We start from the raw sequence: 57,671 nt of genomic DNA on the forward strand, positions 1-57,671 counted from the left end.
CAATACCAATGTACTCAATACGGCAGGCCTTTCTAATGGACAATATTTAATCTGGGGCGATAACGGACTGGGTAAGTCATTGTCTCAACCCTTTACCGGCGTTACCACGCTCAATCTGCGCTTCGCCGCGATATGGAAAGTTCAGAATACAGGTTCTGCAGGTACCGTGCGTATTACCTGGCCTTCTGGTATTACCAATTTAACCCTTGTTCAAAGTGCTGATGCTGTATTTGACGTTACCGACACAAGGACAGATATGACAGGCAGTACCCAAATAATTAATGGCGTTGCGTATAACTATGCTGATGTAACCTTGGCAGATGGTCAGTTTTTTACTTTTGCAGGATATGTAGCCGGACCCGGAGGCGTTGGCACAGATCTATCGTTGTGGTATAAAGCCGACAATGGTATAACGACCAACGATGCCAGTCAGGTAACCGAATGGGCCACGACTACGCCTAACGGCGTGAGCCTGACGCCAAGCAGCAGTGCAGTACTGCCTTACAACGATCAAACGACGTACACAAGTACCTGGAACTTCAATCCTACAGTGAGCTTCAATGGCACCAACAATTATTTGCGGAACAACACAACAGCATATTTAAACCCAGCTGGCTCTGTACACTATATTGCGGTAGCCCGCTCGCCCCAGCGTACTACAGGAACGGCCCGCACCTTGTTTACCATTGCCGGAAATGACGATGGTTTCTTCCTTTCGGGAGCAGGGGCCCTTACAGCATTCCCTACGATCGGCAACGCGTATAATGTGGCAGCCGCCGCAATAAGCACACCTTACAATTACGGCGTTTATTCTGCTATCTTACCGAAGACAGGCAGTCCGGCCAATCAAAGGGGATTCTACAACGGGTTGATGAAAGTATATACGGCACCTTATCCCTATACCGGCGGTACTTATAGCCTGCCTGCCTCGGGTATAGGCGCTTATATGGGCGCCGATGGTACTACCGGAGATAATTTCAACGGAGACATCGCCGAAGTTGTGCTCTATCACAATGCCACTGGCGGCGATATGCTAAATACAGACCTGGCAAAGATCCACAGCTATCTTGCTTTGAAATATGGCATTACGCTTGACCAGACTTCGGCGCAAAACTATGTCGGTTCTTCCAGCAATGTGGTTTGGGATGCGGTAACCGAAAATACTGGTTACAACAATAACATAGCTGGTATTGCCCGGGATGATATGGGTTCGTTGAACCAAAAGCAATCGAGAAGTGTAAATGCGGGACAACAAGTAATTATCGGCACTACAGGTCTCGAGAGCACCAATGCGCTCAATGCTGTTGGCCTAACCAATAACCAGTTCCTAATATGGGGCGACAATGGCTTAGTGAAATCACCAACAATCGCTTTTGCCACAATAGGCGGCTTGGATTACAAACGGTTCGCTTCCATATGGAAAGTGCAGAATACCGGTACTGTTGGCACTGTCAGAGTAGCCTGGCCCAAAGGCCTAAGCAGCCTGAAGCTGATACAGAGCGCCGATGCCACGATAGATAATACTGACGCCATTACCGACATGACCAATTCCCAGGTAGTAAATGGTGTGGAATATGCTTACGCGGATGTGACGCTTGAAAACGGTCAGTATTTCACTTTTGCGGCCTTTCTCCAGGCGCCTGGTGGCGTAACCAATGGGCTGAGCCACTGGTACCGCGCCGATAAATATGTGCAGGCTACAGGTGATGGTGCAGATGTTACCTCGTGGACCGACTTTACTTCTGGCGTCACTTCTGCCCAAGTTGAAGATGTGGCCCTTCCTAAATTCAAGCAGGGAGATACAACTTATTTTAACTTCAATCCGGGTATTAATTTTACGGCAGCTAACCAATCCCTTGCTAATTTGAATGTGCAGACAGTATTTGGTTTGAATTATGACATCTTTACGCTGACGAAAGAAGGGCTGTCTCCAGGCGGGAACGGACGGGTATTCAGCGCGCTGGTGAACAATGACAACGTTTCCGGAAATATCAATTATTGGGACGGTATCGGCATTATGGCCGACAATCGTCTGGAGCGGATGAATACCGCTTATACAAACAGGTACCTGGCCAATCCCGGCAACATTACATGGGCAACCAATACACCGAGCATCATGTACAATACTTTCTCAGACACAACAGCAGCCAAAGGTTTAAATGGCGCGCCTAAGGGAGCAGCCGGCACGCACACTACGCGTGGGCTTTTCAATGGCGGGCACGCTTTCGGAACGACACAATTCCCGGGTAATGGTAGCGACAATGCCGGCTTTACGGGCAATATCGGCGAGCTGGTCATTTATGGGACCGGGAGTATTACGGCAGCTGAGCGTAATAAAGTAGATGCTTACCTCGCTATTAAATATGGTGTGACGCTTAATAATACCAACAACTACACCAGTTCGCAAGATGTAGTTGTATGGAGCGCGGCCGCCAACGCCGGATTTTACAACAATGTTGCCGGTATCGGGCAGGACTTTATTTCAGCTTTGCATCAAAAGCAAAGCCGTAGTCAGAGTGCGAATACCAACGGACAGGTGATCATGAGCCTCAATGAGCTCGCGACTACTAATGCAGAGAATACAGGTTCTGTAGATAATGGTCAATTCCTGCTTTGGGGCGATAATAACGTTAAGCAGGCGATGACCGCTACCGCAAGCACCTATACCACCTTTAGCTATGCCGGTGGTACCAATAACGGACGTCGAATGAACAGGATATGGAAGGTCCAAAATACGAATGTCGCGCAGCCGATGCAAGTGCTGTTCCCCCGCGCTTCTGTGGGTACCACTACTTTGCCGGTTGGTGACGCCTGTGCGGCTTATGCAATGCTGTTCGCCGACGACTCCGCGATGACCACAAACATCACAGTAGTGCCACTGGACATCACAGACGACAGCGCCAGCTATATTGTGGCACATGCGTTCCCAAATGGAATGAGCTATTTCAGCTTCGGTAAAGTAACTCCATTGAACAATGGTAACATTTACCTGCCTTCGGTAGTGGAAAGTACAACAGAATATGACAATAACTGTGGTGTGGGCGAATGGGTACACTATCACCAGACCGGCGACGCCACCGAAAAGCTATTCGGCACTTCAGGCTTTGGTGCTGCTGACCTGGATAGCCTGGAGCTGACGATCACGCCCGAAGGTACCAGCTATGACGATGGGGTACGCCTGACCAACCTGATGCCTCGTGTTACCTTTGTGCAAAACAACAACAGTTCGCCATTGCCGGCCGGCAAAGTAAAGGTGTACTACAGCGCCGATGAAATGGCTGCCACAATAGTTACCGGTAGTGCAACGCAAGGCTGGTTTAAATATGATGGCGATGCGGAGGCGGTGCTGGCCGATGTATATGGAGATGGCATTTTTGAAGCGGGTAAGGCTGTTGCCATTACTCCGGCAGCAACTGGAGTCGAAAATGGCGTGAACTATGTTGTATTCGATGACATATCTTCTTTCTCCAGCTTCGTATACCTGTCTTCTACAGAAAATCCGGGTACCGTATTACCCGTGAATATGCTTTATTTCAGAGCGGAAAAGAAAGCAGAACAATCATTGCTGAGCTGGGCAACTGCTACAGAGGTCAAGAGCAGTGGGTTTGTTGTTGAGCGTAGTAAAGATGCGCGTGCCTGGACAGAGATCGGCTTTGAAGCAAGCAAGGCTACTTCTAATACAGAGCTGTATTATAGCTTTCTGGATGAAAACCCGATGAACGGCAACAATTTCTATCGTCTGAAGCAATTGGATATAGATGGCGGCATTGAATACAGCCAGGTAAAGCTGGTTAAATTCGATAAAACGCACCAGCTGCAGATTTTACCCAATCCTGCCAATGCGAGTTTTGTCATTAAAGGATTGCGTGGCAACAATACAATTACTATGGCCAACGTAGCCGGTCAGGTACTTGTCAATACAAGGGCCGAGGGTGTCGGTGAGCAATTGATACAGATTGTGCACCTGCCTGCCGGAATGTATTTTGTAACGGTGACGAATGAAGATGGCTCATCGGAAGTACATAAAGTTGTAAAGCACTAAGCAGTCGGATGAGCAGCTAGTCGGATAGTGCTGAATAAAGTGGGTATTGCCTTGGGCAATGCCCACTTTGCTTCCAGATTCACTAGTACACATTATATATCTTCCTTTTGAAAGCATTTTACTCAATTGAAATTTTTAACTGACCTAAAGGACTTCTACGGAACTATTGAATGCCCGAAAAGGCCTGGAGTTACTTGATAATAGCATGTTAATGCTAGCTACAATAACCTTCTTGACATCGTCAAATCTCAAACTATGAAAAATCATTTTTTATCTGCATTAAAAGGGTTGCTGATCATATCAGGACTAATGATCGGTCTTGCGTTCCAGGCCGGAGCGCAAACAAGTAATGTAAGCGGAACGGTGTTTAACGATGTCAATCGCAATACGCGAATAGACGCGGGGGAATCGTTTACAAGTCTGCCAAACCCTTTATACATTTACCTGGTACGGCTTAATGCCATCGTAGATTCGGCACATGTATCTGCTGACGGTACCTACATGCTGCAAGCGCCCAACAATCAAACTTATACCTTGGAGCTGTCTGCGCAGCCGTATGTAATTGGTTTAAATGTAACGACAACTCCGATTGATCACACACCTCTAGTTGGCTGGGCGACAACAGGTGAAAATGCCAGTGGCACCAATACAGGCAACGGCGACCTGATTCCTAATAGCATCATGCAAGTAAATGTATTCACTACTTCTTTGATAGCGCGGAATTTTGGGATAACATGCCGCAGTGCAGGCGCCAACAGTGGTTTTAATGTTTGCGCAAATGAACCTTCGGTAATGCCTTTAGCCGATTTTATATCTGGTGAAGATGTAGGCGGAGCCTGGACGCAGTTGACAGGATCGGGCATTACATTTGATGCTACAGCGGGAACTATTCAATTAACAGGCATGGCGGCAACAAGCTCTTATCGATACGATATGACTGCAGCAATGGGCTGTCCTGCCAGCTCAAGCGTCGCGACCGTTACCGTTAAGCAGATACCCGTTGCTAACCAGAGCCTGACCATTTGCGCCGGGGATTCGGCGTGTATAGTCCATCCCGGCCTGGGATCTCGCACGCTTAATATGAATGAAAAAGGTTGTTACACTACTGCTGGTATTTACGCTGATACGTTGTTAACTGCTACGGGCGACGGGTGCGACAGTATTGTGATCACAACTTTAATTGTGAATAGCTGCGGTAGTATTGATATAACAGGTAGTGTGTTTAACGATGCCAACGGCAACACGATCATTAATGCAGGCGAGATCTTCACAGCACTACCGGTGCAATTGTATGTGTATCTGGTAAACAGTAACAATTTTATTGTAGACTCGGCTTCCGTTGCAGTTAACGGAAACTATCTGGTGCAGGGATTGCCAGGCCAGGCTTATACACTTAGCCTTTCTGCACAGCAGTATCCATTGGGTACCAAAGTGGCCGATACGTCGATCAGCAATACGCTCCCCGCAGACTGGGTGATTACCGGAGAGAATGGCAACAACAATATTGGTACAGGCGATGGTACACCAGACGGTTCACTATCCGTAATCCTCAGCACAGGTAATCTAAGCAACCAGAATTTCGGTATCACTGAATCCAATGTATTACCGATTGGGCTGTATTCCTTCGAAGCTGCAAACTTAAATTCCAGCGTATTGTTGAGGTGGCGTACTGCGAGTGAAGAGAACAATCAAGGCTTTGAGATTGAAAGAAGCACGAACGGCAGCTATTGGACAAAGATTGGCTTCGTAAACAGTAAATCTGAAAATGGTAACAGTAATGCAAGACTGGATTATCGCTTTATCGACAATGGTCCAACGACTGGGAAAAGTTTCTACAGATTAAAGCAGATCGATCAGAATGGTGGTTTCGCTTATAGCAACGTTGCAGCTGTTATGTTCAGAAAGGAAAAGAATGCTATATCACTTTATCCCAACCCTGCATCAAATGAACTGATAATCGAGGGACTTGAGCACAACGCTACTATATGCATCATGAATACTTTGGGTCAAAACCTGCGTACCCTGAAATCAAATGAAAATCAGGTTCATCTCAATGTCTCCGACTTGGTGGATGGGGTATATTATATAGTTGTTACTGATCAAGATGATAAGGAGATCAACAGGCAGAAATTTTTGAAACAATAATCTTGTTCCAATTTACATAGTAAATATGATGTCATAGATTGTCACAACAACCTAGGGCTACATCAATACTTATGCCAGCATTAGACCACAAGAAAGCAATCTGTAAAATTTGAAATATTTTATTGAACATTCTCAACGCAAGGAGCAGGAAGGAGCGGCAATATGATTATCAGGACTTCTATGGGCGAGCATATTTACATTCTACCTAACAGAATAAGCAAGAAGCGCGCACTCATTTTGAGGTTATTGATTTGTCTTCCGTAGGTTTTTTTTGCGAAGACCACTTTTATCTACAACTACATATATTTGATTTCAACTATACTTATCTTTTTGGGGCTACACTTATATATGACTGTTGATCACCTATACGATGGGTTACTTTGGAAGCGTAGGCTACATAAATCTCGAGTTAAGCCAAATATTTTTCATTATAAACTAAAACGACTATGCAATTAACATCGTCTCTTAAAAAGAAATCACCGGTCAAAATTGTCAGGAAGGCCATTTTGTTTTGTAGTCTATCTGCTATTTCGCTTGGCGTTCAGGCGCAAATTACGATTAATAATAACTCAACGCTTACTGCATTGAGCATGGGCTACAATGGCTACAATCCACCGGCACAATTACGTTATAGTCCGGCAGGTGTCGTAACAGGCTGGGCGGTAAGCGCTAGTACACCACTGCTTGCACCAACAAGTACTGGGGGGACGTATGGTTATAATTTACCGTTTCCTACTTCTACCACAACGGTCAATGCAACCTATACCAGCTATGGGGATGCAACGATTAATGCTTACAACGCCACTGGATTAGTAGCTTCCAAAGCGATCACAATTTACCCGCGCAATATAGAAGTGCCCGGTTCCATTAGCTATTCTTCCGGCAACGTTTCAGGTTCAAAATCATTTACAGCTGGCGGCAATCGATGGGTAAACGCCGCGAGCTATTATAGCTGGGGACTCAATTCATTTAACGCGGATGATTATACTATTGCCGGTAGCGGCGCTACGGCTATACTAACACCACAGCCATGGGCGCCTCTTGATCAATATGTGGCTGTGCTTTGCTACTTTGTTCCCAATGGAGCGCCATTTAACAGTTCAGACGGCTACCTTCCTTATGGTAGCTCGCCTTCCGGCACACTTCTCCGTGAGCCCCGGATCACATCAAGCAATCCTAACAACGTGATTTGCACAGGTACTCCTACCATTTTGACGGTTGATGTGGATGATAATCCCAATACCGGAACGTATATACCGGGCGGTACCTCCACCGCTACTTGACCATCATTCTGGCGCTGGCGTCATTTTGGTCGTAAATGGTACAAGAATAACGTAGAGATTCCTGGTGAAACAGGCAAGACACTGAATGCCACCACCTACGGGGCTGGCTCTTATCATTGTTATATCTGGCAATATAACCAAACCTCTGGCGGCGGTGGAACGTATGTTTGGTCCAGCACCCCTTCTGCAGAAAAAACGTCCAATATTATTGTACTCGGTGACCCTACGCCAACCGGTGGATTTACAGCTAACTTCACAATTAACGGAAATGCTATCAATGCAACTACGCCTCTGAATGCCTATTATTGTAACCCTATTATATTCAATAGCACATCAGGTGCGGTGGGCAATACTGCATACAGTATCGAAATTAGGCAGGGACTTACTGTAAAGTGGACAAGCGGCAATACGAATGGCGTTATGCCGGCAACATTTGACCTGAGATCAGTTTATCCCGGTCTCAACACTGGCGGAGTCTTCGATATTGTCTATACTTTATATAACCAGTGCGGGATTGGTGGTACTACTAAAATAGGGAAGATAAATATCCAGACGCCTACGGCATTGTCCTCACTTCAAACTAATGCGGTTACGGCCGGTTACGAGGATGTATCCTATCCAAGCGCAACTAGCCCATCTTCGCCTAATGATGTAGGTCCCGTGGAAACAACATTTCTTATTAACGGTAGCTACAATACAGTGCCTTCAACGGCCCCCGTATGTGCCTATAAATATCATGTAGAAAGGTGGGATGGAGGAACAACATGGACTACTGTTGGTGAAACAACTAGCAGGACGGCCGTCTGTTCTTTGGCCCTGGTTAAAACCATTGGGATCAATATAGCCGCCGGCGGCGCAGGAACACCGTATAAAGACTTTTTCGAAGATAATGTGAATGCTCCCGATTTGTCTGTTTGGCGTTTGGTAGTTGAATTAACTAACGATTGTGGCACTTATACCCAATATGCCGTATTCAGGATCAACAGAGGTGGATTCAGAAAGGATGGCCCGTCTACCGGTCAAACGTCGGACAATCTAAGTGTTAAAGGAGAGAATAGCAAATTTGGCAGTGAAGAGCTAGTTAATAAGGTCAGCTTCGCTCCGGTTCCCTTTACCAATAATGTCACCGCGCGGTTTTCCCTTTCAGAAGCTGCGCAGATTTCGATGCAGGTGTATGCCATCGACGGTCGTCTGGTCGCAGGCGTAAAAGAACATAGCATGAATGCAGGCAATCAAAAGCTGGAAATTGCTACCGCTGACTGGGCATCAGGTATCTATTATTATACATGCACTATTGGCAAACAGGTATTCAACGGTAAAATCATTCGCAAGTAATACCTCGTTTGAAAAACAAATTGCGACAGTTAAATCAGCATAAAGCACTATATTTTCATCAACCATAAAAGCTAGATAAAAAGCAAATTGAAGCGGCTTGTGGATTGAATAGTATATAGTGGTATTCATCACTGCGAACAGAAGAGGCTGTCTCACAGAATTCTGAGACAGCCCCTTCTGTTCATACCTATCGTGGTTTTCCAGATGATCAATTCGCGATTCAACTAATATCAAGTTTTTGCGCGAGAAATCCGACTTCAACGATTGTAGGTCGGCATAAATTTCGCACCTCCTGGCGATTGATATTTTACCAGCAAATACATGTTACTAAATCGGATGCGATTTACCTAAGCGTAACGACGATATTTATATCGTATCCATAGGGGTATCTGTTTTCGATATCGCATGCGCCATTAAGGTCCATCACACGCTCTTTTATATTTTGCAATCCTATCCCCACATACTCATTGCTACTGTCCCATCCTTTTCCATCGTCGCTATACTTTATTGCAAGCCTGTTCTTCTCTTGCTTGAATGAGATTTGGATTAGTTCAAATTCAGCGTGCTTTATGGTGTTGCTCAGGCATTCATGGAGTATGGCACGGATATGTGTAAACTGTTGATGGCTGATAAATCTCTTTTTATCCACGGTTTCTGTTACAGAATACTTGAATGTATTGTCAGGGTTGAGTTTATTCAGTGTAGTCCTGATTTCATGCGTTAGGTCAGGTAATTTAATCAGCCTTTCCGACTTAAGATCATGCGAAAGATGGCGTATTACCTCCATCGTTCGTTCTATCTGCTTTTCAAGCTCGCTCTTTTCGGGCATAAGCTCTTCTGTTCGCTTCGCCTTAGCCAAGGCCTTTGCATAGAGAAGTGCCGGACCGGTTTCATCATGAATATTACGTGCCATACTAAGCTTGAATTCAATAAACCTGTCCCTTTGCTTACGCCGTATATATTGTATCATGAACAGGCTCATCATTATAAGCACGACAATAATGATCCCTGCTATTAGCAGCCGTCTTTCCGTAAGTCTCTTCGATGCTCTGGCTTCGTCAAGTAATACCTGTTGATCATCAGCTTTTGCCTGCGCGTAAAGCATTTCATCGACATTCTTAACTACTGATCCTCTCATAGAATCTATTATCAAAACGGCATCAAATAGCTCATCAGCACTTTTCCGGTACGCTGCATCGTCGTAGTCTGTTTTTGCATTAAGCCATTTCAGCCGGAACCTTGTACCTGGATTACTTTCATGCCAATTGAGGCTATCATAGATACGTAAATAATATCGGCTGCTGTCAATGTTCTTGTAGTACATGTAATAGCCCAATTTCCAGTCTACAAGTGTAGCTTCTATATCCTTCTTTAGATAGCCCGGCGTATTACCATCTGTTAGCAATTCCTCAAGCCTTCTAAAAACGGCTTGCAACCGGCCAGGATTTTCAGCGGATGCACATACTTGCTGGTAGTTAACAAAAATAAGCGAACAGTTTATATTGGCGATAATGTCGTTGCCTGGATGGTAAGTGCTCCTTATAGATCCGGCTAAACGTTCCATGACGGATACAACTTCATTGCCTATCAACGTATCTCCCAATTTATATAATGCATTTGCAGATTTTTCAAGTGCAGCTAATGCTTGAAGTGATTGGTCGCTACTACCGATTACCTTTTTGTTAACCAGCTCTGGAGTTTGAAGCAAGTAGTCCTTTTCCCTCATAAAGATCTCTCGTACTTTTTCCGGCAACTGGTGCTTATCATAATAATCCATGATAACAGTAAGGCCACTTAATGACTTACGCCCGGTCATCTGCCGTTCCAGTTCGTCAATTTTTTCAGCATAGTACAACATTTCTCCATAACGCCCCGCCATTTGAGCCTGATTGCTAAAAACGGCATAGTACCTGCGAAGATGTCTTTTATTCTTTATCCTGACTGCGGCAACCTTGTACACCCGCAGTAGCTGGAGTAGTTCTTTATTACTAAAATCTACACTATTGGAAAGGGCACCACGCATCGTACCGAACATCTGGTTTGAGAACCCGGTATCGGACAGTTGCCCTTTTTTATATAACGCCGTTAGCTTGTTTACTTCCTTTATGGTAGCTGCTTTACTGTTTTGAGCGCTGGTAATATGTGCAGATAGTAAAGCGCATAAGCAGATAATAACGATTAAGAATCGAAGCATTTTGAAGTTGTTCCCGGTTTAGTTAAGATTTGAAATGAATTGAATGCGCTCCTTGCAGAGGGGCAAATGTAGCACTTGTAATAGCCAAGTTCGATTACACTCTTTGGATATTTTAGAACTAATATATGTTTTGCATCAGCGCGCCGGCGACTTTCGTGCTCTTACGCTGATATAATAATCGATGCCGGTTTATCACAGCCGGACATCGTGTTTCTTCTTTTGGAAGCGTTTCTTAAGTAGAGTTTTCTCTATTGATCTATAGAGGTTGCACTGATTCTTTTAATGGCTCAAGGAGTTTGGAATTAAATTTGACAACGACATGTTAATGTTAACCTAAACTACTTCCTGATTTCAACAAATCTTCAATTATGAAAAGCAAATATTTACCGCTTAAGGCCTTTGTGCTTGCCGCGCTGTTCCATGCCGGAATGACAATGGAAGTTACGGCTCAGACCTGTTACACATCGAATGGCTGTTCCGATTATAGTAATTTCGGCTACAACTCGGATTCGGCTAATACCTTAGAATATGATAATTATGTATCCGCCTTTCACTCTACTGTAGTCAGAGACCTGGATGGCTCCTTAAAAATATGGGGTGAAAGAACTAAAGCCAATGGAACGGGTAGCTGGTTGGTACCCGCTACCATCAATGCCGGCAATTACCCCGGTCTTACCGGTACACCATTAAAAGTAGCTATGGGTAGCGGTGGCACCGATAACGTACAGTTTGTATTGCTCACAAGCGACAATAAGCTTTGGGTCTGGGGAGTTGAGGGCAATTTAGTTCACGACAATCTAACCTCTGGTACGTCTTTCCAGCAGCTAGGCCTGGGCCTACCAGCAGGAGTGATTGCGGCCGAAGTTAAAATGTTATACGGTACATCATGCGGCCTCATTTTAACGACCTGTGGCGGACATGTGTATGTTTTAACTAACTATCAGCCTTCCCTTCGCGGAGATGGTGTCACAAGTACTGCAGTAAGTAGCTTTACTACCTGGTCGCATGTAGAAAAACAAGGAGGTGGCTATTTAACAGGTATCGTAGCAGCTAGGGGGACCTTGAGTGGTGCTTTTGCGCTGGATAATTCTGGTAACCTATGGACATGGGGATTAAGCTGGAATGGGGTAAGTGCTTCCTCTGCCACGCGCAGCAGGGCTGTGTCGGTACCCTTACCTGCAGGTGCTACTGGTCCTATTAAAATGATCGGCATGACCCATACATCTAGCAATTATGATAACAGTTATTATGTTTTATATAAAAACGGCAATCTGTATGCGATGGGTTATAATAATTTAGGGCAATTGGGTAACTGGAATACCACAAACCAACCTACCTGGGTACAGCCCCATTACACCTCGGCAAGTGGTCCAGTAATGAACGATATCAAATGGATTTCGCCTAATGAGCATGATCAGAGTTATGCCGCTATAAACGTATTGACCAATGGTAAGATAATTTACAACTGGGGAGAGGAAAGCGGCAATATGATAGGACGCGGTTCTAATAATTCAGGACCGAGCGCAGTGAATCCGGGACAGCCCAGTGGCTTCCAGGCAGGCTTTTCCAATACTAATATTGTTGCTGTAGAAAGTGGCGGACATACCACGATGATACTAAGAGAGTGTGCAAGTACTTTTGGCTATGTAGGTCATAGAGTCGATGGAAGCATGGGGGATAATGCAAGTGCTTCGGCTTACGACCCCATATATCACTTCAACACCAATGCCGTACAGGTATGTGGTGCGCCTACCAGTACTGCCGGGCTGGATGCTTCGCTTAATGGACCCTGTTATACCGGCGGCGCAATACAGTTGATAGGCACGCCTGCAGGTGGAACTTATGCTATCGATAATGCCGGGAGTACTGCAAGCGCTAGTTTAAGTGGCACCACGCTCACCTTTAATACTACTGGTACTTTAAGAGTAAACTATACTGTGAACACAGGTGGTAGCTGTGGAACTGCAACTGCGGTAAAAGTATTTAATGTATTAAGTGCAGTAGGCAGTAGTAACATACCCGTAACCATACCCGGTACCATCTGGAACGATACAGATGGTGACGCCGTAAAAGATGCTGGTGAGAATGGCATTGTCAACGGCCTTTGGGTAAACCTGGTGGCACCCAATGGTACTGTGATAGCGTCCACAGAAATAAAAACCGATGGCACTTATGCCTTTCTGGTGGGTACCAGTTATCTGGCGGCCAGCGGCAATTATTCCGTCATTGTCACCAACGACGCTAAAGTAGAGGGTGATCCCCTTGCGACCGCCGATACACTTAACGGCGGCTATATCTATACCGGCGTCAATCGTGGCACTACGGGCATCGACGCGACCAATCGTACAGGGAAGCTCAATGTGGGCAACCTGAGTACCGTTACCGGTGGAACAACTACCAACCCGGTAAATTTTGGCATCCGCCCCTTGTCACCTGTTGCCAATAATGATACGCTCAGTAGCCAGGCACGGGGAACGTCGGCAATTGTTCCCAATATCCTGGGTAATGATGTCGATTCAGCCGGAAATATGCTAATGGCCGATAGTATAACACTGATCATACCTGCTGGTATGCCGACCGGAACCCTCGCCAGCGCTACCGATGCCCAAGGCGATATTACAGAGATTACTGTGCCGGGAGAAGGTGTGTGGACGCTTAACCCAAATGGTACCGTAACGTTTGTTCCTGAAGCGGCTTTCTTTGATGATCCGACGCCCGTTCAATACATTGTAACCAGCCAAACGGGTACAACAAGTAATGCGGCCAGTATCAATATCGATTATAATGATGTTGTAAACGTAAGTGGGGTTATCTATCATGATGCCAATGGTATAATAGGTGGTGCGAACGGTACGCCTGCGGCAGGCATAACCGTTACCTTGTATGACACTGATGGCTTAACCGTTATTGCCACGGCCGTAACCGCTGCTAATGGTAGTTATAGCTTTGCAGGGGTTAATCCGGATAATTACATTGTATCTGTCACGCCTCCTGCCGGCTACGTTAACGTGAGTTCTACTGACGCCACACCCCTGAACGGTTCGACGAGTGTCAATGCCAGTGGTACAAACGATATTCAGAACATCAATTTTGGTATCGAACAACCACCGGTGGCTGATGAAAAAGATTACCTCATAGACCAGTCTGCATTTAGTGGCGCACCGCCTTCCGGCTTTCCCAATGTATCAACCCCTGGCGACAATTGGTATGCCATACCCATGTCTTCTCCTGAGCTGACCGGAGCAACCGGGGGCGCTATGTCTGGTACCGATGCCGAAGATTGCACTGCCTTATCATCTTGTAATACCGGCACCGGCACTACATTTTCGATCCAAACCATTAACAGCAATACTAAAGTGTTCTACGATTTTGGTGGCACCACCGGTATTGTTGCAATAGATGTGACCAGTGGCCCCGTTGCGATAGCCAACTTTGATTTGACGAAGCTGGTTATCTGGGGCCAGGAAGGCTCCGGTACCTCCGGCAACGAAATAGGATTTACGTATGCCATTACCGACAAAGCAGGTGTGTCAAGTACTCCTGTTAGCTATGCGATTGGTACCGGCACTCCTCTTCCCGTAACGTTGCTCAGCTTCAATGCAAAGCGCCAGGGCAGCGCTGCATTGCTGAGCTGGACAACCGCATCAGAAGTTAATAATCGTGGATTTGCAATCGAGCGCAGCAAAGATGCAACCGGTGGTTGGATAAATATAGGTTTTGTTGAAAGCCTGGCTCCAGGCGGAAATAGCTCCGCCCCCCTGGAATACAACTTTGTTGATTCCAAACCATTGAGCAATAATTTTTACAGGTTGAAACAGACCGATCTTGATGGCCGGTATGTGTACAGCCTGGTCCGTCAGATTTCCTTTGGCCTGGATAAACAGATAACCATCAGTCCCAACCCGGCCAGCAATTACATTACCGTTGGCGGCCTCTCCGGGATGGAGACGATAAAAGTGTATGATGTGACAGGAAGGCTGATACGCAAAGAAAAAGCGGCCGGCAGCACTGTTGCCATTACCCTCGACGGTCTGCCCAGGGGGACTTACCATGTTGCCATTATATCCGGCGACGAAAAAATCGTCTCAGAAAAAGTGATGAAGCTGTAGCGATACCCAGAGCATCTGGAAAGAAATTGAATAAAGTCTGCGTCTGGTTTGAGTACATACAAAAACGGCCCTCAAAAGGGGCCGTATTTTTTGTGTCGCTTGTCGAAGGCACACGTTCCGTGGATAGGGCTATGAATAACAACGGCTTTGCCTAGGCCTGTTAAGTTCACCCTAAAATAGCTTCTCGGAAGTCCCCCAATCGCCATTTCCATAAAGCAATTAAATATTGCCGGGAAGGACTCCCTCAGACGGCATAATTTCCAAAATTGCTCTCTGTATTTGCTCTACAGGTATATTTTTCGGAATACAACAATCGATTGTTGATTCTTCCAATAGCACCACTACTTTAATACGGGGTTGTACCGACTTGGCTTGCCGGATAAGCTCCAGGTTAAGCCTTTCACTAATCTTTCCTTCGCAGATTATTATATCTACCGTTTGTTCCCCCAGTATCCGAAAGCATTGCTGATGGGTACTGGCCTCCAGCAAAGTGGCATCAGAGAAAATACCTTGAATAATAAATGCCATTCCACGCCGTAGAATATCCATCTTACTTAAAATTAAAAAAGTTGGCATCGATACATTTCATATTAAATTGAAAAGCGGTGATATTTACCTCCCCAATTTAATATTACATCCAATAATTACCGGAACGTATAGTGGTATTTGATGAAACCAATTGAATGATTCAACGAAAGATTTGCCTTGTTTTAACCGACCATAATAAATGTTGATCGAAAATGATCTAAATGAATTTTTGTTGCTGTATGATAAAAGATCAAATCAAACAAAGAATTGATTTCTCTCAATAGAGAAACATTAGTCTTGGTAAAGTGTTAGTAGATTTTTTGAAAAGAGTCCACTAAAATTGGATAAATACGATATACTAAGAACACCTTTTTTTGAAGTTATACTTTCAGCGAGGCCGGTGCTAGTAACGATGAATAAGATCAACCTCATACATTTTTTAAATATTAAAAGCCATCCTTGAATTCAAGAATGGCTTTTATCGGATTATTGTTTAAAACCTAGCAACCGGTACAGCCGGGATTGGTTTCAACAGTTAAACATCTAGGCGGCTGAGTAGGGCATGTAATTTGATAGGTAAGGTCACACAAAATGGGGCATGTATTTTGCCTGGTTGCTTTTCCTCCGATCAAATGAACCGATGCTAATGGAGATATCTTTTCTTTAGATAAAACCAATTTATTTAAGGAGATCTTTGTTTTTTTCATAGTTGCTTTTTAAAACTTGAGGTTGTAAAGCACCACTGAAGATGATTTGCAACAGCATAGATATAAAACGGTCTTTCCGAGTTAGTTCCCTGCCACGCAATAAATACAGGTATATGTGTTTAGACATGCATCACTTAAAGGTTTGCAGTCATTGCTGGCCGGGGATTGACATATTTGGCCGGGGTGGTATGTAAACGGTTTAGGGCCGCAATTAGCCACTACAAGAGAATCCAGTAAGGTAGGACAGTTCGCCGCACATGACTCTCCGGCTGGGCTAGAAGCGCAATGTATAGCTGCTGAATCTCCGCCGCCCATCGTATGGGTCTTTTTACTAAGATCGACTATTTGATCTTTAGTCAGAATCAATTTTTTACCCAATTCAATTTTCTTCTTTTTCATAAGATTATGTTTTTAGTAAAATTGAGCAGGTTTTACAACAAAAAAACTTCCGATTCACCGTTATGTCATTTGAGTTCATAATTCTGTAAGATTAGTCACAGGGATGTAAATGCAAAAGCTGTCCTCAAAGTCGGGCTGCTATGAAAAGCATGTCCTTAACCATACATCATTGAAATGATTTAATTTACCGTAAATTATTTTGCTTGGTGAAAATTTTTCTCTGTAGCCTTCTCTGGTACTTATTTTTTTATACATACTGCCTGGCGCAGACGTATACCTACGCCCATTATGATACAAAGGATGGCCTTGCGGGATCAACGGTATATGGTATGGCGCAAACCCGGGATGGTTTTATATGGTTTGGCACCGAAACGGGTTTAAGCCGTTTTGATGGGATTCACTTCAAAACGTTCTCCACCGCCGACGGCTTACCGAGTAACGAAATTCTAACGCTCTTTCTTGACAGTAAGGGCCGGCTTTGGATGTCTCCTTTCAAAAATGCGGTCTGCTATTATGCAAATGGCAAAATCCATAACCAGGAAAATGATAGTACGCTAAAGAAGATTGATATTAGCTCGATCATCTATGGTATAGGGGAAAGTAGCAAAGGCGATATTCTGATCCAGCAATTCTTTAATACTACTATTGTCACAGCGGACAATCATGTCAAAAAATGTGCTATTGGTGTGGGCAAGCCTTCGGTGCGTGTTCCATATCCCTTTACTATCCGGTCTGCCGTTGGGGTCATTGTCGCCAACTTAGTAGAAATGCCAGCTGAAATCCGAGAAAAAATAAAGCCCGATTGGCTTTATATAGGTAAAGCACAACATAGCAATAACCTATATTACGTGTTTCAGAATAATGAGGCCATTAAGATGATCAATGCAAAGGAAAACCTGACTAAGACAATTCCCAAGAGGAGCACTATCTTGCTTTTAAATAATCATGAATATGCTGTATGCCCCCCATCTAACGGAACCGAGATTCTTGATCTGGTGCGCAAAGGAAGCTTTGAGGGCTATTTTAAGGATTGCCGGGTTCATTTTGTCATGAAGGATATAGAACAAAATCTATGGTTCTCTACACAGGGTCTGGGTGTATTTAAAGTAAACCGTAACCGGTTTAAAAACTTATTCATAACCGATGAAAAAGAAGCTATTGATATAAGGGACATTCACAAATTTGGACCTGATATTTACATCGGCGGGTTTAATAATCATTACTGGAAAGTAAAGGCTGTGGACGATCTGTTTTTCAGGAGGGAAACACTAAAAAAACCAATATCTTTTCTTTCCGACCGGGCTTTTCTTCTGGCGATACCGGACCATACCATTATCCATAACGGGAGTTCCGATTTTCTGAATTTGAAAAGGCTTGAGCCAGATTCCCTGAGTGTACTAAAGACAACTTTATCCTTTGGAGACACCCTTTTGGCGGCAGGAAACTGGGGGGTATTTCTCATAAGCAAAAAGCAGGATCGGATTTTGAAAAAGATATATTCGGGCCGCGCGACTTGTGCTTATAAACAAGACGGGACTTATTATATCGGTACTTTCGATGGACTATATGAAATGGGGCCAGATCAGAAAATTATTTTTATAGGCGACCGGTTCCCTCAGTTCAAAAGTAGTACCAGCTCTTTCACAGAAAGTAGCGACGGCACCCTTTGGATCGGCAATGCGGACAATGGCGTATGGGGTCTTCGGAGAGGCAAGATAATCGCAGCTTTTAATCTAAAAAACGGGTTGAACAGTAACCTGTGCCGTAGTCTTTTTGCTTACGAAAACAAACTTTGGGTTGGCACAGAAAAGGGACTTAATGAAATTGACATCTCCCCCGGTACCTATAGGTAACAGTAAGTATTACTACCAATGACGGATTAAACTCAAATGTTATAAATGCCATTTGTAACGATAGTAATTTTGTTTATGTCGGCACTCCTATAGGTGTTACCGTATTCGATGAACGGAACATCAGGAGACATGGCATTTGTTATCTTAACATGACGGCTATTACTGTTTCCGGGCGACCATTGAACCCCTTGCAGCAAAATTTAGTATTGAAGCACAAGGACAATAATATCTCTTTTGAATATTCTGGGATATCTTTTCTATCAGAGGGTGATATTACCTATAGATACAGGATTAAAGGTCTGGATGATCACTGGAAGACGACCCGCGAATCTGTGCTGACCTACCCATCTTTGCCATCCGGCGTATATACGTTGGAGTTGGTTGCCATCAACAAGTTCCGGGATGAAAGTAAAGTTTTGCAATATCACTTCAAGATTGAAAAGTCCATCTTAGAAACAGCCTGGTTCAGAATGATAGCCGCCCTTATAACAGTATTGTCTATTGTTCTGGTTGTCCGCTATACGATCCGGCTGTCGCACCGTAAAGAAACAAACAGGATAAAGATCGATTATAAAATAAAGTCACTCGAGCAAATGGCTTTAAGAGCACAGATGAATCCACATTTCATATTCAATTGCCTTAATTCCATGCAGCAGTATATTTTGGTGGGCGATGTTAAAAAGGCTAATTTCTATTTGAGCAAGTTTTCAGAATTGGTAAGGGAGACATTAAATAACGCATCGAGGATCTATATTTCTCTGGAAGAAGAACTGAGCTACCTCACCAAGTATATAGACCTGGAGCGGTTGCAGCTTTCAAATACTTTTGATTATGAGATCGAAGTTGATCCTGAGCTCGACCAGAAAAAGATCATGGTGCCCAACATGGTATTACAGCCGTATGTTGAAAATGCGATAAAGCACGGGTTAAGCAGAGTAACGGCACACGGGCGTTTGCGTGTACGGTTCGGCCTGCTTCGGGAACAGCAAATATTGGAATGTATTGTTGAAGATAACGGACCTGGCATTGAACATGTATCGTCTAATTCCAAATCACCCCTTAGAAAAGACCGGTCAAAGGGCATGTCGATAACCGGTAAACGGATTGACACCCTGAATGAGCTTAGCTCGCAGGTGGCGCCAATCAAATTGCGGGTCCGAGACATCAGTAATGAGCATACAGGAGCTACCGGTACCAGAATAAGTATTGACTTCCCATTCTAATATCTATGCTTAAAGCCTTAATTATCGACGATAAGCCAGCTAATATTAATACGCTTGTAAAACTGGTAGAAATGTATTGCCCGCAGTTGAGCATCTGCGCCACATGTCGCAATATTAAAGAAGGCTATATAGCCATTCTTAAACTGCAGCCCGCGCTTATTTTCCTGGACATTGAAATGCCGGACGGTAATGGCTTCGATCTGTTTCAAAGGTTTGAACGTTTGCCTTTCGAGGTCATCTTCACTACTGCTTACGATCAATACGCGGTGCAGGCCTTCCGGGAAAATGCGCTGGACTACCTTATGAAGCCTATCGATATTGAGGCCTTACAGCACGCAGTTGCCAAAGCTCAGGAAAAAGCAAGTCTGGTACACAATAACGATCGTCTCGAACAGTACTTGTCGCAGTTACGAACGCCTGTTCCCAGCAAGGTTAGCATTCCGGTGCTGGATGGCTATCTGTTTATCAATCATCAGGATATTATTCGCTGCGAAGCATCAGGTAGTTACAGCCATTTTTTCATGGTTGATGGCAAAAAGCTTGTGGTCAGCTTGCGGCTTAAAGAATGTGAGCATATGCTGCCGGAAAAGTTTTTTTTCGGGTACATCATTCCCATATGATCAATCTTCAGTACATAACCCGATATGTAAGAGGCAGAGGCGGTTATGTGATTATGGAAGATCAAAGTATGGTAGAAGTTGCAGCCAGCAGAAAAGATGAATTTCTTGAACGGATGAAGCAAGGATGTTAAACAAAGAAATAGGCTCAAAACCCGGAATAATCCATTGTACCTTTTGCTGGAATTCGTTTGTTAATTAAACCCTGGCCTGCTTTTGCTGTCCATAAGTATACCATTCCTATATAAAAGACAAAATATTGCACTTTTATTTATGTCAATTCACAGCCCAGTATTGCCAGCCTTGGAGGATAAACTTTGTGTACACGACGATAAAGGCAATCTGAATAGATGGAAAAGACAGTACAAATTAAAAATCAACCACCTTATGGATTCGCCTGTGGTATGGCCTAGAAAAGGTGGACAGACCGCACCGGGTATATGCCATGGGGTCAGCCTAAAACACTCATCGGTAGCGATACCATCTATGAAATAAGTGATCATTGTTGTAAATTAATAAGGTTGCACGGGAAAGGCAATACGCTGGATGTATACCTCGAACCTTACTTTTCGTGAGGCACCTGTCTTAATCACCATTTTTTTATGAGACTAGTTCTTCTTGCTGAAAGAATAAGGAGTGGCCGGCATTTGTTTTGCTATCCGGTCTCTGTGATAATGCTATTATGCTATGGCGTCTTGTCCTATGCAGGAAAAGCCGATTCCGTTTTCTCGGCCGGGCTTTTGGCAAGGGTAAAACAATACGATCTGGAAAAGGGCAACCAGGGTTTATACCTGCATACCGATAAGACGGTCTACACCCATAGGGAATTCATTTGGTTCACGGCATATCAACTTACGGATGCCGACAGCACAGCCAATACGCTTTTCGTGAGCTTGCAGAAAGCCGGAGAGGACACTGCTGCCGAAATAAATCGGTTTATCTTAAAAGATGGCTTAGCGAGGGGGGCAATCTACCTATCCGATTCACTGAAAGACGGGGATTATCGCTTGCTGGCTTTTTCCAATATCCAGCTGGACCATCCCGGTAAGCCGGTATTTCAGCAAACGATAAGGTTAGTATCGACTTTTGGTCGTAAGTACTCTTTGCTAAAGCTACCAATGGAGCGCTCCGACACCGCAAAGATAGCCATGGATGTGCGCTACAAGGTGATTTTGGACGATGGGGCTTCGGCAGATAAAGGCAATGTCAGCTATGCGCTTTTTTCAGGGAAGTGCTTGGTTTCTGAGGGAAGAGAAAAGCTGAACGGTGCCGGCGAATTTCGGGTACCGCTGCCTCCAAATTACGGAGATACTACATTACGGTTACAAGTATTGCTACACCATGGATATGACCGGGAAAGATTCAGTCTTCCTGTTAAGGTTTCCGGCTGCCGAATAAAATTTTATCCCGAGAGTGGCCATTTACTCGACGGTGTACCTTGCAGCGTCGCTTTTGAAGTGAAAGGCAACGAGGGGAAATTATTGAGCGGAAGTCTGAGAGAGAATGGAAAGATAGTCGCCCGTTTACAGCCGGACAAAAGAGGACGTGGCATATTCCGCTTTACGCCCCTCGCAGGCCGCCGGTATATAGTTGATATAAATGATGGCCGGCTTGCAAGCTATAGCTTTCCGGAAGTGGAGGTGAAAGGTATGGTGTTGTCTGTAGACCGGGATGTGGTGGAAAATGATGTAGATGTTACGATCTCTTCGTCAGATATGGAAAATGCCTGCTACCTGGTGGTGCATAACTACAAGGAAGTTTTCAACGTACGGAAATATAACTTTAGAGAAGCCAAAGCAAAAGTGCACATACCCTTGGGGAATGTAGAGGGGAAGGGTGTGCTCACATTAACCTTGCTGGATACCTCTATGCAGCCGCTTGCAGAGCGCTGTATCTTTCGGAGAGACTCCGGGCAGGTGTTGGCGTCGCTGAACACAGATCTTCGGGAGTATGGAACAAGGCAAAAAGTAAGGCTCAGAATTACACTCCGTGATCAGCGTGGCAATGCTGTGAAGGGACTTTTCTCTATCGGCTGCGTTGCAATGCGCGACCGGGACAGTAATAGTATCGTCAGCCTCCCCGCGTTTTGGTATGCCGGCCAGTATTTACCTGTTTCCACAAACGTGCTGGCTGGGTTTAATATGAGCGATACTGCCGATATAAGCCTGATGTTGCAAACGGTTTTCTGGACGCGTTATCGTTGGGGGGAAATGATGAAACCCCGGCCTTTGCCTGTGCCTGCTGCCTCCTTATCTGAGCGCATACCTGCGCAAATATTCTACAAGAACAAACCCCTTCAATGCCCGATTGATTACGCCATTATAACAGATGACGGCTGGAAGCCTTTTGCCACAGATAGCTTCGGGAATTTCGCTATCCGTTGGAATAGCCTCTACGCGCCGGCGAATGGGAAGGTGGGTATTATTCCAATGGTGACGAAAGGTTCGAAATACGAAGATATACATCAATTCAGGCTAGGACTGGATTGGGGACGTGTAACTGTTGTAATGGATGGTTCCCTGTCCGGCAATGCTTTCCCGGAAATTGCAGAAGCATATGAAGAAAGTTATACGCTTAAAGCAAAGCACCTTCTTAAAGAGGTATATATAAAGGGGAAGAGCAGCAGGCAGGAACAAAAAGTGTTTGTTTCGAAAAACTGCAGAGATTATGTTTGTATCTTTAATGTCCTTAATTGTATCAACCATTCTGCCGGAACTAAGCCTGTCGAAGGGCAGGTATACTGGTATTATACCGATGCTTCGAATTTAACAGAGGTTATCTACAGGGGATGCGAAGATACCTCTACAACCAGGTTCCTTTATTATCTCAATGGAACATGGCAGAGCAAGGAATTTTACGTGGTCGACTTTGATCGTGATAATATTTCCGGACAAGAAAAGACAAGTACATTGTTCTGGTCGCACGAAGTGCACACCAACGCGGAGGGAGAGGCAGAGCTTAGTTTCTTTACAAACGATCTGGTAGGGCATTTTATCCTGCACCTGCAGGGGGTCAGCAGCGGAGGACCTTTGAGCGGTGTTACCACCTTCCGGGTAAAGAGTGCTTCTCCCTGAAGCCGTTAGTAAACACTTCCGGGAATATATCCATTACCAATTGGGACCGGAACCACGCCAACAGGCCCGGATGTCTCATGTGGTGTTCCCGGGGCTTGTATTCGGACCGTTGACAGGGATGACCTGCTAAATCTAACAGCTGAATATGATCAGCTTGTAAGGGCCCTGCTCCGTTATAGCGGTCTTCCTAATGCTGGAGCTTTTATCAAAGTAGTGGACATCATACTGTAATCACCAGTTTCTTGCTTTAATGCGCCCGAAAGATTTGCCTTACGTGCTTCCTTGTCCTTAAAAGCCAGAGCTACGAATTTTCCAATTTCTTTTTCAGCGTCTAGTTTCGTAATCGCTTCGGGTTCAGGTAAGTCGTGGTGATTTCTTGAGCAATTCGTGAGGAGTATGCAAATAACTCCCAATAAGAGTAAATGTGTTTTTCTCATTTCGATGTTTAATATTTACGGTTATAAAATGGGTTACTAATCATGTTGTTAGCGCTACAATCAGTTATTAGTAATTAAAATATATGATCATAAATTATACAAACAATTTAAAACACAAAATATTTGAAACATATTCAAATGCCTTCAAATGCCTTGAAATATCCGAAGAGTTGCACTAAAAATTCCTAAAAACGTCGTGGTTGAACTCATACTATTAATTTGTTGGACGAACTGGCATAATCTGATATGGCGAAAGCTACACTTCGAATACCTAAAGGCAAGTTGCAGCAATTGCAACCTATAGCGAAGCCCTAAATCTCAGGAAGATTATCGGTAAAAACGGTAGAGGCGCATATGCCAAAAGCCCTTGCTACATTAAGGAAGCAATTAAGCAACGCTGCTTTTATAAGCGTTTTGGCGGGTGTATGTGTCTATGGCATGTAGGTTTTTTAGGAAAGCATTTCTCATGGTTATTCATTTTTTAGGGCACCCTGGCAAATCACTGCCGGGGTTTTCTTTTTTGATACAACTTCAGGTGGTTGCGCTATGCCGAAATGAATTTTGGTAGAAACTTCAAACTGTTATGTGTAACCAGGCTTGCTGCGGCATCATAAAAACAAAACATAGAGAAACATTCCTTAAAAAACGGGAAAAATACCTTTTTTAATGTCAAAACGTATAATATGTTTGTTGTGATACCATTTGTTTACCCAAAAAATCACTAGAAAAATAATCATAATTTTAGAACTATCAAGACTATGAAACACAAGTTGAAGCTAACTTTTGGCATTATCTTGCTAACCATTATTACCATCATCTCTTGCAAGAGGGAAGAAGTTATAAACAAGCCATATTTAATCAGTACTGTCACAGCTCAGGCCTGGTTTGAGAAAAATGGCGGTGCATATAAGAGCGGAGCTATCAGAGAGGTATATCTCCATAGAAATTTGTCAGATAAAAAAATAGAAGAGAACGGATATAAAGCATTTTGCCGCTTAGTTGCCTTTTCAAATCGGCAGTAGCCGGCTAAGCGGGTGCATTAGCTCCGGATCTTCCATTGGAAGGAGGAATACAGCTTCCATTGGCGATAGTTACATTAATAGAATACTTGAGTCAGCTTAACAACGGAAAGAAATGTGGTGGGTCTGGCTTATTCAATTCAGGCATTCGTTTTGCCGATAAGGCGATAATAGGCTACTTTTTATAGAGCCTTCTCTTCCATTGGCGAAACACTGCAGATATTGCTTTTTAGGTACGGATAATCAATGGTGCTTTTGTTGGGCGTTTCTTTGGTTTAGTATTGCAATAATGCTGAACATTCGCCCCACGGCAGAGCCTGGCTAAAGACAGGGGTGGACATCACTAAAGACCACAACAATGAAAAAGAAAAATGTGAGTTTAAGTAAAAAGCTTTTGTTGCAGAAGGAAAATATTGCTGTTTTAAATGCAGGACAGATTAAAGGCGGCTTTTCGTTTGATTGCTCTATCAGAGGTACGTGCCCGCCTAACTGTGTTAACTCAATAGGCGGTACCTGTTTCGGTTCTGCATGCATTTGCTCTGGCGGATAACCTGGGACTGGAATGTTCAAAAATTAAGTTGGAAGGTATAGTGTGATTGAATGTCTCTCAAGGCTTTTTTGTCTTTGAGAGACATTCTTTTATTGCAAATCACTGAAAAAAATTGGTTGTCTTTAGGACATTAAAGGATCAAAATGTGTTGATATCGCGGTCGGCTTTGCGCTAAGGACACCTTGATTTTATTGTATTGGCATTTCGATCAAACGACCTGGATTGTTATAACGATTTAGCCGACGCAACCTTTGCCAGGATTCTGCAGCAATGGAAATATTAGGTTCAATGACCGGAATCTGAAGAATATAACCGTTACATCGAAACAAATAACCATTCGCTAAATCGCAGACTTTTATTTTGCGCCGGGCCATATCTTCATAGCGTAATTTCTCATTATTTCTCCTGCTGCCTGTACTTTGAAAATCATAAACCAGTCATTATGTCATTTCCAATAAGCAACACGTTTATCGCACTACAATCTAAATCATTCGTAATGTTTACCCGATACAACTTAGTCAATACCCCATTCTACGTTTTTCTGTTTTTTTTCTGTTTTGCGACCATGACCATTAGGGCGCAGACCTTATATACCCAAAATATAAATGGGGGAACTTATAATTTTACAGACCCCGGTGGCGTGATTGTTCCTGCCGGCAATGTGATTTATATTGACAATGCAGATCTTACTTTTACCAACGGGCTTAAGATCGGGCACGATGCTATTGTCAATATTAACCATAGTAAGGTGAAAATAGGCGCCGACAAATATATTGTGCTTCAAAACTGTGTGCCCATCAGTAACGGCGGCAGCCAATGGGCACCCTGGAATCAAAGCGGAGGAGAAATCGTCATTCTCAACTCACTTGTAACTTCGATAAACTCTTCGGTTAATGATATGTGGGGAGGAATTAAGGCCGAAGAGGGGATAAGGTATTATGGAACTGGTCCGGCTAAGACTTATATGGATGGCAGCACAATCCAGTATTCCAAATGTGCCTGGACCACCGGAGTATATATTCCTCCTTATGGTAGTACATCTAATCCGGTCATTTTTGCCCAGGCCGATACCTTCAGAAACAACATACGGAATATCTATTCCTCCGAATCAGGGACGCCCCAGTTGGCAGGGAGCACACTCGATCCGGCTCAATCCCTGGATATTCATTTGTGTACATTTGATTATACTGAAGATTTTCCGCTAAATCCGCCGGATATGGTCTACCTGGAGGATAATGTCGCTAACAGTGTTCTGTTCAGCTCCTGCTCCTTCTTAGGAAAAACGACTTCGCCAGCTTACACGACGGGTATTAATGGCGTTAATACCGAGTGTATTGTGCAAAAGGACCCTTATGCTTCTTATAACTCCAGGTTCGTCAATCTTAAAAAAGGCATTACCAATACCGCAAACCTTACCGCCGAACGGCATATGACCGTTAAAAACACTTTCTTCTATTGCAGGTACGCTATCGATTTAAGCAGCAATGTAGGATCAAGCATTCTGAACTGCTCGTTTGCTGGCCCTGTTCCTCTCGATCCATCTATTGATCCGTCGACGGCTGATTATTGTTTTATTTTTTTGCGTAATTGCACGAGTTATGCAGTAGAGGGTAACGCATGGGGTTATGATATTCCCGACAACTGGAGAAATAAAGCTGGTCTGGTGGTCATGAATTCGGGGCCGGCCAACAATGAAATTTACCGTAACGGACGCAACTCGCCTGTCAGCCTGAATATTCAGGCGTTGGGGACCAACAAATCCGTTTCTGGGATGACTGGCCTTAAAATTCTATGCAATCAAAATGCACTTTCCAATTACGACATTTCTGTTATGAAGGATGTCGCCGTTAATAGTAATAACGGTATCCATAACCTGCAATATATTCAGGGTATCAACCCGTCCCTGGATATATCGGCCGCGAACAGGTTCACCGCCTTACCTTATCCTATTGTTGCTCCCTATGGTAACTATTATATCGAACCTGGCGTCAATAATCTCGCCCAGTTTGTATACAAATACAATACGAATACACCCAATGAAAAGCCAAATAACACCAACGTTCCTTTGCTCCTGATGACAAATGCCAATACATGTCCGCCGCACAATACGAGTACCCCACCTCCTCCCTTTCCATTCTCTAGCTTTATTATCCAGCTACATAATGCAGAGGACCAAATCAACAGCATAGAATCTAATCCTGCCCCGACATATTCAGATACTGTTCACTTGAGCTATTTACTGAGCAGACATTCCGCAATTATTGATAGCGTGATCGATCCCTACAGGCGTAATGCAGACATAGACAGTATCATTCTTGTATATCAACAAGTGAAGGTGGGATACCACTATCGAGTTATGCTGGCTGCAGCTTATGGCGATAAAAGCCGTTATGATGACGCTACTCAAACTCTCCTGCAGACTCTTGATAATTATAGCCTTACTGCAGACGAACAGGAGCAGATCAATAGGGCGATCACAATGTATACTGTAATACAGTGGCTAGATAACAACAATAATGACTGGGCGAAGCTACCGGAGGAAATGAAGCAAAGTGTTTATGATGCCGACATGCAAGACCCTATGTACGCCGGTGCAATAGCACGTTACTTGCGGGTAAAATACGAAGGCTTCGAATACGACCCTATATTTCGTAGTCCCGAGGCACTCAGCCCATTGTCTGCATCGATGACGTTAAAGCAGCAAGAAATTATCTATCCCAATCCGGCACACAATAAGCTATTTGTAAGATGGGCAGAAGACAATGCGACATTAACGCTTACCAGCATTAATGGGGAAGTGCTATTACGTCAATCTTTACAACATGGGGTGACCGGAATTCCTTTGGATAAATTGGCAGCAGGAGTATACATTGCGCAAATTGAGGTGGGGTCTAAGATGGTCTACAAACAAAAAATAATAAAGGATTAGGTCCCAAGTTTATCATGTGACAAACCTAGTTGCGACACGATCCAGGAATCTTATTTATGAAGGTTCCATCAAAGATCAAATCAAAATCGCGTCCAATGAAGCCTTCATGCCCACTAAAACACTAATCAAGAATTGCATCTATCAACGGTTGTGATACCGGGAAAAGATCGAATACGTAAACCCTTTTAATTGTGATTTTATTTCTGATTCTATCCATTTCTATAAGACTACATAAAGCGTCCAAAAGCGACGTTATCTTTTCGGCGTAGCGAAGCTTCTTACAATGTGTGTCTTATTTCGCCTCGATACCGGAATCAGGCTCTCATCGCTCATTTCCAGGAGGCAGCTCTGGGTATCGAATTGAATCATATGCTTCACCGAGACAATGTGCGATTTATGGACTTGTATGAATTCCTTTTCCGATAGTATTTTCCTGAATTCGCCTAGATTGTAAGTGCTTAGCATTTTTTCGCCCTTGAACAGATAGATCCAGGTGTAGGTGTTATGACTCTCCAACCGGATGATATCTTGAAAGTATTCAAACCGGTAGCCCTTGCCTGTCGGAATGGCTAATTTCCCCATCTGCTCCTGTTGGCCGGGAAGGACCCTTTGCAGTATCTCGGCCAGCTGGTGTATTGTTCCGGCATCTATTCTTTTGCGCGCATTGGCGATAGCCGTTGCGAGTGCGGGCTTAAACACCGGCTTCAGGATATAGCCGACGGCAGCGTAGTCAAAAGCCTGCTGCCAGAATACATCGTGCGCCGTTACGAAAATAACTTCCGCACTCCTGTGCGGCAGCGCATCCAATACAGCAAAACCCGAGCCTTCCGGCAACATAATATCGAGGAAGATTAGTTGTGGTTGATGCGCTTCGATACCTTCAATGCCGGCGCCGACATCGTCGAAGATGCCTGAAATTTCAATCCCGGTGTCCGTCTCTTGAATTGTCTCCCTCAAATAATCGGCCAGCGGCCTTTCGTCTTCTATAATGATCGCTTTTATCATAGTCGTTTAAAAAAAATCGGATGATCACACGCGTACCACAAGCGATATTGTCGCGGTCGTATTTATCCCTGATTTCATGTTCGATGCGGGTCTTGCCGGTTGCCTTCAATACTTGAATACGATCGGTAACCAGGTTATTTCCTTTTGACGGATAAGCTCTGGGCATACTCTGCCCGATCTCGGCGGCCCTTATCCTGCCTATACCGTTGTCATCAACAACCACCGTCAGCATATGCTCCTGTTCAATAAAAAATATCTTTAGTTGCCCGTTTCGTCCGGGTTTGCGGTACAGCCCATGATTGATCGCATTTTCAACGATAGGTTGCAGGATCATGGGAGGGATTTGCCACAGGGGATACCCTCCTTGTCTTACACGGATCCTGAACAGTACGATAAATTTATTATCAAACCTGCGTCTTTCAATATCGGTATACAATTGCAGTGCCGCCAGCTCCTGTTGAAAGGAAATGAACGGGCTACCCGAGAACTCGAGGTACAGACGTATCAACCGAGAGAAGTCTTCCAACAGTTGTTCGGCTTCGGCTATTTTATTAAACTTGAAATGACTTTTAACTGCGCTGAGCGCATTGAAAATAAAATGTGGGTTCATTTGCGATTGCAGTGCCCGTAGCTCCATTTGGGCAGCCCTGCTCTTCAAGTGAGCCTGCAACTTTAATTTGCTCCTGTAACGGCGCAGACGCCACTCGAAGAGCAGATAAATACAGATCAGCAGGAACAGCGCCAGGCCTACTTTCAACCACACAGATTGCCACCACCGTGGCTTTATGATGAGCAAAATCGTAGTCGTTGCAGAGGTAATACCCAGGTCGTTTACCCTTGCCGTAAGGTGAAAGGTGTAGCGGCCCGGCGGCAATACCGGGTAAGAAACTGTTTGCGCAGTAGTCACCTGCATAGAGAAATCGAACCCTTCCAGGTAGTATTCATAGCTTATATTTCCCAGGTAGGAAACACTGTTGGCGCTAAACCGGAAAAGGAGGCCGGATCGTTCCCAATTTTTCTGTAGGACCGTGCCAGTGATGTTACCGTCCCGTGCGGAATAGAGGGATACAAAAGGTTTTTCTGTAAAATAGGGATCCCTGTAAGCGATGCCCTCCAAGGGGCAACGCAGCATGCCATTTTTGGTAACCAGCGTCACATCTACGCTGTCGTCGAGCAAATCAGCAACCTCGTCGTAAAGAACTCCCCTAATGTTTGGAATGAATCTTTTAACATGGTATACATCATTGTGCCACGTCAGCAGCTTTATCCCTTTGGCAGAAGCAACCCAGAGGCCGTTTCCGGTCATTTTGATCAGCTGTACCGTAGGCTCCGGGATGATGCCAGGTGCTTGCTTTTTTTTGCTGAAGACAAAGACGCCTCTTCCATTCACCTGTGCAACGACATTGCCTGCAGGATCGGCAACCATATCCGAGATCTGAAGAGTGCTGATTTGTTTGGGCGCGGTCAAAAGCACCTTTCCTTTTGCAATATTTTTTTGCCAGCTGGTAATACCATCATCATTGGCCAACCAAAGCTCATGCTCACCGGCAAGGGCCACATGATTGTAACGTCCGGCGAGGATATTGTCGTCCAGTCCGCCGGATGGACTGTAGGCACATAGCTTATTATATAAGAGGAAATAATACCTATCCTCAGCGGCGTCGTAAAAAGCGTCTTTTACAGATACCGTCCAATTGTCACGAGGGTGCTTCAGGTACGACATGTCCATAATACGGCCCTGTGCATCCCGATAGAACATTCCCTTTATAGAGGCAATGTAGAGTCCTCCGTGCTTATCAGGCCGCAGGGTAATGTTTTCGGGCGCCCTGCCTGGACTGGTCCTGTCTGGCAATACTATCCTTTGTCGATAGTGATCATGTTCCAGCTCCAAAAGGTTGCCTTCATCATCCAGGCAATATTGCCGCACGCCAACGCGCACACATTTCATCATACTTGCGTCGGTAGGCAATGTCAACCGGTGGACATTCCTATAAAAAGCCGGCAACAGGTAGAGCCCGTCATTACAAGTCGCGATCCAGATATTGCCGGCCCTGTCCTTGATCATTTCTGCAACCGTGTTCCTATTCAGGCCGGGAGGAAAGGGAACGCTGTCCTTAACCTCAAGGTTTGTATCTAAAACGACCAGGCCTCGGTCCGTGGTAAAGCTGATCTCGTGGTTCCAGCATTTGAGCCTGCTCACCCGGGTAGCTCCCATTCCGCTGACATTCAGCTTCGCCATTCTCCGATGAAGGCAATCGACAAATTCATAGGATGCCTGGCCTGTTTTGAAAAATATTTTACCCTGATAGTAAAACGGCCAGTTGCCACTGAGCAGGTAATAGAGCCTTTTTATCGTCTCCGCTTTTACAGGAAGAGGAATAGTAGCTGGTCGACCTTTTTCTACCAGCGATAGTTTACCGGGCTCCCAAATGATCGCCCGATCAAAGTCGCAATAAACGATCTCCCCGTTTCTGTGTGCATTAGATACAGAATTATAAAAAGCATTACGTCGTACTGTATCGCCGGCAATATAGAACCGGCCGTATTCCCTTCCCATAAAACTGACGAGGAATATGCTATCGGTGCCGACAGATTCCGCTGTGGGGAAGTATTTTTGGGAAAGAGCGAAAGATTTAATGTTATGCAATGAATCTCTTTTCAGGTAGTGAATGCCTTTGTTAAAATCCAAAAGCCATATTTTCCCTCTTGAATCTGGGAAAATGGCAAATATATCATTTGTAGGCAGCCCATCTGCAACGGTAAACTTCCTGAACTGCATTCCATCAAACATGCATAATCCGTTAGGCGTCGCTACCCAAATATAACCATCACTCGATTCATGAATGCTGTAAATTTTGTTACTGCTTAAGCCGTCTTTTATTGTATAGTGACAAGAAACAAGCTCTTGCGCCATGGCATCAGATAACAGCAGCCACAACAGGCAAGCAACTAAAAAATATTTTTTCATTGGTCTTATGAGCATTATCCAGCAGCCGAACTTTCTTGATCATAAATGTAAAATATTCTGGATAGGGAACCGCGCTTTTGCATCGTGTAGCCAAGTAGCTTCGGGGAATATCATGCATCGCGCATCTGGCCCTGTTGAAGAGCGTGTTTCAGTAAATAGCATAATGCTCACCCGTTTTATATTCGAATGAGCATTATAGCAAGATTGGTCATTAAAGCTTCTTGACAGCCTCAATTAGAACAGAAAATCTTGTTTAGCATGTCGTCTCGTGATTCGGGCATATTGTCTCCCTCGTAGGGCAGCCATTTGCGCAGGTAAGGAATATTGTAGGTAGCTGACAGGCGCCGTGAGCCGGGCAGGTATCTGTAAGTCCGCCACCGACTACTGCTGCGTAATGCGCTTCGCCCAATTTCGAAACAAAATCCTTACCCAATGCTAATTTCTGCAATTTCAAATTTTTCTTTTTCATAGATATTGTCTTTTTGTTTGCCTAAAGATAGTGTCGTAGTTCAATGCCATAATGCGGGATTTAGTAAAAGGTCACATTCGTGAATCTGCGGTCGTATTTGCAAGTATCCGGATAAAAGCATGAAAGGATTACCACAGAAATCACAGTCATATTTCTAGTTTTTTAAATATGTCAAGTTCATTGACCACTTGCACTCTTCCCCAGATATTACGCTTGATCCGTTGTTATTTTAATGTGTAAGCATACAGCAAAACCAGTCAGACAGGCATGAAAAAAATGCTAACCGTTTAATAAAGAAAGCTAAAGGCAGGTGCTGAAATAAGCGCAAAGATTGAATCACTGCGTTTTATGCTTAATAGATACAGCTAGTGCCAAAGACACACCTAACACTGGAAAGCATTAGCTAACAGTTCTGATTTTAGTTACCAATTTGAAATACGCTAATTATTGTTGCAGAACTATGTTGTTTTTAAAGGAATCCGTACGAATACTATTTATACCTTCATATATCGCGATAACTTTTCCAGCGTCTTTGTACTGTGGTTTTCCGCTAATTAGCACAGTTGGGGTAGCGAGTATTTTAATGGATGCGCTTTGCTCATTAGAGCTAATGTCCGGTGTAAGCTTTTCGATTTCGATGTCAATTAGAACATTTGATGATAGTCCTGTAAGATCTTTCCCTTTTGACGTTCCGTGATAAAGGATAAGCTTCCAACGCTGGGAGCCTGAATGCAGAATAGCATCGTTAATGGGAATGCTTGTGTTTACCGTGCCGTCGGCATCTCCAAAATATTGCTCCACCGGCACGTCGTTGATCAGTAGTTCAAAATTGCTGGCACCGATCTGGATATTTGCCCGGTATTCAACAGCCTGGTTTTTAAACTGCACATGTTTATAAAGGTTCTTAATCTGATCCTTTTCGTGTTTATTTTGAGCGTGACAAATTGAAAATACTATTGCCATTATCGAAATCATTATTCCTTTGATCATAATGCTGCTTGTTATGTCAATCTTTGTCGATTTAGCTTTATAGCAACTAAAAATTGACAGATCGCATCAGTCGCAATAAATGTGCCGGAACCAACAATAGGTGGTGAAATTAAATAGTGGCTAGTCCTAAAAATACGATACAGGATTAGAGAATAAAAAAAGCTGTCTCTTTTAAGGAGACAACCAGCATTTGTATCTGTAATACAAATGCTGGTTAATCGCAGACAGCCGGAGTAGTATCTTTTACGTAGCAATTCGGAGAGGTATTGGTACCTCCGCAACAGTTTGTTGCTGGGCAAATGTTGACAGAGGGTTGGCATTGGCGGTTAGCGGGCACCCCGTAACGTAGGGCAGCTTGCGGTATAGATACAACCACAGGGGAAGACTAACAGGACAAGTATCCGTTAAACAACAATTTCCCACATCCGAATTTTTATGCCCGATTAGACTGTTAACTGAATTTCTGGTGCGGGATTCGAACATTTATAAGGCTAGGAAAGTTAAAATGAAGGCGTTGATTGGACTACTTACTTTTCAGTGTCATTTTTTGAACATATTTAATTGATTATTTATAGTTTAAGAATAATAGACATGTCTTATGCACTAATCAATATTCTATCGTTCAAGACTTTCTTCCTTTATTGCCACCAACACATTTACGCCATCAAGGTTCTGTTCTTCTACTAAAACATATGTACCTGGTAGAAATTCCCAAGTTTCATCTTCTGGGTCATAAATTTCAAAACCTTGTACTTCATAAATATTGTTCTCAATTTCTATTGCTTGAACAGGTCTATAAACCTTAGTCCCTTCTTCTAACAACTGTATATAAATATTTTTCTTCATATGGTTTAATATATAAATCCGGGTCCTCCTACATGTAGAAGTTCCCTTGTTAAGTTATCAATAACTACTGACTGTCCGGTTGTTGGATGCACATATCTTGTTGCTGAATTGGCTTTGTTTACCATATTTACAGCATCAAAACTTTTACCCTTCTTTACGGCTTCCGTAATTTGTTCAGCTGTCCAACCTCTCTTAGATAATTGTCCCGCCCATTTGGCTTCCGATTTGAATGCACCATAAACCCACCTACTTCCTCTCTTAGCAGCTTTAGTACCCCTAGCTCCTCTCGTCGCCAACCGCGCCACCGTCCTGCCTGCTTTCATCTGGCTGAGGCTGGGTACCAGTATGCCCGCCGCGCTAAGACCGGCCCCAACATAATCACCCTGGTATATCGAGAACCCGGCGCTTGCAGCATCAGCGATCTGGCTCAGTACCGGGACCTCCGTCGCTGCAATTGCATCACACATGGCGCCCATTGACTGCGCATCGGAAGGCATCGGCATCAAGCCCATTTCTGCGGCCCGCTTGTAAGCGTCCATATTAGGCTCCTGTGCAGTCTCTATTTCAGAAAGATCGACACGCCCATCGCCAACAGGAGCGTCAACATTCGGCATTGCGGCATCGGCCACCTTGCCGGATGCATTTCCGCTGGACCCGCCATTGCTGCGCGGGGAATGCCTTGTATACCTGCCGGAGCCGTTGCCTATGGCGCCACGTGCCCAGATCGGTGGCGCACCAATATACCCACCGGAAAACCCTTCGTGCGGTACGATCCTATTCTTATGACTCTTTCCGCCAACCACAACATTATCCAACCAGTAACCGTAGTTCATATATAGATCCCACAGGAGCTTACTAACAAAGTTGCCATCTACCAGCCCATACGGATCGGTGCGGCTAACCGGATTATTGGACATTGCGGCATAAGGACTCTTGATATCGCTTAAGCCCGCCAGCGGGTCAATGCTGTTAAAGCGGCCGATCTGCGCATCGTACTGGCGGAAGTCAAAATCCATCGTATTCAGCCCCAGCTCGGTCTGGTTGGCGTTACCTTGGTAACGGTGCCGGTTATCCTTAAAGCCCGAGGCAGCCATACCGATATTACCCATAGGCAAGCCGTGTGGATAATAATGGGTTTCTTCCTTCAGCTTCCCGCGCGTAAAGCGGAGCACCATCTGATCAAAGAACACATCAATCGTACTAAAGCCATTCAGGTAGACCGCCAGGTAGCCATTGGCAGGTATTACCAGCGGTTCCGTCGTGCCTATCTCGCTCCAGGTACCATTCCCGTTCGCCTGAAAAGCCCCGCTGAAGCTGCTGACGATCTGCATATTCTCACTGAAGAGAACATAATTGAGGTAAGCTTTCGGACGGCTGGGATTGGTCGTACTATTTACAATATTAGTAAACTGCGCGTAATTATTGCCGTTAAATACTTGGTTAACCAGTTGGGGATTGTGGCTTTCGCTGCCACCCAAACCGCCTACGCCGGCGGTCAGGGTACTGAGGATACTCCCGAGCATAACAGATGCGTTGACCGGCGCATCTGCTCCCGGGTTATAGCCCTCGTAGAAGCTGTTGACCATCATTTCCACTTTATCGCCGGCCATCACCCGCATAAGCAGCGCCGTTCCTACCCGATGATCAGCCTGCGAGCCATTCACCCTCCCAGCCTGCCGGTTCTCCACGTCCGTACTGGAAGGGTTTGCCTCGGAAATTTCCACGTGATGATCGAAGTAAAGGCTTTCCAGTCCTGCACTTGCTACTTCGTAGGTTCCCAGGTATTCTAGTATCGGGTACATATACACATCCACCACGCTGCGTATATTGCCCAAATGATCTTTTACAAAGAACTCTTCCTTGTTGGTGCCCGCCATATTATCATAAACTGTTCTTCCTACCGGTGTGTAGGAATACTGCAAGGTGTCGTCGCGGTACACCTGGTTCCCGATATAAGACAGCTTGTTCACCTTCCCGTTTACCACATCATTAATGATCTCGTATATGCGGCTGCCTTCAGCATCATAGGAGTATTGGATCTTATTCCCATTGCTGAAAGCAACAGAAACCGGCTTATTGAAATGGTTGTATATTATGGTATCGACTTTTTTGTTCTTGTCTTTCGAGAGATTACCGTTAGCGTCATAGGTATAATCGTTGGTGCCGCTGTTGTTATTGACAAAGTCGCCGAGCGCGTAGTTATAGGTTACTGTATCTTCCACACGCAAAAGCCGGTTGCTGTTAGCCTCATATACATAATTCAGCCGGTCCATATCAACCGGTACTATGGAGCTGCCACCAGATGGAATGCCCATGCCGCGCTGCTTCATGGATTTTATATTACCGTTTGCATCATAGGCAAGGTTCGACACGGAATAATCGGTCCAGGTACTAGCCCAGGCACCGGATGGATAAGTAGTATTTACCTCCCATTTACGGTAATCAGCGGCCTTTAATCTGCCGCTATGGTCGTAGTTATAACCATAAGCCATAGCGTTGCCTGAAGCCCCCCGCCAGATCATACCAGTAATGTTACCATCCAGCTTGCGCTTGCTGAATCCGTAATCATATTTAAGCGATTGCCCGAAGCTGCGGCTTTCTCCACCTTTATTGCCGGTTTCGGCATAAATGGCGTTGATACCCGTCAGCTGTCCGCGGATGTTATAGGAAAGGTCCTGAACCTCTCCGTAATTGCCGAGCACCTGCCGTTTTTCATTGCCGAGCTCATCATAGTCATGGATAGAGAGTATCTGCCAGCCGCCATCATCTACCTTGTGGCTTTGTTTGAGCAGCCTGCCGGTACCGGTTTCGTATTCAAAGCTATTCAGCTCACTATGTGTACTAGCCCCCTGAGCATTGAGCTGGTTAATCGAAGTATGTTTCGCCAGCAGGAGCCGGTTGCCGAAATCAAATTGTGCGCTGACAAAATTCGCCCTGCGGTATACCGTTTGGCTTTCGCTGGCCAGTTTATGAAAGGAAGCTACACCGATCTGCCTGCCTTTATCATCATAATAATAAACTGTTTGCGTCCAGTCGCCGATACCGGCCGGCGCGTCGGCAGAACGCAGTATCCGTTGCTTGCTACCCGTGACCATTCCGTGTGTACGGAGGCTGCGGACCGGGATCTCAGCACCCGGAACAGACAGCAGATCGGCTGAAAAACCCTGTGTGCTCAGCCAGAGGTTATAGATATAATTATTGTTGTCCAGCGTCTTTGCATAGCTATCATAATAGGTATAGCTCATGATGGTATTACCCGTCACGGTTGTTTCGCCGGGCACAATGCCTTCCCCAGCATCGGACGCCAGGTAATACAGAATGTTGGACGCGGTAAGGCCGCCTGGTGGGGCGTCGATGCTGGCCTGCCAGGCATCACGGGATTGCGTGGAATTCAACAGCGAGGTAGCGATCATACGGTCCGATTTATCATAATACATGATTTCCCATTGGCCCGCTGCTTTCTCTGTAGGTGTCTGCCGCATCACAATACGTTTATAGCGATCATAAACGTAATACTGGAAATCACCCTGGCCCGGTTTCCGGTAAGCGCTCATCCGACCTTTTGTATCGTATTGGTACTGGAAGCAGAGACTGTTGAGAATGGCGTCGCTTATAGTTGTAGCGCTGGTTCCTATGGCTTCCGCCGCATTGGGCGGAATAATGTACCGGAGCCGTCCGGCTTCATCATAGACATAAAACTTTTTTGATATAGTAAACGTGACTGAGGGCACTACACCGACCATGTCGGTTACAATCTGCTTGTAGACCAGTCGCCCGCTTTTATCCGTATATCCTTCGCTGATATGGCCTTCCTCATCCGTTACCATGTTACCGAACAGCTCATTGATCTTATAATAACCGGGTGAAGCGGGCTTTTTCGAAGCATTTAGTTTCCAGATACGGATTGTGCTGGCTTCGTTGGCTTTCAGCAGGGAAGTTGTTCCCTCGTCCTGGCCGATAAAGCTTTTACCCGGCGCCAGGTGCTTTTCGCCGCGCTTTGTTGCAGAGGATACATTGACTACGCCACTATAGGCTGTATATCCTTCACCGGGATAGAGCGAGGCATAATAAGACTTTTGCTCGGAAAATGGCGATACCGTAAAGCCGGCAGTATTGGCGTAGGGCAGGTATTCATATTGCTTTCCCGCCAGGCTCCGGTTATCGTAAGGGATTACCAGGTTCTTCTTGCCACTGCTGTTGAAATTTCGGACAATGGTCTGGATACCCTCACCTGCGCCGTTGAAATAGGTAGTGGACATACCAACATCGGATACAGCGCTGCTTTCCGTAATGCTGGCTTCATTGTCTATTGGAATGAAAGGAATGAACGTCCGGACGTAGTTATTATTATCATCCCCGAAAAGATTGTAGCCCGGGTGCACCGGTAGTTCCGTCGCTGCACCTGCAGGGGCCGTCTCTGATAGTACCGGCAGGTTCTGGGCATGAATACTTGACAATCCCAGGCAGGCCACAGCCAATAAAAAGCTATTTATATAAAATTTCATTGTTATTGTTTTTGATAGGAAATTAATAGAGCTCACCACCGATTTTATAGTACTTTGTCTTCCTGACAATTTTTCCTTCCTGGTCCCGTTCAACGACAAGATTTCCCAGCTTATCATATTCAAAATAGACTACCCGGCCGCTGACGTCTGTTTTTGAGCCGGCGCCAAAGAGCGGCTCATAGGTGCTGGATTCCATCACAGCCTCTGCAGGATGCAGCCGGACCTCATCAAGATAGATCGTTGTGGTAATCGGGTCAAGCCTGACCTTTCCTGCAGCCGATGGCGTAAAACGATAAATGTATTGCTTCCACAATCCTTTCGTGTAAGCGACTGCTGGTGTTGTAAGCAAAGTAGTCCCTATGTAGACTTTAGGTACGCCGCCTCTCGCCCAAAGGGACAGCAGGTACTCTTTGCCGGCGGCCAGGTTATTGACGCCGAGAATATAGCTATGGTCCAGGCTTCCCCCAGTTGGTGGAGGCGTCATCTGGTATATATATCTGCCGGTAACGCTGTTGAGCGTAGAGGAGGAAGATATATCCAACACTTTTCCTGAATTCATGTCCCAATTACCACGATTAGTGTAAGCGGTATTTGCACCATAGAAATCCTCGAAGCTGGAATAGGCTATGTCCTGGTACCTACAGTTCGCCTCGGCGAGCTTATCGCCAGAAGTAAGGTCCCAAACGGCACTCTGGTATTTGTTTTGGCCCAGGAACTGGGTCTCCAGCGCATTGCCCTTATCATCGAACAGCGTGGTGGTATTGGTACGTTGGACAAAGGGAACGGCAGCGGTCGTATTATTTATATCAATGATCTTCTTATACGGATGTGCTGCGGGGCCGCTGGCCGACAGACCGGTATAATCCGTATACGTGATCGGCAGGTCCGTTAGCAGATCATTTTCACTCTTTCTGAAAAGCTTGGTACCGCTGTATTGAAAGCCGGTAATACTGGCATTTACAAGGGTATTGGAGTAAGGTTTTGTGCCTGTGTTGTCTTCGTCCCAATATTCGACAGAAACAAGCTCTTCCAGATTGTTTTCGGTCATTTTATAGATTGCCGTACCCGGGAAGGTGGAAACATGTGTAGAGCCCGGACCATCCACATCATAGTTATATATCAGCTTTGTTGTTCTTTTTTCGCCCTCGCTGTTTTTTGCAACGGAAGTTTTCGGGTTGTTCCTTTCGTCATACGCGATCCATACGGTGTCCGTAATGAAACGGGTATCAGAAGCATACTTTAAGGTAACGGTACGTGTAAGATTAGCTATTCCCGTATAAGGAGTGTAAACGTCGGTGAATATTTTTTTGTTAGGGTAGTATGGCGGCATTCCCATGGCTATCGGCGGAATTACTGAGGTGCCCGCGCTCACTTTTACCCTTTTGGTATTGGATACGTAGGAACTGGCTGAAAGGTCCACTGCCGAAAAAGTATAAGTGTTGATTACCTTCGAGACAATCTTATCATTATTGTCGTAACTGGTGATCTCACGCGGCAGGCCGATCTCCCAGTCTTTTATATACTGTTTCTGGGTGTAAGGGTATTCATAAAATTGCTTGCTTCCCGAAACCCGATAGTACCTGGGCGTAGATGTTGTAGGATCAGATATGTTGGTAAACAGCATTTCCCGCCGGGAAAGCAGCTCATTTGCCCCGTTGTACTCCCGTACATTGACCGTAGAATAACCATGATTGGAACCGTTGATCAGGTCATGGGGAGTCAGGAACATACTTTGGTAAACTACTTTTTGGGGGGTAGTCGCCGTACCGGTTGTAAAATACGTCGGGTAGTGAAAATATCCGCCAGGGGTGAATAGTTTTCCATCAGCATAAGATATCCTGATCCTCTTTAAATGATTGGGTTTCTCGTAATAATCTGCTTCTACTATGCTATCCACACGAACGGCATAGCGGTCGTCGGTCCCACGATAATTTTCAGCCGTAGGAAGACCCGTTAATACCTTCACTGCTTCGTTATCGCCATAATAAAAGGTAGCAGTGCCACCGTATTCGTTCGTTATCTTTTTCAGGAGTGACGCCTGCGCTCTCCAGTGGACCGGGAATCGGGATAAGCCATAGTTTGGGAGACCGGTTTCCCAATTGTGGGCTGGAATGGTGATCTTATTGCCGGAGGCTTCTAACGGCGCAGCAATTGAATCGCCGTTATAATAGCCGAATAGGTCTTTACCGCCATTTAGCCTGTCCGGAAGTGTATATTCTGTATTATACCCAAAAGAATAATAGGTTTTGCCATCGGTCATACCACAACCCAGCTTATCAAGCCGGTCAAGTTGAAACCGCTTGTTAAAAGTAGAATGCACAAACCGGTAAATGATGCAATTGGGACCCGAGTTGTGGGATATCTCCCTTAGCATAGCATGCTGTGCTTCATTCTTATTGGTAGCATGGTAGTAAAAATTTACTGATTCGTTATTGGGATATACGATGTCGGTCAGCGGGTAATAGGTTCCCTGGTACATCTCATCTTCAAGGCCAAGGTATGATGCACCTGCGCTGATCTCTGCTGCGCTGTAATTTCTGTATAGTTTAAAGAGGGAGGATTGGTATTCTCCGTAGTTGTATGTGATCTCGCTGCCATCGGCGAAGAGAATTCTTTTGATCACCCACTGATCAATCTGTTTTGCATTGACCAGCTCATCGTAATCACCATCCCAGTACGTATTATCAAAATAACGTTTCCCCTGGAACTCGCCTACGATGAAAAAATACTGGTTTCCTACCTCATCTGTCACTTTAAATTCCAAAGTGTTTGGTGCATCGTCTACACCACTGACCTGGGTGGTAATCTTAGAAATCGCTGTCGTTCCGAGCATAGGCTGGATCTTTATATTCTGGTGGGGGTGCGTAAATATCTTACCATCTTTGCCGAGGTTAAATGTAACAGACTGTCCGCCTATAGAAAGGATGAAGTCATCACATTCGCCATCCCTATATACATTAGTCCGGGCAGTCTCCGCCGTTGTCTCGCCATAAACAGCCAGCTTTCCCTTAACATATTTATGTGGGTTATAAATACCGATTTCGGTGGAGCCAGGGTACAAAGAATCGGGATGAAATCCCGGATAAACTCGAAAAGTATAATTTATCTCATCCGGGATATCCTTAACGATTCGTTGGATTGAAGGCCCTGTATTTAAAACCCAATGCAGGCCCGCAATTGAGGATATTTCATCAACGGGGATGCCACGTGTATTGTAGTTCATGGACACGCCAAAATTCATCTGGTCTTTTACAAAGCTGTAGAAGGGCACAGAAATATTGACAGTACCGTCAAAATAGTTGGTACTGTAGGCTGTGCCGATACCGTAGCTCGTCGCAGTTGCTCCAGGGATCATAGCCTGGTCGGGTTTACCGCCTTCCTGTGCATTGATTTGATGCACGAGGTGGCATAGCATAAGGAGTATAGCCAGTTTCATAGATGTTTTCTTCATAGGAATGTATGTGTTGTTTACTGTTATTTACTCTCTCCCAGTCATTCTGGCGTACGTCTCCTTGGCTGCTGTCACAAAAAATAATAAGGTAGCAAGGCGGTGTCGCTCCATTAGCTATTAATCCTGTAGCGCTTTATCAGGTCGCTCCAGGTTCTGGTAAAACAGACCTGGTGCTTTCATTTCCCGCTTATATGACGCCGTACTACCATTGACAGTCAGCATAGGCTTGGGAGCTGAGATGTATTTCTGCAAAAATCATCAGGCGTTCAGTAGAGCCATGGACGCCAGGCCTAACCTCGCCATTTGCTTCTTTCGGTTTATCTTTTCTGTGATAGGGAAGGAGTTTTATGAGGCCATCTCTTACTCAGAATATCATTTCGTGATAGATATTTACTTACCCGGATCTCACGTTCTTTCCAAGGGTACAACCATTGCCTTCTTAAAAAAGGTTATGTTTGTTCTCACCAACAGTGTAAGTCTGTTTTTCTCTCGTAAGTGAAATATTACCTTTCCTGGATGAAATACTGCCATCAATACGCTCTTACAATGGCCTTGCTCCTTAATGGATTTATAGAATGCAAGTGTTTATGTATTTTTTGCTGTGTCCAGCTTTTTCCTTCGGCGGTACATTGCGTACCTTAGTTTATCTTGCTTTTGACCTCCTTCGCCTTTCTACTTACATCGTTACATCTTTTCTAAAGCTGCAATACATAACGGGGAAAGCTCATGTCCGGCTTATTTCTGCTATTGTTTAGATTGGCTGCTGATAAAAATTAGCTGTAAGGTTGCGGAAGGGGATCCGATTCAAAAGAAAATGTATCTCTGGCCGGACATGAACTGCCGGTAAGTAAAACATGATATCTGATAAGGATAAACCCTACATTCCATACTTAGCAACACAATATCAGACGGATTGACATATGTGCCAATTTTCTTCACCTGCATCAAAAATAGAATAGCTGTAGAATAGAAGCATAGTAAGAATGCGACATCTTTTTAGGTACCGCGTTCAAAGAGGTTTACCAATTTTAAGGAAGCGGGAAGATCGTTGTTGATATAAGAAGGGGTATGTCCTGCAAAGTGCTGGAAATCGTGTATGAGATGCATCTGATCATGATAGCCAAATTCATGCGCTATCTTTATCCAGGGTGTTTGTGGGTGACCCTCCTTGTACATGTAGGCTTTGGAGAAACGAATAAGCCTTGCAAATAGTTTTGGGGACATGCCCAATCCCTCAATGGATTTTCGTTCAAATTGACGCTTGCTTAAACAGCTTAAGGCAGCAGTCTTCTCGATACTGAGGTTACCATGGTGCTTAACCATTTCGTTTATGGCGTGGTCAAATGGACGTATTTCTTTCGCTTTGGACAAGCGCCTTAATAAGAATTGCACCAAGATAGTGGCCATGATCTCAGGCTGCCGGCTATCTTTTAGTCGCCTTTCTATGACTGCAATTTCAGGTCCGAAAATCAGCGATGCTTCTATCTCTTTATTTACAAGCTCGCCTATTGAAACGCCGGTTAGGCGTTGCAGACCGCCAGCACAAAAACAGACCGCCGCCGTTAGTGTGCCTTTGCCGAAGTCAAGATAAGTCTCCGTCAATTGAGGACCAACTACAAAGCTCGACGTAAGCGCGCTAAACGGGTCATTGAGCTTTTTCTTAACACTAATCAAATCGCCCTCAATGTAAAAGCATAGCCGAATCTGAGCAGACCATGGGTAATGATAGGTGGATGGTAGACCCGATCCTGCAAAGTCCGCATTCATGATGCCGATTGAACTTACGATTGTTTTGAGTGCGAAATGAGGTTTGAAAAAAAACTGTTGCATAGATCCTGTACGAAACAATCAATTTTGAAATGCTTTCCTTATGCAATTTATGTATAAAATATAAAAGCAAAAGCGATCTGCAGTGCATATGCTTTCGATTTAAACTCATAGCTAACGTTAAAGGGATTCTTAGCAAAACAATCAACTGAAGAATTCAACAAGCTGATGGTACAGTTACAAAGGCATATTTTCATTTTTTTAATAGCTTTTCTAGATATTAAGGTTAGCAATATCCTGAATGACGGACTCGCGGCTTTGGTTGGAAGGTAAGGCTGGACAATGTGTATAGCTATAATGCGCAGCGGATGGATTACCAATTATCTTACGGTTACCGCGGCAACATGCAATTTATAGCAGCGATGAGACTGGATACGGCACTACACCGCAGAGCACAGCTTATGGGCTAAATATCACCAATCAACTGGCAACTGTATTTAACGGTACGCCGTTGAGAATGCCAGTGAACAGCAACCTGACCGTTATGGGGTCGAAGTTATGCGGCGCACCAACCGTTAACGGCAAATGTCAGTACGCGATCAGGTTCTTCTACAATGGTGCGGCCAAGATCTATAACTCCGTGATCTCTTCCTGGAACGAGCGCGGCATGATCCTGGATGGACCAACCTCGGTGTGGTTCAAAAAACAGTAAAATATGAAAAAGAAAAGTTCAGACCAGAAAAAGCTCGACTTAAACAAGAAAGAGATTGTTTTATTAAACAATCAGGTTAGGATCGTAGGTGGCGCCACCTTGCCGCCAACGCTCTGCGGTTATGTTAGCGCAACATGTATTGAGATATGCATTACGCAAACTGGCACGACGTGCTAAGATGCGAACTTGCGAATAAAGAGCCACCCGAAGGTGGCTTGACCCGGTCTGTTTCAAGACAGTTTTAGGGGAGTGAACCGACACGGTAGCCAAACTTACTTCGCTACTGGTCTTAGTAAACAAAGAACAGTTATCGCAGTAAAGTAAGATTTCCCTGGTAATGCTCGGGATGTACCCCATCGATCTCGACATCGATCAGGTAGATATAGACCCCTTCCGGTTGCGGACTGTTATTGAATTTGCCATCCCATCCTCTGCCATTGACCGCCGTTGTCTCGAATACGATCTGTCCCCAGCGGTTGAAGAGCTGCATTTTGAACCGGGTCACTTTTCGTGACAAAAGCTGCCGCGAAAAGAAATAGTCATTGACGCCGTCATTGTTCGGGGTAAAGGCATTGGGAATATCGATATAACAGTCTTTATGTACGTTCATCGTTTCTGTGGTGCTGCAGCCCAGCGGGCCGGCGCTGATAGTCAGGCTGTAAGTGCCGGGATGTACGAGCTTGATGCGGGAGGCCGTATCCCCATTGCTCCAGAAACAATGATAAATGCCTTCCGGCGGCGGTTGAAGGTTCTGGAGAAAAATGGGTGCGCCATTGAGGCAAAGGCCGGTATCGGGCCCGAGATCGACCAGAGGTAATGGATAAACATATATAGAATCGGTGTAGGCAGTAGCAGGGCAGGCGCGGAAGCGGGTGCTTAGCTGCACCGGATATACGCCCTCCCGGTCGTATGCATGTTGCGTTGCACTTACGGCCGCCATAAAGCCGTTGCCGTCACCGAAATGCCATTCGAGGCTCATTGCAGAGCTATCCGTATACGGATTAAAATAAATGGTTTCTCCGGTGCAGATACTATCTCTGTCTTTCAAAAAATTCCCGGTGAACAAAGAATCCACTTCAATATCTCGATAAGCCGTATCGAAGCAGGGATAAGGCGTGCGCGCCATCAGCCTGACGGTATAGCGGCCGGGCTGTGGATAGGTATGATGGGGATTTTCTATACCAGGACCGGTACTCCATCCATCGCCGAAAGTCCATTGCCAGGAATCGAAGGCCGGACCGGAAATATTGGTAAAGGAAACGCTATCACCCATACAGATCACGCTATCGGATACGGAAAACAGCGCATCATAGAGCGGTAAGGGTACAGGTATCGTTAAGGTAGTATCGCAACCGTCTGCTGTGGTTATGCGCAACGTGTACACTGCACCGCCGGTGATCTGGGATAAGGTGTCTCCGTGTCCGGTCGGTACGGGTCCGCGCAGGGTATCTCCCGCTGCATTCCGCCACAGGTAGGTATAGATGGCGGTATCACCGGCCGTGGACAGGGCGCGTATCCTGCCATTGGTCTGGTCCCGGCATCCGGCGTCGGTAAGCAGTGCAGGCAAGGTGTAGGTGGCCTGCAGGCGGAAGGTGTCAGTGTGCCAGGCACAGGGTGCGGTGCGGTAGCTGATCCAGTATTGGCCAGGTACATTGGTCGTGAGTACAGGACCCGTAATGCCGTTGCTCCACTGGTAATCCCATCCTGACAGGTTACTGGCCTGTAGCGTCGTTATGTCTGCAAAGCAAGGCATCTTGAGCTGGATGATGGTCAGCACGGTATCTTTTATAATCACTGGCACCGGATTGGGCAGTCCTCCCGTGGCGTTAGTTGAGTCGGCAAGGGTAAGGAAGGCTGGTTGGTGCTGAGCCGCAACGCCTGTCAGGTTGGGCGATGCAAAGCGGCCTATGGTGGTGCCGTTACTAGCATAATAGACTTTACCATCGGGGCCGGTCTTCAGCTGTGAAAAGAAGTTGAAGGGATAATGGGTTAATGCTGCTGCAATGGCCGCCGGCGTGCCGGCATTAAGATCGTATTGGAACAGGAAACTTCCCGGACCGAGATTAGTTGAGCCGTAAAGCTTGGAGTTATCGGGTGAAAAACAGAGGCCATACACACCCAGTGATGTGGGTGATAGCGGCAGCTCGTTGGAAAGCTGGCCGGTTAAAGGGTCGAAGTCAAACACAAATAAGTTATTATCCGGTGTGATGGCGCTGATAGCGACCCTTCTCCGGCCCGGAGCAACAGCCATGGTGCCGGGAGCGCCCAGGAAAGCGTTTTGACTGCAGGCTGAAAGGACCGGTGTCGTGTTGATGCCGGATTCCGATATTTCATAGGCCTTTACATAGATGCCGGCAGCTCTTGTCAGCAGCCATACATTACAACGGTCTCCGCAGACTGCTGTCATTTTTTCGGTCAGCATCGAGTCCAGCAAAATGCCTTTCTGCCCGGCGACAATATCACCCAGCCCTCCGTTCAGACTCATATCCACCACGCTGTAGTAAAGCCTTCCGGCGTAGTTACCAAATTCTGCGGCGGTTAAGGAGAACAGGTAATATTTACCCGGAACACCGGGAATGGGTATGAATACTTACGGTTCTTCAGTGATGCAGCGGGGCATGGCCTGTAGCATCAGTGTGGTGAACTATTTGTCCGACACAGCGGAAACGATTACCAGCAATGGCATAGCGATGAGCGGCAGTGGCGGCGTGTGGGCGAACGGCAGCGGCAGCTGGACGCTCCAGGATACCTTTAAAACGAATGGCAGTATAGTATCCGATTTCACCCTGCAGCAGGGCACGCTCAACACCGAGGCGGCGCCGAAACCTGGTTCTGAATGGCCTTTTCCAATTGTAGTAAGCGCTTTAGTGGTGGATTGAACGGATGGCTCAGATTAAAAGTCGCTTCTGCTCCTTTAATTTCAACTGTTATTAAACCTTCGGAGGTATTGAATTCGCTTTTAATTCAGCGGCATATGCTACTCTTTCACAACGTCCTGCAAGTTGCTTCATCTTGTAATTTTTTGATTTAACATTGCAATCTGGTTATTTTACAAGAGGGTGATAAATATGTTAAGGACGAAAAATTCGTAGTAAATAAATTAGTATTAAATCCCGTTGATTTTGATATTGAAAATTATCAAATTTAAAAGAAAAATGTAACCTTAAAATAAGAATTGATGTTAGTATATTTTGGTGATTTTTTGTACGATTCGCTTTTGGAAGCGCAAGAAGACTTTGGCACAATTGAGGAAGTAGATAGTGATGGTAATTTAGGCGTCAAAATGGATTTGCCGGCGCTTACAAGACTAGACACAGTGCACAAAGGCATAGAAGAATTTTACAGAAAACGGAATAACGGTTGGGAAAAAAGCTGGGAAAAAGCAAAAAATGGAAATATAGGCGGTTACATGAGATTAACTGAAACTAAGTATTTGTTTGCAGAAGATAACGGTATATATGGAGAGGGAGATGAGGAAGATCTTAAATATTTTCGCCCACTTGATTATCCATCACCAGAAACCTATGTGGGTTTTATAATAAAACCGGACATTATATACAAGTCGCTCTATTATATGAGTGTAAGTAATTACGAATTGAATAATTTGGATTTGGATTATAATGGTTATACCCAAATGGCATTTGAGGCTCGTATATTTAATCATTGGCAACTTGTTTTATTATACTATATGGATGGCACTGGTATTGGTTCGGTAGAAACGGAAACTTTTAAAACAGAGATGCCCAAAATTTTTCCGGGCTGGACTTGGGAAAATTTCATTGCCAAATTTGAAAGTTTTCGTCTTTCTAATAAAAAATAAATAATTTCAAAAAAAGACAAAAAGCGGAACCTTTTAAGTAAGGCTCCGCTTTTTTTTATAGCATCTTTTTCGATTGATCTGCAATGTCAGCCCAATAATAGCCGGTGACTGGTGCCGATACTGTAACCATAGCATGCCAAACAGAGACCCGTAACACTGGTTTTGGTATATGATGATGAAGATGGCACCACACTTGTCAATTTAGTTCACACGTTTATCGCTTGCGGCACACATTTGATCATTAGCACTAGGCGTAGACCCGCTCATGCGTTAATATTGATATGTCTTAATTCAATTACAACGTTTTTTTATGTTTTAAAGTAACAGCTACCCCAAAGAAGCAGCTGGTTGTGCTTTTGGACATGAAGGGAAGCTAGATCTTCTTCCGGAAATACTTTTATTATTCACCAATTAAAATTGCTTTATGAAAAAGAAAAAGATTGATCTTAGTAAAAAATTATTTCTGAACAAAGAAATGCTGGTAGCATTGAATGACCTCGCAAGCCAGAAGGTTATTGGCGGTACCAATGTTTCCTGTAATGGGGAGCCTTGCTTTACACCCGGAGCCGGTAGCTGTCCGGCAACCAATTGCGGCGCTACGAATGCAATTACGGGTTGCCCTCCCTTTGTCTGCAATACGGCCGCCGGGTGTCAAGGTACTAACTGATATCCGTAGCAAAGTATGAACCGGCGTTAAAGCCTCAAATGTTGCTTGCGCTTACTATTCACTTTACATTTATTGAAACCCAGTTAATAAACCAGGAAAAAATGAAAAAGAAAACCTTAAGCCTGAACAGGCTGACACTGAACAAAGCAACGATCACTCCTTTGGCGGGCAAAGAACAAATGGGCGTTCGCGGCGGTGAAACTGCTGCTGCCGATACCTGCATCTCCAGTCTACCATTTACCATGGTTAATTGTCCGGTGACTTTAAAACCGATGACGCAACCCTGCGGTACGCAAGGCTGTGGCGGCACAAGCGCCTAAAAGCATATATGCTACGGTGGCAAACGGGAAGCCTGGCATAACAAACCTATGCCTGCCCCTGCGTCAATGAAGCAATAGTATAAACAGGCCGTTCCAAATTCAGGAACGGCCTGTTTGCTTTTTATATTTCTATGCTTCTGAAGTATTAGGCATACTGCAAGATAGCACTGCTTTCTGTATGGTTCTTATATAAGTGATACCAGTGATCATTGGCCTCTCCCGGCGTCTGCGATCCGGATGCGTCGTCCGGGGCGGGGCATGGAAATTCCTATATTTGACCGGAAAATCGAAAGATCGCTTTACTTAATAAACACAAACATGGCAGTTTGGATTTATGCTTACGGGGCCAATGGCCTGCTTTCTGAAAATAACAACGACAATCAAAAGTATATAGACGTTCTGAATACTGTCCCCTTAGACGAAGTTACTTTCCTGGACAGTATCAGGCCGCGTACTCCACCGGGCGAGCACACCCGGAAACATTACGAGGAACACAGGGAGCAATTGGATCGTTGGCTGGAATCGTTGACGGCAGCAGACTACAATGCCTACCTGGACTCCATTAAATACCCCCGCATAGAAAAAGCAAAGCTTGTCGACTATTTCATTGCGGATGCGATAAGAAGGGAGCAGGAAGATCTTGATCGCTTTAATGCGGCCTATGCATTGAGCAGAGATGGACGGGCAAAATCAACATGGGAACCGGAGGGTGAGCGACATTTCATTAACCGGGTTCATGAATTCGGTAACCGTGATGGCTTGCGGCTGAACCTGATCAATGATCTGGTCAGGATTACAGGCTCATCTGATATCTTTTCCCATTTTGGGACCTTTCTTCATGATATATCGCCTGCAACGAAAGAATTCTATCATGATTATTTCAAACGTGTTTTGCGTGCTTTTAAGAGTGATTTTATTCTATATACCCATGAATGGACAGGGCTCGACGATGAAGACAATGAGGCCTTCGATCTGGCTGAGCTCAAAGAATCGTCGAACTGGGAAGTAACCAGCAGCGATACGATACATACCATGAAGGATTTTTACTACGAAGGGCTTTAGGGCCTGATCAGGAACTATGATGGCAAGAGGTCCGGCATATACCGTTAGCCACCACAAGAGCCGGTTCTTTCTCCGGCTCTTGTGATGTATCTATCTGGCGTATGTATTTTGCTGCACATAGTCTCTACGGTCGCTTATCCTGAATCTGCGCAGGCGGGCACTATTACCCCAAGGGGCCGGCTCAGCATATATCAACAGAATACACACATTGAGGCCCGAGCAGGGTGTCGCAATTGGCTTTAGTAAGTAATTGACAGTGCTGAAGACAGGTATCGTCAAACACGGTCTTGGGAGGAGGACACTGGCATAGCGAATTATCTGTTTGTCCGCCACTTACTTCACCTTGCCGGTGAAGCGACATGATAGCTTCTTTGCTGAACCGTAATCTGGACAGGCCGATTGCTTTTTTCTTCATTGGATATTGCTTTTAGTAAGCTTGCAATTTACCCGGCAGCCCCCGGCCTCTCCTAGTCGCTTTTAATAAGTGCGTGCGGTGACTTGGTAAGTGTGCCCTGCAAAGCGACCCATTATTCCATCTTGTCATCGCAATATTTGGGTCGTAACCGAATAAAAGGGATCAGTGCTATCCCTGCGGTTATTGAAGCTTTCTGCGGCATATGCAGTAACCGGAACAACCGATAGCGCTATCTTTCTTTGAGAAAGAACTAGGCGGCTTAGCGATCTTTCCTCAATTTTGTAGTATGAATCACAACACTATGGATGCGGTGGTCCAGGTACGGAAGGGTAAAGTAGCGCAGGCATTTGAGATGAGGAAAGTACCGGTGCCGCAGCCCGCCGCTCATGAGGTATTGATACGGGTAGAGGCCTTTGGACTAAATTATGCCGATGGTATGGCGATAAAGGGTCAATACCGCGACGCTCCTCCCTTACCTTGTGTATTGGGATACGATGTTTGCGGAACAGTGGCAGACAAAGGTTCGGCGGTAACGGACATTGCCATCGGCGATCGCGTTACCGCGATGACCCGCTTCGGCGGCTATGCACAATATGCCGTTACGGATCAGCGTGCTGTTGTGCGGATAGATGCCGCTACCTCGCTGACAGATGCACTAGCATTGGCCACACAAGCCGCAACTGCCTGGTACTGCACAAGAGAGGCTTGCACGGTATACCCGGGCGAGCGGGTGATCGTTACAGCAGCTGCCGGCGGCGTAGGATCACTGATCGTACAGCTTTGTAAGCTGCAGCATGCAAAAGTCTACGGTATTGTCAGCACAGAGAAGAAGGAAGTAATTGCCCGGTCCCTGGGCGCCGATGCCACCCTGAACCGGAGCAAAGGCGATGTGTTTGCGCAATACGAGCAGCTGGAAGGCTCTAAAGCAATTGATGTTATGTTCGATTCGGCTGGTGGTTCCTATATCCGGAAGGCGATGCGTAGCCTGGCGCCTGGCGGCCGCCTTGTTGGCTATGGCGGCGCGCAGGGCAACGATGCCGGCAATATTTTCAAACTGGTTTCCTTTGCGCTTTCTTTTGGTTTCTTTCATCCCGCACCCTTCCTGCTCAACAGCCGGTCATTCACGGGAGTCAATATGCTGCGGCTGGCCGATCATAAGTCCGGGCTCGTGCAGCATTGCCTGGCAAAGGCCTCGCAACTGTTCCGCGAAGGCTTACTGCGGCCCCTGCCGGGGAAAGTATATCCGGTGACCGACCTGGTGGCCGCACATAACGACCTGATGAGCGGTAAGGTACCCGGTAAGATCGCCATAACCTGGTAGCTTTTTACAATAATGGTAAATTCAGACTACAGGTATAGCATTATTTCCATTTTAGGAGTATATATAAAGTGGGCGACCGGGATTATTTTTTTGAAACGCTCACTTTAACTTTGTAGCTACCGTCATTGTCCGATGGATCCGTATCGTTGACAATAAGATTTAATCGGCCACTTTGTTGTGCAATAATAGTTCCCTTGCTTCCAACCAATATCCAGGGCGCCACATCGCCGACTCTGGCCATGAGCGCTCCGTAATTTACATCTGACTTGTAAGTCCAAAGCCTGCTCCACTGGATGCCATCAGGACCAGATGAACCAGAAAAGCTACCCAAAACGATTGCGCCTGTCGCAATAATGGAAATGTGATCTCCCTTTTTTACGGTTATATTTGTCGCGTTGGTATAGGAGGTTACTTCTATATAGTCACCTACTTTTTGGGCTATATTATCATCTGTGCTATTGTCAATGTTAGTTGTGCCAGATGTTTTTACAGCGGTAACATTGTTGGCAACGTACTGTCCAAGATACTGACGGTGACCAAAAGTATTATTAAAAGCAGGCGAGATGTCGACATACTCTATGAATTGATCAGGTGCAACAGAGGTCGAAATATCTGAATATTCAGTTTTATCTCTTGACCAAGAATAATTGTTATGAAGGCCTTTCAGAAAAACGGTGGTATTGCATTTATTCTGCCAGGCATCCACTTCTGTTGAGCCTTCTTCCGGGTCATACCGTATGTCAACATTTCCTCTTTCATCAACGATTTCTTTTTTTACCCCATAGGTAAACCTTCTCTCCGCAACTGTTTTAATAAGGCAGTCACAAGGTTTAAATTTTGCGAAGGCAAGGGTCTGATATCTTTTAATAGCAGCGAGAGACAGATTTTCAGCTCCTGATAGTCTTACTAAACCATCGTCATTTTTGGCTAATGTGGCTCCCTTTTCTCCATTATCGTACAGGGCAGCGTAATAGGCCCCATTAGCATTTTTATAGGTAGCAGGCCCATTCAACTTTCCGTTTTTGAAATAACCTTCAATCTGGTACCTGACCTCATATCCTCCATTATTGCTGATCCCGATCCCGTATCCATTTACACAATCTCCGGATACGCACGTAAAATTAATACCCTGTGTAGCGGCTGTCTTCCATATAGACGATTCTGTCATTAAGGGCTTTGCATTATTGAAAAGCGCCCAAAGCTTATCTATATCTGAAACTTCCTGAGCATACCCTCGTTGCAGGCAACAAAGGATTAATAGAGTTATGGTCGATAGGTGCTTGTGGAACATAGGTTTATGTTTTGGGATCTAAATTATGGAAAACTGCAAAAGATAATGTATTCGGAATATTAAATTGATATTTTCCTTAAATAAAAACAAAAGCCGCCTCATACTGGAGGCGGCCTTTAGAGACTGGTTCAAGATTCTACTGCTTTACTAGCCGGGTCCTGTATGATTGTTCTGCCACTTGCAGCTCTACAATATAGACTCCCGGCAGCAGGGCGCTGATATCGAAGGTCAGCTGCGTACCATTCAAGTTACCTTGTTGCAACACTTCCCGGCCGGGCATATCCAGAATACGGCAAATGGCATGATGGAACGGCGTATTGGAGAATAGGGTTACTTTATCTTTTGCCGGGTTCGGCGCCAGGGTTAAGGTGCCTGGTTCAGCCACATCTTTAATAGACATGCCTGTGACCTGGAGGCAGACGGAGGTATCCCGGCAAGCGCCTTTCGTGAGCACAACGGCATAGCTGCCATTCTGCAACGCCGTATAGCTTTGCTGGGTTGCCCCGGCTATCGGTTGCTGTTGATTGCAATTGATCCATTGATACGTAGCGCCTGCCTGGGCAGCGCCGAGCACATTCCCTGCGAGGCTTACAGAGCGGTCAAGGGCATCCAGGTGTAGAGTGAGCACAACGCTGCTGTCGCATCCGGCGGCGTTGGTAAAGGTTTGTGTATAGGTCCCGCTTTGTGTATAGGTGGTCCCGTTAAGCCGGAAGCTGTCGCAGGCGGCGATGGTGAGCGCAGTAGTAATAGGGCTGCAGTTGTTCAGCTTCAATACAAAGACATTGTTGCTGACTGCAGTAAGGTTGAATGTACCCGGACCCGGATCGAAATCGGCAGTGCCGGAAAATTCACTGACAATGTGAATGCTGTTGTCCAGCGGACTAAGCGCTATATCCTCACCATTAATCCCGATGCTGACGCCTGCGCCGCTGACATTCGTTGCCCATACAAAGCGGCCCGCCGAATCCAGCTTGGACAGAAACAACGCGCTTGATGACACAGGCGTCATGGTATAAGTACCGGTATCCGAGGGGTCGAAATCGGCCGGCCCGCCAAAGACGCCTATCGTGTATACATTGCCGGACTCATCGGTGGTAATGCCATATCCGATATCGGAATAGATGCTTCCCATTCCTTTTGCCCAGGCCAATTGACCGCTGCTATCCAGCTTGCAAACGAATATATCCGCATCATTCGCTCCGGTTAAGGTAGAGACCAGATTCGCGGTTCCCGTACCCGGATCAAAATCGACTGTATCCGAGAAACTGCCGGTGATATAAGTATTGCCTCCGGCATCGGCTGCCAATGCAAAGGGCATCGTACTGCTGCTATGTATATTGGCTGGTACGCCCAGTTTCCTGGCCCAGATATAATTACCGCCGGGGTCAAGTTTTGACACGAACATATTGGTGGTTGGCCAGCTGTACGGACCGGGAGCTGTGGTCATATTTTCGATGCCGGCTCCTGGATCAAAGTCGGCTGTTCCCGCAAAGGCGCCCAGGGTATAAATATTACCATCGACATCTGTTCTTATACCTTTAGCGATGGTTTGATCGGTGCCGCCGATTCTTTTCGCCCATACATAATCGCCTCCATTGTTCAGCTTGGTAATAAACACATCGCCCACGCTGCTGCTGGCTGTGAGATTAGCTACCGCGGCGCCGGGATTAAAGTCTGCTGTACCTCTGAAGGTCCCGGTTACCAGCACATCGCCCGTGCCGGTCAGGGCAATCCCGGTGCTGGCATCGCTTTTGTCGCCTCCAAGTTGCCTGGCCCATATAAATCCTCCTGTGGCATCCAGTTTTACTACGAAAACGTCGGTAGTGTAAAGGTCTCCCGAAGTATTGAGGGTATGGGTGCCCGGCCCCGGATCAAAATCGACCGTACCCGGCGTGCCGAATGAACCGAAATTGCCGCTGATATAAATATTGCCCGAAGCGTCGAGAACTATATCGCTGGGTTCCGATAGCACATCGGCGTTACTGGCTTCAAATTGCCGTACCCATTCAAAGCCGCCCGCGGCATTCAGCTTCAGCAAGAACGCGTCCGATCCGGACGAGGTCAGGTTATGCACGCCGGTCCCCGGATCAAAGTCGGTAATATAGCTGAAACGACCGGCTATATAAACGTTTCCGGAAGCATCTACGGCGGTAGCGCTGGCAGCATCGTATCCGTCACTGGTCAGATGTTTTGCCCATGACAGGTTTTGCGCCTGTATGGAACCCGCACAACAACATATCCCGAGGCCCAGGAGCATTTTTTTTACAGGAGGTAATAGACTTTTTTTCATCGTAATCTTTTTATAATTAAAAAATGGATTGTCTTGTTATGTAGTGATCGTGCGGATACAGGAAGGTTGGCATCCTGGAGCTTACCGAAACAGGAAAAACAATGTTCCATAGCCGGGGTTTGGTAATGGTTGATAGTGTTTCCTGTAGCTTATAGCCGGCTTGTCTTTTCACTCCCGGCAGCTACCGGACCAGGGTTATGTCTCCTTTAAATACCTTTTCTTCGCCACTGATGGTACGCAACCGGGCGTAATAATGATAAGTACCTACATCGGCAGGCTGTTTTTTATATTGACCGTTCCATCCCTGCGCTGGATCAGTAGTAAAAAATACTTCTTGTCCCCAACGGTTGAAAACACGGAATTCTGCCAGCTTATGGTAGCCATAATTGCCGATCTTGAATACATCATTGATCCCATCGCCATTTGGAGAAAATGCATTGGGCATAAATACAGCGTCGTGAATATCGATATGAACCGTTAGAGAAGCTTTGCAGCCGTGTTCGCTGTACCCGGTAACTGTATAAGTAACCGGCTGCCGGGGCGCAGCAACAGGACGGGCAACAGCAGGGTTATCCAGCCCGTCTTCCGGCTGCCACCGGTAAAGGTTGGCGCCCGTAGCCCATAATTGTACCTTTTGTCCCGCGGCGATGGTCGTATCGTTGCTCACGTCCAGAACGACTTCCGGGAAGGTCTCGATCGTAAAGGGTAGAGTAGTGTCGCAGTCCGCAGCAAGTACTTGTACCTTATAGTGCCCTGCACTCAGTCCCTCGGCTGTATCACCCTTATTGCGCTGCATTGTCCGGATCAGTGTCCCGGCATCATCATACCAGTTATAAGTGTAGGTATTACTATTGCCGGGAGCGACGGCTGCAACAGCCATACCGCCGGCCGGGCAACCCTCCAGCGCCGTCAATACCGGCAGAGGATAGATCTTTACATTAAAAGTGTCGGCATCGGGACAACCATCGGCGCGACGGTAACGGACCACATAGGTTCCTGATGTGCTCACCTCAGTACTGAAGCCGGAAACGCCGTGATCCCATGCATAGTTAGTGCCCGAAGTATCGTAGGCCTTCAGCTGTACGCTATCGCGGCTAAAGCAGGGTATTACCACCTGCTCTGTAACCGGCATGATGAACTTTGCCAGGAAAGCATCACGTTGTAGGCTCAGCTGGCCACCCAGCACATTCTTGAAGCTTCCGGCTGTCGCGATGCGTGTTGGGCTGGTGGTCGTTCCTGTTGCGTAAACCGCGATACCCTTTTCGGTATTCGTTGCCGCCAGGGAACAGCCCCAGTCTTCGTAAGCGCCGCCATAATAAGTGGCGTAC

The 57,671-nt window shown here is 45.5% G+C and carries 38 protein-coding genes and 1 pseudogene (2 of these 39 running past the window's edge); 21 read left to right on the forward strand and 18 right to left on the reverse strand.

The features are described 5' to 3' along the window. From DZK30_RS24090 to DZK30_RS24105, 4 genes are all read left to right on the forward strand, one after another. On the forward strand, window positions 1-4,042 hold the 3' portion of the coding sequence (locus tag DZK30_RS24090; RefSeq protein WP_118976756.1) for a T9SS type A sorting domain-containing protein. 2,339 nt of this gene lie to the left of the window's left edge; the window shows 4,042 of its 6,381 coding nt (coding positions 2,340-6,381); its start codon lies beyond the left edge, outside the window; it ends in the stop codon at window positions 4,040-4,042. Between the two features lie 255 nt (window positions 4,043-4,297). Then, entirely contained in the window at window positions 4,298-6,187 is a 1,890-nt protein-coding gene (locus tag DZK30_RS24095; protein ID WP_118976757.1) for a T9SS type A sorting domain-containing protein, read from the forward strand. A 446-nt stretch (window positions 6,188-6,633) separates the two neighbouring features. Further along, the gene (locus tag DZK30_RS24100; protein WP_162903415.1) at window positions 6,634-7,470 is read left to right on the forward strand and encodes a hypothetical protein; all 837 of its coding nucleotides are present in this window, start codon (window positions 6,634-6,636) and stop codon (window positions 7,468-7,470) included. Between the two features lie 420 nt (window positions 7,471-7,890). After that, a complete protein-coding gene (locus DZK30_RS24105) occupies window positions 7,891-8,805 on the forward strand; it encodes a T9SS type A sorting domain-containing protein (protein ID WP_162903416.1) in 915 nt (304 codons plus the stop codon). A 343-nt stretch (window positions 8,806-9,148) separates the two neighbouring features. Here the strand turns inward: DZK30_RS24105 and DZK30_RS24110 are convergent, their stop codons facing one another. Next, complete coding sequence (locus tag DZK30_RS24110) at window positions 9,149-10,999, reverse strand: sensor histidine kinase (RefSeq protein ID WP_118976760.1); 1,851 nt, start codon at window positions 10,997-10,999, stop codon at window positions 9,149-9,151. Between the two features lie 368 nt (window positions 11,000-11,367). Here DZK30_RS24110 and DZK30_RS24115 point away from each other — a divergent pair, with 368 nt between their 5' ends. Next, a complete protein-coding gene (locus DZK30_RS24115) occupies window positions 11,368-15,108 on the forward strand; it encodes an SdrD B-like domain-containing protein (RefSeq protein ID WP_118976761.1) in 3,741 nt (1,246 codons plus the stop codon). Between the two features lie 219 nt (window positions 15,109-15,327). Here DZK30_RS24115 and DZK30_RS24120 read toward each other — a convergent pair whose 3' ends face one another. After that, on the reverse strand, window positions 15,328-15,684 hold the full coding sequence (locus DZK30_RS24120) for a response regulator (protein ID WP_118976762.1): 357 nt from the start codon (window positions 15,682-15,684) through the stop codon (window positions 15,328-15,330). Window positions 15,685-16,424: 740 nt separating this feature from the next. Next, a complete protein-coding gene (locus DZK30_RS26145) occupies window positions 16,425-16,742 on the reverse strand; it encodes a hypothetical protein (protein WP_162903417.1) in 318 nt (105 codons plus the stop codon). Between the two features lie 206 nt (window positions 16,743-16,948). Between DZK30_RS26145 and DZK30_RS24125 the strand changes: the two genes are divergently transcribed. The 5 genes from DZK30_RS24125 (at window position 16,949) to DZK30_RS24145 (ending at window position 23,509) form a co-directional block, all read left to right on the forward strand. Further along, window positions 16,949-18,595 (forward strand): ligand-binding sensor domain-containing protein, encoded by a 1,647-nt coding sequence (locus tag DZK30_RS24125; RefSeq protein WP_240432989.1) that lies wholly within the window; start codon window positions 16,949-16,951, stop codon window positions 18,593-18,595. Window positions 18,596-18,744: 149 nt separating this feature from the next. Next, complete coding sequence (locus DZK30_RS24130; RefSeq protein WP_118976764.1) at window positions 18,745-19,818, forward strand: sensor histidine kinase; 1,074 nt, start codon at window positions 18,745-18,747, stop codon at window positions 19,816-19,818. Between the two features lie 5 nt (window positions 19,819-19,823). Further along, window positions 19,824-20,438 (forward strand): LytR/AlgR family response regulator transcription factor, encoded by a 615-nt coding sequence (locus DZK30_RS24135; protein WP_118976765.1) that lies wholly within the window; start codon window positions 19,824-19,826, stop codon window positions 20,436-20,438. Further along, the gene (locus tag DZK30_RS26660; RefSeq protein ID WP_118976766.1) at window positions 20,435-20,569 is read left to right on the forward strand and encodes a hypothetical protein; all 135 of its coding nucleotides are present in this window, start codon (window positions 20,435-20,437) and stop codon (window positions 20,567-20,569) included. The genes DZK30_RS24135 and DZK30_RS26660 overlap by 4 nt, the downstream gene beginning before the upstream one ends. A 534-nt stretch (window positions 20,570-21,103) precedes the next feature. After that, the gene (locus DZK30_RS24145) at window positions 21,104-23,509 is read left to right on the forward strand and encodes a hypothetical protein (RefSeq protein ID WP_162903418.1); all 2,406 of its coding nucleotides are present in this window, start codon (window positions 21,104-21,106) and stop codon (window positions 23,507-23,509) included. A gap of 173 nt (window positions 23,510-23,682) precedes the next feature. Here the strand turns inward: DZK30_RS24145 and DZK30_RS24150 are convergent, their stop codons facing one another. After that, window positions 23,683-23,946, reverse strand: coding sequence for a hypothetical protein (locus tag DZK30_RS24150; RefSeq protein WP_118976768.1), 264 nt, complete (start codon window positions 23,944-23,946; stop codon window positions 23,683-23,685). 758 nt (window positions 23,947-24,704) lie between these two features. Between DZK30_RS24150 and DZK30_RS24155 the strand changes: the two genes are divergently transcribed. From DZK30_RS24155 to DZK30_RS24160, 3 genes are all read left to right on the forward strand, one after another. After that, on the forward strand, window positions 24,705-24,968 hold the full coding sequence (locus DZK30_RS24155; protein ID WP_118976769.1) for a hypothetical protein: 264 nt from the start codon (window positions 24,705-24,707) through the stop codon (window positions 24,966-24,968). 355 nt (window positions 24,969-25,323) lie between these two features. Further along, entirely contained in the window at window positions 25,324-25,515 is a 192-nt protein-coding gene (locus DZK30_RS26150; protein ID WP_162903419.1) for a class I lanthipeptide, read from the forward strand. A 442-nt stretch (window positions 25,516-25,957) separates the two neighbouring features. After that, window positions 25,958-28,444: a T9SS type A sorting domain-containing protein gene (locus DZK30_RS24160; RefSeq protein ID WP_118976770.1), complete on the forward strand. Its 2,487-nt coding sequence runs from the start codon at window positions 25,958-25,960 to the stop codon at window positions 28,442-28,444. A gap of 252 nt (window positions 28,445-28,696) precedes the next feature. Here DZK30_RS24160 and DZK30_RS24165 read toward each other — a convergent pair whose 3' ends face one another. The 9 genes and pseudogenes from DZK30_RS24165 to DZK30_RS24200 all read right to left on the reverse strand — a co-directional run bounded on the left by DZK30_RS24165 (window position 28,697) and on the right by DZK30_RS24200 (window position 44,508). Continuing rightward, window positions 28,697-29,449 (reverse strand): LytR/AlgR family response regulator transcription factor, encoded by a 753-nt coding sequence (locus DZK30_RS24165; RefSeq protein ID WP_118976771.1) that lies wholly within the window; start codon window positions 29,447-29,449, stop codon window positions 28,697-28,699. After that, window positions 29,364-32,138 (reverse strand): sensor histidine kinase, encoded by a 2,775-nt coding sequence (locus DZK30_RS24170; RefSeq protein ID WP_240432986.1) that lies wholly within the window; start codon window positions 32,136-32,138, stop codon window positions 29,364-29,366. Before DZK30_RS24170 ends, DZK30_RS24165 begins: the two co-directional genes overlap by 86 nt. Window positions 32,139-32,258: 120 nt before the next feature. Then, a pseudogene (locus tag DZK30_RS26665) lies at window positions 32,259-32,432 on the reverse strand (two-component regulator propeller domain-containing protein); the annotation flags it as partial. A 238-nt stretch (window positions 32,433-32,670) separates the two neighbouring features. After that, window positions 32,671-32,886 carry a class I lanthipeptide gene (locus tag DZK30_RS26155; protein WP_162903421.1) on the reverse strand — a complete coding sequence of 72 codons (216 nt, stop codon included), beginning with the start codon at window positions 32,884-32,886 and terminating at the stop codon, window positions 32,671-32,673. Window positions 32,887-33,330: 444 nt separating this feature from the next. Next, complete coding sequence (locus DZK30_RS24175; protein ID WP_162903422.1) at window positions 33,331-33,876, reverse strand: hypothetical protein; 546 nt, start codon at window positions 33,874-33,876, stop codon at window positions 33,331-33,333. A gap of 615 nt (window positions 33,877-34,491) precedes the next feature. Beyond that, complete coding sequence (locus tag DZK30_RS24180; RefSeq protein WP_205529559.1) at window positions 34,492-34,722, reverse strand: hypothetical protein; 231 nt, start codon at window positions 34,720-34,722, stop codon at window positions 34,492-34,494. Window positions 34,723-34,727: 5 nt separating this feature from the next. After that, complete coding sequence (locus DZK30_RS24185) at window positions 34,728-39,227, reverse strand: DUF6443 domain-containing protein (RefSeq protein ID WP_162903423.1); 4,500 nt, start codon at window positions 39,225-39,227, stop codon at window positions 34,728-34,730. A 22-nt stretch (window positions 39,228-39,249) separates the two neighbouring features. Continuing rightward, window positions 39,250-42,678 (reverse strand): hypothetical protein, encoded by a 3,429-nt coding sequence (locus DZK30_RS24190; RefSeq protein WP_118976775.1) that lies wholly within the window; start codon window positions 42,676-42,678, stop codon window positions 39,250-39,252. A gap of 996 nt (window positions 42,679-43,674) precedes the next feature. Continuing rightward, entirely contained in the window at window positions 43,675-44,508 is an 834-nt protein-coding gene (locus DZK30_RS24200; protein WP_118976777.1) for a helix-turn-helix domain-containing protein, read from the reverse strand. A 481-nt stretch (window positions 44,509-44,989) separates the two neighbouring features. Between DZK30_RS24200 and DZK30_RS24205 the strand changes: the two genes are divergently transcribed. Beyond that, a complete protein-coding gene (locus DZK30_RS24205; protein ID WP_162903424.1) occupies window positions 44,990-45,157 on the forward strand; it encodes a hypothetical protein in 168 nt (55 codons plus the stop codon). A 3-nt stretch (window positions 45,158-45,160) separates the two neighbouring features. Next, window positions 45,161-45,334, forward strand: a complete 174-nt coding sequence (locus tag DZK30_RS26160) for a hypothetical protein (protein ID WP_162903425.1) — start codon at window positions 45,161-45,163, stop codon at window positions 45,332-45,334. 130 nt (window positions 45,335-45,464) lie between these two features. Here DZK30_RS26160 and DZK30_RS24210 read toward each other — a convergent pair whose 3' ends face one another. Next, window positions 45,465-47,642: a PKD domain-containing protein gene (locus tag DZK30_RS24210; RefSeq protein ID WP_118976779.1), complete on the reverse strand. Its 2,178-nt coding sequence runs from the start codon at window positions 47,640-47,642 to the stop codon at window positions 45,465-45,467. A 97-nt stretch (window positions 47,643-47,739) separates the two neighbouring features. On the opposite strand from DZK30_RS24210, the gene DZK30_RS24215 reads away from it, so the two are divergent. The 5 genes from DZK30_RS24215 (at window position 47,740) to DZK30_RS24235 (ending at window position 51,026) form a co-directional block, all read left to right on the forward strand. Continuing rightward, complete coding sequence (locus DZK30_RS24215; RefSeq protein ID WP_162903426.1) at window positions 47,740-48,036, forward strand: hypothetical protein; 297 nt, start codon at window positions 47,740-47,742, stop codon at window positions 48,034-48,036. 299 nt (window positions 48,037-48,335) lie between these two features. After that, window positions 48,336-48,977 (forward strand): hypothetical protein, encoded by a 642-nt coding sequence (locus tag DZK30_RS24220; protein WP_118976781.1) that lies wholly within the window; start codon window positions 48,336-48,338, stop codon window positions 48,975-48,977. A gap of 424 nt (window positions 48,978-49,401) precedes the next feature. Beyond that, the gene (locus DZK30_RS24225) at window positions 49,402-49,644 is read left to right on the forward strand and encodes a class I lanthipeptide (protein WP_118976782.1); all 243 of its coding nucleotides are present in this window, start codon (window positions 49,402-49,404) and stop codon (window positions 49,642-49,644) included. A gap of 101 nt (window positions 49,645-49,745) precedes the next feature. After that, entirely contained in the window at window positions 49,746-49,964 is a 219-nt protein-coding gene (locus DZK30_RS24230; RefSeq protein WP_118976783.1) for a class I lanthipeptide, read from the forward strand. Between the two features lie 318 nt (window positions 49,965-50,282). Beyond that, window positions 50,283-51,026, forward strand: coding sequence for a hypothetical protein (locus DZK30_RS24235; protein WP_118976784.1), 744 nt, complete (start codon window positions 50,283-50,285; stop codon window positions 51,024-51,026). Between the two features lie 181 nt (window positions 51,027-51,207). On the opposite strand, the gene DZK30_RS26165 is transcribed toward DZK30_RS24235, so the two are convergent. Next, window positions 51,208-51,441, reverse strand: coding sequence for a hypothetical protein (locus DZK30_RS26165; RefSeq protein ID WP_162903427.1), 234 nt, complete (start codon window positions 51,439-51,441; stop codon window positions 51,208-51,210). Window positions 51,442-51,727: 286 nt separating this feature from the next. On the opposite strand from DZK30_RS26165, the gene DZK30_RS24240 reads away from it, so the two are divergent. Next, the gene (locus DZK30_RS24240) at window positions 51,728-52,762 is read left to right on the forward strand and encodes a quinone oxidoreductase family protein (protein ID WP_118976785.1); all 1,035 of its coding nucleotides are present in this window, start codon (window positions 51,728-51,730) and stop codon (window positions 52,760-52,762) included. A gap of 82 nt (window positions 52,763-52,844) precedes the next feature. Here DZK30_RS24240 and DZK30_RS24245 read toward each other — a convergent pair whose 3' ends face one another. From DZK30_RS24245 to DZK30_RS24255, 3 genes are all read right to left on the reverse strand, one after another. Beyond that, window positions 52,845-54,053, reverse strand: coding sequence for a hypothetical protein (locus DZK30_RS24245; protein ID WP_118976786.1), 1,209 nt, complete (start codon window positions 54,051-54,053; stop codon window positions 52,845-52,847). A 136-nt stretch (window positions 54,054-54,189) separates the two neighbouring features. Beyond that, complete coding sequence (locus tag DZK30_RS24250) at window positions 54,190-56,343, reverse strand: SBBP repeat-containing protein (protein WP_118976787.1); 2,154 nt, start codon at window positions 56,341-56,343, stop codon at window positions 54,190-54,192. Window positions 56,344-56,524: 181 nt separating this feature from the next. After that, window positions 56,525-57,671: the 3' portion of a DUF7948 domain-containing protein gene (locus DZK30_RS24255; protein ID WP_118976788.1), read on the reverse strand. Its footprint extends 2,120 nt past the window's final position; 1,147 of the gene's 3,267 nt are visible here — the last part of the coding sequence; the start codon falls outside the window, past its right edge; its stop codon occupies window positions 56,525-56,527.

Source organism: Taibaiella koreensis (assembly GCF_003545715.1).
Classification (GTDB): domain Bacteria; phylum Bacteroidota; class Bacteroidia; order Chitinophagales; family Chitinophagaceae; genus Taibaiella; species Taibaiella koreensis.

Coding starts and splice junctions, on each gene's coding strand:
- DZK30_RS24095 (WP_118976757.1), top strand. CDS start 4,298: ATGAAAAATCATTTTTTATCTGCATTAAAAGGGTTGCTGATCATATCA.
- DZK30_RS24100 (WP_162903415.1), top strand. CDS start 6,634: ATGCAATTAACATCGTCTCTTAAAAAGAAATCACCGGTCAAAATTGTC.
- DZK30_RS24105 (WP_162903416.1), top strand. CDS start 7,891: ATGCCGGCAACATTTGACCTGAGATCAGTTTATCCCGGTCTCAACACT.
- DZK30_RS24110 (WP_118976760.1), bottom strand. CDS start 10,999: ATGCTTCGATTCTTAATCGTTATTATCTGCTTATGCGCTTTACTATCT.
- DZK30_RS24115 (WP_118976761.1), top strand. CDS start 11,368: ATGAAAAGCAAATATTTACCGCTTAAGGCCTTTGTGCTTGCCGCGCTG.
- DZK30_RS24120 (WP_118976762.1), bottom strand. CDS start 15,684: ATGCCAACTTTTTTAATTTTAAGTAAGATGGATATTCTACGGCGTGGA.
- DZK30_RS26145 (WP_162903417.1), bottom strand. CDS start 16,742: ATGAAAAAGAAGAAAATTGAATTGGGTAAAAAATTGATTCTGACTAAA.
- DZK30_RS24130 (WP_118976764.1), top strand. CDS start 18,745: ATGACGGCTATTACTGTTTCCGGGCGACCATTGAACCCCTTGCAGCAA.
- DZK30_RS24135 (WP_118976765.1), top strand. CDS start 19,824: ATGCTTAAAGCCTTAATTATCGACGATAAGCCAGCTAATATTAATACG.
- DZK30_RS26660 (WP_118976766.1), top strand. CDS start 20,435: ATGATCAATCTTCAGTACATAACCCGATATGTAAGAGGCAGAGGCGGT.
- DZK30_RS24150 (WP_118976768.1), bottom strand. CDS start 23,946: ATGAGAAAAACACATTTACTCTTATTGGGAGTTATTTGCATACTCCTC.
- DZK30_RS24155 (WP_118976769.1), top strand. CDS start 24,705: ATGAAACACAAGTTGAAGCTAACTTTTGGCATTATCTTGCTAACCATT.
- DZK30_RS26150 (WP_162903419.1), top strand. CDS start 25,324: ATGAAAAAGAAAAATGTGAGTTTAAGTAAAAAGCTTTTGTTGCAGAAG.
- DZK30_RS24160 (WP_118976770.1), top strand. CDS start 25,958: ATGTCATTTCCAATAAGCAACACGTTTATCGCACTACAATCTAAATCA.
- DZK30_RS24165 (WP_118976771.1), bottom strand. CDS start 29,449: ATGATAAAAGCGATCATTATAGAAGACGAAAGGCCGCTGGCCGATTAT.
- DZK30_RS26155 (WP_162903421.1), bottom strand. CDS start 32,886: ATGAAAAAGAAAAATTTGAAATTGCAGAAATTAGCATTGGGTAAGGAT.
- DZK30_RS24175 (WP_162903422.1), bottom strand. CDS start 33,876: ATGATCAAAGGAATAATGATTTCGATAATGGCAATAGTATTTTCAATT.
- DZK30_RS24180 (WP_205529559.1), bottom strand. CDS start 34,722: ATGAAGAAAAATATTTATATACAGTTGTTAGAAGAAGGGACTAAGGTT.
- DZK30_RS24185 (WP_162903423.1), bottom strand. CDS start 39,227: ATGAAATTTTATATAAATAGCTTTTTATTGGCTGTGGCCTGCCTGGGA.
- DZK30_RS24190 (WP_118976775.1), bottom strand. CDS start 42,678: ATGAAGAAAACATCTATGAAACTGGCTATACTCCTTATGCTATGCCAC.
- DZK30_RS24200 (WP_118976777.1), bottom strand. CDS start 44,508: ATGCAACAGTTTTTTTTCAAACCTCATTTCGCACTCAAAACAATCGTA.
- DZK30_RS24205 (WP_162903424.1), top strand. CDS start 44,990: ATGGGGTCGAAGTTATGCGGCGCACCAACCGTTAACGGCAAATGTCAG.
- DZK30_RS26160 (WP_162903425.1), top strand. CDS start 45,161: ATGAAAAAGAAAAGTTCAGACCAGAAAAAGCTCGACTTAAACAAGAAA.
- DZK30_RS24210 (WP_118976779.1), bottom strand. CDS start 47,642: ATGAGTCTGAACGGAGGGCTGGGTGATATTGTCGCCGGGCAGAAAGGC.
- DZK30_RS24215 (WP_162903426.1), top strand. CDS start 47,740: ATGAATACTTACGGTTCTTCAGTGATGCAGCGGGGCATGGCCTGTAGC.
- DZK30_RS24220 (WP_118976781.1), top strand. CDS start 48,336: ATGTTAGTATATTTTGGTGATTTTTTGTACGATTCGCTTTTGGAAGCG.
- DZK30_RS24225 (WP_118976782.1), top strand. CDS start 49,402: ATGAAAAAGAAAAAGATTGATCTTAGTAAAAAATTATTTCTGAACAAA.
- DZK30_RS24230 (WP_118976783.1), top strand. CDS start 49,746: ATGAAAAAGAAAACCTTAAGCCTGAACAGGCTGACACTGAACAAAGCA.
- DZK30_RS24235 (WP_118976784.1), top strand. CDS start 50,283: ATGGCAGTTTGGATTTATGCTTACGGGGCCAATGGCCTGCTTTCTGAA.
- DZK30_RS26165 (WP_162903427.1), bottom strand. CDS start 51,441: ATGAAGAAAAAAGCAATCGGCCTGTCCAGATTACGGTTCAGCAAAGAA.
- DZK30_RS24240 (WP_118976785.1), top strand. CDS start 51,728: ATGAATCACAACACTATGGATGCGGTGGTCCAGGTACGGAAGGGTAAA.
- DZK30_RS24245 (WP_118976786.1), bottom strand. CDS start 54,053: ATGTTCCACAAGCACCTATCGACCATAACTCTATTAATCCTTTGTTGC.
- DZK30_RS24250 (WP_118976787.1), bottom strand. CDS start 56,343: ATGAAAAAAAGTCTATTACCTCCTGTAAAAAAAATGCTCCTGGGCCTC.